The organism is Amycolatopsis sp. NPDC005961, from assembly GCF_040629235.1.
GTDB classification, from domain to species: Bacteria; Actinomycetota; Actinomycetes; order Mycobacteriales; family Pseudonocardiaceae; genus Amycolatopsis; species Amycolatopsis camponoti.
The window spans coordinates 1-49,877 of sequence record NZ_JBEXVF010000069.1; the positions used below are offsets into that span (position 1 = coordinate 1).

The window sequence follows — 49,877 nt, forward strand, 5'->3', positions numbered from 1 at the left end:
GTACCCCGGTGGGTTCGCGTACCCGCCCGCGCCCTACCCCGGCTACGGGATGCAGCCGCCGAAGCCGAACGGGGCCACCGCCATCATCGCCGGGGGCCCGCAGCCCGTCGCGTCGGCGGCGTCGACGAACCCGCTGCTGACCAAGCTGGTCGCGGCCGTGAAGGCGACCAACCTGGTCGACACGCTCAACAGTGCGCCGGCGATCACGGTGTTCGCGCCGGCCGACCCGGCGTTCGCGGCGCTGGGTGACGCGAAGTTCGCCGAGCTGGCGGGCAAGCCGGCGGAGCTGTCGCCGATCCTGCAGTACCACGTGGTCGGCAAGCGTTACGACGCCAAGGGTCTCGAGTCGGCCGGCACGCTGGACTCGCTCAACGCCGCGGGTGGGCCGCTGAAGATCGAGGGCTCGGGCGAGAACATGACCGTCAACGGCGCGAAGATCCTGTGCGGCAACATCCCGACGAAGAACGCCACGGTCTTCGTGATCGACAAGGTGCTGACCCCGGGCACCAACAAGTAACACCGGCTTGGCCGCCGACGGGCGGCCGGCACCGGACGGCTGCCCCGGCTCCGCGACCTCCTGGAGCCCGGGGCAGCCGTCCTTCGCTGTCCGCGCCGAACCCGGTCTCGGACAGCGACCCTGGTCCGGCGGCGGAGCGCACGAAATCCGCCGCCGGGGACGCCGAAGCGGCGGCGTCCCGCCGGCCGTCGCCAGTGCCGGATCACTCCAGGGCCGTGGCGGCGGCCGGCCCTTCGCGACGAAAGTGGCCGCGCTCAAGGACCGGCGGGGAACTCCCGGATCGGCACGAGCGCCCAGACCACTTTCCCGTCGCGGTCGGCGCGTACGCCCCACTCGAGGGACAGCTGGCCGACCAGCCGGAGCCCGAACCGGCCGGATCCCGCGCGGCAGGCTCGCACGGCCGTGACGTCCCGATCCCCGTCCCCGACTTCGACCAGCAGGTTCTCGGCGGTACGGGCGACGTGCAGGTCGCGCACCGCGGACGCGTGCCGGTAGGCGTTGCCGACCAGTTCGTCGATCACGAGCAGGACTCCGCCGAACCGGTCATCGGAGGAGGCGCCGAAGGTCAGCGACTCGGCGACGAGGGAGCGGACCACCCGCAGGTCCGGACGATCGCGCAGGCCGACCACGGCTTCGGCCGCCCCGGCGACCCGGCGGGTCAACCGGGCCAGCTCCTCGTCCGAGTCCATCGCCGGCCCCGTCCTTCCCTCGACACCCGTCCAGTTCGTGGTTCGGGTCAGCTCCGCGACCGGATTGGTGCCATTTCGCGGCGGAGCGGCGACCCGGCGGCGACGAATCCACAGTGGACTGAACGCGGGCCGGTCACCGCGTGACGCGCTCGCGGAGCCCGGCCGCGAGACCGGCCACGGTCAGCAGGTCGACGAGCCCGCCGCCGTATTCGACGAGACGGGGGTGGCGGGCGCCGCTCAGGCGGAACCGGAGGTGGACCCGGGTGCCGCCGTCCGCGGCGACGAGGTGGATGGCCCAGCTGATCTCGAGCCGGCCGCGGGTGGAGCGGTGCACGAGGGTGTGCGGCGGGTCGTGGGTGACGATCTCGAAGGTCGCGTCGCGGCCGCCCCAGTCGTCGATGACGTCACCGGGGCGGAGCCGCTGCAGCGCCGGGTCGAGCCGGCGCAACGCCCGGCGGCGCCGGGGCAGGACCGCTTCGATCCAGGCGGGCAGGTACCACCCGGCGCGGTTCTTGCCGAGCTGGGCGAACCACGGCCAGACCCGCTCGGGCGGCGCGGGCAGCGTGAAGCCGCGGTCCATGACGACGTCGGGGCGGGGCACGAGGTCGTCACCCGCCGCGGCGCCGGTGCGCTCCGCCGGCAAAGGCGCGACTCCGAAACCGAACATCACCGACCTCCACCACATTCGTAGCACGGCCGGGTGCCGGACCGCCCCGACAGCGGTCCGGCACCCGCGCCGGGTCAGTTGGCGGCGCTGGTGTTCACCTCGCCGTTGACGCCCTTGGGGAAGAACCCGCCGGACTTGGCCGCCTTGTTCGTCAGGTACACGATGTTGAGGACCTGGCCGGGGGAGCGGCTGTAGGCGATGCCGTTGGCGTCGGTCGGCACGATGTTGGCCTGGCCGTGGCCGTCGACGACGCCCTGGTCGTCGTCGGCCGGTCCGTCGAGGCTGTCGCGCGCGTTGGACAGCTTGATCGTCGCCGCGGCCTGGCCGCGCTGGTAGAGCGCGCTGCGGATGTTGGCCGCGTGGTAGGCCTCGACCGCGAGGATGCCCGCCGCCGCCTCCAGGTAGGTCTTGTTGCTGATCAGCGGCGCCGCGCCCTTGTAGGCGGTGACGCCGACGTCCTCGAACAGGAACGCGGCCAGCAGGAAGTTCTCCTCGCAGGAGAAGGCGTCGAAGCTGCGACCCGGCTTCACGAGCCCGGCCGCCTGGGCGGCGGCGGTGAAGCTGGCCTGCAGGTCGATCGCGGGCCGGCTGACCGCGGCCGAGCCGAGGGCCGTACGCAGGAACTGGACGTGGGCCTTCTCGTCCGAGGCGATTTCCTGCGCGTACTGGCGCGCCGCCTTGGTCTGGAACCGGACGGCGCGGCCGCCGGTGACCCCGCCGCGGGTGCCGGTGCCGGTGGTCATGGCGTCGGCGAGACCCCGGCCGGTGACGGCGTGCAGGTAGAACTCGGCTTCGAGGTATTCGAGGTTGAGGGCGAAGTTGAGGACGGCGCCGTCGCTGACCCCGCCGGCCGCGGCTTCGGCGGCGGCCGGCCGGGCCGTCGCGGCGGCCGCGGGGCCGGCGGCGAGCCCGCCGAGGGCGCCCGCTCCGACGACCCCGAGGCCGGTCATCCCGGCCGCCTTGAGGAAGCGGCGGCGGTCCTGGTCGTTCTCGGCACTGCGGTTGATCATCGACGCGGCATAGCGCTTGCCAAACACGGGTGATCTCCTAACCCGCCCGCACGGACGGCGGGCGTTGCCCACCGCCGGTTCGCGGCGGCGGGACGGATCCTTCGTGGACAGTGCGCGTTCGGGGCTGTGCGCCCCGCGGATGGGTTGATCCCCCGAGCGGATTTTCCCGTACCACCCCGGAATGGGCCACGGAGAGTGTTCAGCCTGGGCGTTTCGTGCCTTTCGTGGCACGAAAACCCCGAAATTTACCCGCTACCCAGCGGTAGCAAACCTTATTTGAGTGAAAGAAAAAACTTCGATTTACACCCAATCCGGTGATGGCAATCGCGCCGAAACACGACCGACGGTGAAGTCCACACTCGAAGGGGGGTGAGATGGATGGATACTTCCCTGACGAATGACACGTCGGCCGGGCACTCGCTCTTGCTGCGGGTGCTCGTCGTGGCCGGCGCGTTGTTCGGGTTCACCCTGCTGGCCTTGGCTGTGTCGGGTGCCGCGGACGCGTCGGAAGGCGCGCCACCGGACCGGCCCGGCCTGCTCGGCCGAGCCGGCCAGGCGGCCCACCACGTGCTCGAGCCCGCCGGCCCGGCGCTCACGCCGGTCACGGGCCCGGTGCACGCGGTGACGTCGCGGGTGGCTCCGGTGGTGACGCCGGTGACGCGCGTGCTCGAGCCGGTGATCGCACCGGTCACCCGGCCGGTGCTGCGGTCCGCGGAGCCGGTGCTGTCGGCTCTGCGGCCGGTCACCGAGCCGGTTCTGCGCGCGGTGTCCCCGGTGACCTCGCCGGTCCTGCACGCCACGGCCCCGGTGCTCGCACCGGTGGTCCGGGCGATCGGGGCCGATCACGGGGTCACGCCGGTGACCGGGCACCCCGCCCGGCCCACGCCGCGCGGGGACTCCGGCCCGTCGCCGGCGGTGGCCGGTCCGAGTGTTCCGGCCGTGCCGGCGCAAGGCCGGGTACAGCCTCGTCACGACCACCAGGTCGATTCCCGGCCCGACGCCGGAAAATCGGCTTCGGACGCGACGAGCGCCGATTCGATGTCCGGATCCGGCGGGGGCGGTGTGCCGGAAGGTCCGACCGGCTTGAGTGGTTCGATGTCGGCGGGCCCGGGCGGTCAGCACGGTGGCGAGTTCGCCGTGCCGGCCTCGGGGACCCGCGAAATCGGCACCGGCCGCTCCTGGCGTGCCCCACCCGGCGGTCCGCCGTCGCTGTACTGGCTGGTCTGCTTCGGAAACGACCACCCGAGCTGACGCACCCTTTCCACCCTCAAAATCCACAATGGACAGAGAGCAGGAAAGGGAAGTCATGCACAAGTACGTGCGACGCGGCCTGACCGCCGCGTTCATCTCCGGCGGGTTCGTCCTGCTGGGATCAGCGGTGGCCAGTGCGGACACCGGGAACTCGGGCCCGCTGGGCGGGCTCGGCGGCACGCTGCACTCCGTCGTCTCCGGCACCGCTTCCGGCGGTAACGGTGGCGACTCGGGTACCGGCGGGAACGCGAGCAGCAGCAACAACGCGGTCAGCGGGAACTCCGGCAACTCGGGCAACTCCGGCTCGACCGGCGGCAACAGCGCCTACGGCGTCTGCGTGCTGGCCAAGTGCAGCACCTCGGTGTCCTCGGGCAATTCCGGGAACACGGGGGCGACCGGCTCGACCGGGAACGCCTCGAACACCAGCACCACCACCGGTGGCCACTCCGGGAACGTCGGCAACGGCGGCTCCGGGGCGTCGGTGGCGTCGGGCAAGAACACCGCGGACTCGCGGGGCGCCCGCGGCGTGAGCGGGGTGCTCGGCTCGGTGACCGGCACCGCCAAGGGCGGCAACGGTGGCGATTCCGGCGATGCCGGGAACGCCACCAGCGGCAACTCGGCGGTGTCGGGGAACTCGGGCAACTCCGGGAATTCCGGCTCGACCGGCGGCAACAGCGCCTACGGCCTCTGCCTGCTGGCGCAGTGCTCCACCACGGTGTCCTCGGGCCACTCCGGGAACACCGGCGCCACCGGTTCGACCGGTGACGCGGGCAACTGGAGCACCACCACCGGCGGGAACTCGGGCTGGGCGGGCAACGGTGGCGACGCCGCTGTCGTCAGCACCGGTCAGAACTCCGCGTCGAACAACGGTGGGCATGGCTGGAAGCGGCACGAGCAGGGTGTTCTGGGTGTCGTGACCGGCACCGCGAAGGGCGGCAACGGTGGCGATTCCGGCGATGCCGGGAACGCGACCAGCCACAACAACGCGGTGACCGGGAACTCCGGCAACTCGGGCGACTCCGGTTCCACCGGCGGCAACAGCGCCGTCGTGTGGACCCTGGGTGGCCAGGGCAACCGCTGGAACCACCAGAACGGTTCGAAGTCGGCCACCACGGTGACGTCGGGCAACTCGGGTGACACGGGCGCCACCGGTTCGACCGGTGACGCGAGCAACTGGAGCACCGCCACCGGCGGGAATTCGGGCTGGGCGGGCAACGGTGGCGACGCCGCTGTCGTCAGCACCGGTCAGAACACCGCGTCGAACAACGGTGGGCACGGCTGGAAGCGGCACGAGCAGGGCGGCCGTACCGGCGTCCTGGGTGTCGTGACCGGCACCGCGAAGGGCGGCAACGGTGGCGATTCCGGCGATGCCGGGAACGCCACCAGCCACAACAACGCGGTGAGCGGCACGTCCGGCAACTCGGGCGACTCGGGCTCGACCGGCGGCAACACCGCCGTCACGTCGACCCGCGGGCACGAGCAGCAGGGCCGCCACTCCGGCCCGTGCCACCACGGTGGCTGGAAGCACGAGAACGGCACGAAGTCGGCCACCACGGTGACCTCGGGCCACTCGGGTGACACCGGCGCCACCGGCACGACTGGTGACGCCTGGAACACCAGCAGCACCACCGGCGGGAACTCGGGCTGGGCGGGCAACGGCGGCGACGCCGGGGTCCACGCCTCGGGCTGGAACACCGTCGCGCACACCCCGCACACCGTCTGACGGTTCACGGGAGAACGAGGAGCGGGGCACCGGATTCCGGTGCCCCGCTCCGTTTCGCGGTGGCGATCCGGCCGCCCGGGCCACTTCCCGAAGAAGAAGCCGAGAGACCCCACGCCGTACCGACCGGATGGTATGTTGACCCGGTGATCGAAGCGGCGCGGCTGACCTGGCGATTCCTCGAGCCCTACCACGGAATGATCTACTTCGCCCCGGAAGCCGCCGCGGCGTACGGGGAGCTGGGGCTCACCGGCCGCGCCGGTTACTTCGCGTCGCGGTCGGCGGCGCTCGGCGCGGTCCCGGCGCCGGTCGTGGTCGCGACCTTCTACAACTTCAACCCGGCCCTCGTCCGGGAGTCGATCACCGCCGCCTGGTCCGCCACCGACCCGGCCGCCGTCCTCGCCGCGCGCTACGCCGGCGCCGACCGGGCGCTGCGCGGCATCCTGGGCGACGCCGTCACCTCGCCCGAAATGCGCCGAGCCGCCGCTCTCCTGCGGGAAGCCGCCGAGACGGTCGCCGGCGACGTCACCGGCCGCCCGCTCTTCGCCGCCCACGCGGCGCTGCCGTGGCCCACCGAGCCCCACCTGGTCCTGTGGCACGCCCAGACCCTGCTGCGGGAGTACCGCGGCGACGCCCACGTGGCCGCCCTTCTGACGGCCGGCCTGAGCGGCATCGAAGCCCTCGTCACCCACGCCGCTTCCGGTGCCGTCCCCGCCGAGACCCTGCGCACCTCCCGGGCCTGGTCCGAGGACGACTGGACCCGGGCCGTCGCGGGCCTGCGCGAGCGAGACTGGCTCACCGACGACGCCGACCCGACCTTCACGCCCGCCGGCGCGGCCCGTCGAGCGGACCTCGAGCGGGCGACCGACGAGAACAGCGTGCGGCCGTACGCCCACGTCGGCGAGGCCGCCTGCGCGGAGCTGCAGACGCTGGTCCGCCCGTTCAGCCGGGCGCTGGCCAAGGAACTCATGCCCTGGGCGCTCGCGCGGCAATAGCGGGACGACGGCACCGGCTCCGTACTGTCCACAAAGGACGGTGTTGCCTCAGTTGTCCAAGCCGGACCTCGACGCCGACTTCGCACGCTAATCGGCCGCCGGTGTCCCGCGGAGGCGTTGGCGGACCTCGACGGCTTCCGGCATGCGCAGGTCGTCGTAGATCCGGAGCGCCGCCGACCACAGCCGGTGCGCCTCGGGCCCCGCGCCGGCCCGAGCGTGGGCCGTGGCCATCCCGTCCAGCGATCGGGCTTCCTGCTCGCGGTCTTCGATCGCCCGCGCGTGCTTCAGGGCCTGGTCGTGGTACCCGAGGGCCTCGGTGCTCCGGCCGGTCGCGGAGGCCACCCGGCCCTGCCCGTCGAGCGCGGTGCATTCGAGCCGGCGGTCGCCGAGCTTCGCGGCCAGGGCCTGGGCCTGCTGGTGCGCGTCGCCCGCTTCGGCGTACCGGCCCATGCGCTCGTAGGCGCTGCCGAGGTTGACCAGCACCTCCGTTTCGCCGACCGGGTCGCCGATCTCCCGGAACACCGCGAGCGCCCGGTGGTGGTGTTCGAGAGCTTCGGTGTGCCGGTCCCACCGGGAGAGGATCCGGCCGAGGTCGGTGTGCGCGACCGACTCGGCCGCGCGGTCGCCGATGTCGTGCAGGATCAGCAGGGCGCGCCGGTGGTGGTCGTAGGCTTCCGGCAGCCGCCCGTGGCTCTGCAGGACGTTGCCGAGGTCGTTGAGGATCCGGCCCTGACCGACGCGCTGGCCGGTCTCCTCGTAGATCACGGCGGCCTGCCGGAAGCACGACACGGCTTCCTCGTGCCGGCCCAGGCTGTGCTGCACCTGGCCGATGCTGGCCAGCGCCACGGCTTCCTGCCCGCGGTCGCCGATCTCCCGGCTGAGGGTGAGCGCCCGGCCGTAGCCGGCCAGCGCCTCCTGGTGGCGGCGGGCCCGGCCTTCGTTGTGGCCCAGCGCGATCAGGGTCCGCGCCTCCCCGGCGCGGTCGCCGAGCCGGCGGAACACCGCCAGCGCGCGCCGGTAGTGGTCGTCGGCCTCCCCGTAGGCACCCGAGCGGGCGTGCGAGCGCCCGAGCTCCAGCAGCCCGCGCGCCTGCCCGGCCGGATCACCGAGCCGCTCGGCCGCCGAGAGGGCCCGCCGGTGGACGGAAAACGCGTCCGCGTTGTGGTAGCCGACGCTCAGGTACTGGTCGATCGCCCGCGCCAGCTTGACGGCGTAGCCGGCGAGTTCGCCGTCCGCGGTGCGCGTGATCGCGACGAGGGTCAGGCGTTCGGTGTCCAGCCACGCCTTCGCGGCGGCGGCCGACGTGGGCGATGGCCGGGCCGGCCCGGTGTCGTCGCCGCGCCACCGCACCGTTTCCGGGAACACGGCGTCCATCGCGGTCAGCGCGTGCGAAAGGTAGAACTCGTAGAGGTTCCCCAGCGCGCTCTGCCGCTCGGGTCCGGCGAGCCGTTCGTGCGCGCGTTCCCGGGCGAAGGCCCGCAGCAGGTCGTGCATCTTCCAGCGGTCCGGGCCGGAAGCCCCGACGAGGTGGGCGCTTTCCAGCACGCCGAGCAGTTCCCGGCCGCCTTCGGCGTCGACACCCGCGAGCGCGGCGACCGCGTCGCCGTCGGTGTCCTGGCCGGGATGCAGGCCCAGCAGCCAGAACAGGCGGTTCGCCGCGGGCGGCAGGTGCCGTTCCGACCAGGAGAACACGGCTCGCACGGCGGTCGCGGCGTCGGCCCCGGCCTCCAGCAGGTCCAGGCGGCGCCGCTCGTCGGCGAGGTCCTCGAGACCCACCCGGCCGCGCCGGACGACGAGCTCGGCCGCGACCCGCAGCGCGAGGGGGAGGCGGGCGCAGTGCGCGGCCAGGTCCTCGAGCTCCGCCGGCCCGGCGATCCGGTCGCCGATGAGCTGCCGGAGCAGCTCGACCGCCTCGTCGCGGTCCAGCACGTCCAGCCCGATCCGGCGGGCACCGTCGCGGGCCACCAGGCCGGCCAGGTCGTCGCGGCTGGTGACGACCACCGCGCTGCCCGCGCCGGCCGGCAGCAGCGGACGGACGTGCGCGGCGTCGCGAGCGTTGTCGAGCACCACCAGCACGCGCTTCCCGGCGGTCAGGCTGCGGTACAGCGCGACCTGGCCCGCGAGCGTGCCCGGCCGGCGGTCGGTGACGCCGAACGCGGTCAGGAACCCGCGCAGGACCTCCTCGGCCGCCAGCACGCCGCCGGGGTCGAAGCCCTGCAGGTCGACGTAGAGCTGCCCGTCCGGGAACCGGGTGGCGACGCGGTGCGCCCAGCGGACCGCCAGCGCCGTCTTGCCCACGCCCGCCGTGCCGCAGACCGCGAGGACGGCGACCGTGTCCGGATCCGCCGTGGCGGTGTCGAGCGCGGCGAGCTCGCCCTGGCGGCCGGTGAACCCCGGCACCGCGGGCGGGAGCTGAGCCGGGCGTGCCGGCGCCGGCGCCGGCCGGGGTACGGCCAGCAGCCGGGGGTCGTGGGCGAGGACGCGGCGCTGGATGCCGGTCAGCTCGGGGGAGGGGTCCACCCCGGCGTGCTCGGCCAGCTCGTGCCGCGCCCGCCGGAAGGCGTCCAGCGCGTCCGCCTGCCGGCCCGCGCGGTACAGGGCCGTCATCAGCTGCCCCCACAGCCGCTCGTGCCCGGAGTGCGCCGCGGTCAGGTCGGTCAGCTCGGCGATGAGCTCCCCGCCGAGCCCGGCAGCCAGGTCGGCGTCGATCCGGTCCTGCACGGCGTCGAGGCGTTCCCGCGTCAGCCGGGTCCGCTCCATCGCCAGGGCGGCGACCCCGTCGAACTCGGCGTAGGGCGTCCCGCGCCACAGCCCCAGCGCCGCTGCCAGCCGTTCGCGGGCGACCTCGGCCGCGCCGTCCGCCAGCGCCGCGTGCCCTTCGCGGGCCAGCCGCCGGAACCGCACCGCGTCCACGGTTTCCGGTTCGAGCAGGACGTACCCCGGCGTGCGGGTGCTGATCAGCCCGGCCAGCGGCGGCAGCGCCCGGCGCAGCCGGGAGACGTAGGTGCGGACCGTCCGCCCGGCGTCCGGCGGCGGCTCGGGCCCCCAGAGCTGGGACACGAACATCGGCACGCTCACCGGCCGGCCGGCGTGGGCTGCGAGCAGCGCCAGCATCGCCCGCAGCCGCGGCCCGCCGGGGTCGAGCGGGGTGCCCCCGCCCTCGACTTCGAACGGTCCCAGCACCCGGACCTCGATCCCCGGCGCCCGCCGATCCGCCATCCGGCCCTCCGCGCAGCCACGTTCCGCCGTGATGAGGAAGCACCGGCCCGGTCCGGGGATACGTCGCTGGTCCGAACGGAGCAAGCCGGCCACGTGAACCCGCGCCGGGCGGCGTCCGGCGGCCCGGTGATCGTAGCGGCAAGCCCGGATCGCGTTGGAGCGCATCGCAAACCGGGCCGGGGTTCGTCAGTCCACAATGGACTCGATGGTGGGTCCGGCTTCCGCGACGCTGTCGCGAAGTCGTGCGGAACCGGTGCGCCACGGTCGCGGCGGGCGCATGATCCGTTCCTAGCTTGGCGCCATGACCACCTTGCTCGACCGCGGCCCCGCCCCGGTCACCGTCCCGGCGAAGTCCCCGCGGCGGCGCGTCACGGCGCTGTTCGCGCTCGCCGCCGGCGTCGCCGCGTACACCGGGTTCCGGCTCCCGGGGGAGTGGGCGGCGACGCTGCAGTCGGTCTCCCTGACCGGCGGGTTCCACCGGCGCTTCCTCGTCGGCACGCTGCTGTCCCCGTTCGGGCCCGGCTACCGGGTCCGCGCGGTCGCGAGCTTCCTCGTCCTCGCCGCGTTCCTGACGGCCGTCGCCATCGCGTTCTTCCGCGGCCGCACCGAAAGCCGGCGGCTGGTGGTCGTCGCCTGGCTGCTGCTGCCGACCGGCGGCTACCTGTTCCACGAGGTCGGCTACTTCGACCAGGTGCTGTACGTGCTGCTGTTCGCGGCGTTGTGGGCGTCGCACCGGAACCGGCCGGTGGTCGCGAGCGCGCTCATGACGCTTTCGGTGGCGGTGCACGAAATCGCGCTGCTCACCGTGCTGCCGGTGTTCGGGTTCGCCTTGCTGCGCATGGTCCCGTTCCGGCGCGCTTGCGTGCTGCTGGCGCCCTCCGCGGTGGCCGGCCTGGTGCTCCTCGCGCTGCCGCCGGCCGCCCCCGGCGCCGTCGACCAGCTCCGGAAGACCTTGTCCACCGCCGATTTCCCCTACCGCGCCGACGCGCTGAGCCTGTTCGACCGCACCCAGGCCCAGAGCTGGCAGCTGTACTCCGTCACGAACGTGCTGCTCTACCTGGTCCCGATCGCGATCCTGCTGGTCGGCGGCTTCCTGGTCCTGCACCGGCCGACGCTCGCGGCCGCGCTGCCCGCCGCCGCGATCGCCGCGCCGGTGCTGCTCGCGTTCGCCGGCTGGGACGACGCCCGCTGGGGTTTCCTGCTGGTGACCAACTTCGCGCTCGTGCTGTGGCTCTGCCTGGGCGGCCGCGAACTGAGCCTGTCCCGGGTGGGCGTGCTGTCCGCGCTCCTGCTGGTCCTCACGCACGTGCCGATGCCGTACTTCGACGGCTGCGCGCCGCGCGGGCTCACGCTGGTGACTCCCGTGGAAGACGCACGGTGAAGACCGCGCCGTGGTCGTTGTGCACGGTGATCTCCCCGCCGTTGATCAGCGTGTTCTCCCGCGCGATCGACAGTCCCAGCCCGCTGCCTTCCGTCGCCCGCCGCGCCTGGTCGCCCCGGACGAACCGGTCGAACAGGATCGGCAGCAGCTCATCGGGGATTCCCGGGCCGGAGTCGGCCACCCGGATCGTCACGGCGTCGGCGGTTCCCGTCAGCGACACGGTGATCGGGGTCCGGCCGTGCCGGGCGGCGTTGACCAGCAGGTTGCCGACGACGGTGTGGACGCGGCGCGGATCGGCGAAGACGGTTGTGTCCCCGGCGCTCGTGACCTCGACGGCGGCGTCCGGCACGCTCACCTCGATCGCGTCCTCGACCAGGGCGGACAGGTCGACGAGCTCGGGGCGGAAGTCCGCCGAGCCCGCGTCGAAGCGGGAGATCTCCAGCAGGTCCTCGACCAGCCGCGCCAGCCGCCGGGCCTGCGTGCCGAGCAGTTCGGCCGCGCGGGTACGGGTCTCGGGGACGGCGCTGTCGAGCGTGTCGACGGTGGCGACCATCGAAGCGAGCGGGGTGCGCAGGTCGTGGGCGACGTCGGCGACGAAGCGCCGCTGCTGCCGGTCCTTGGTGCGCAGGTCTTCGATCGACTCGCTGACCCGCCGGGCCATGACGTTGAACGACGCCGCGAGGTCGGCGAGCTCGTCCCGGCCCTTCACCGGGACCCGCACGTCGAAGGCGCCGTCCCCCAGCTCGCGGGCGGCGGACGCGACGCGGCGCACCGGCCGCTGGATGTTCCAGGCGGCGAACACCGCGGCAGCGATCCCCAGCACCGTCACCCCGAGCGCGATGTACACCAGCTTCGTCCGCTGCGCGGCCAGGTCGAGGTCGAGCGGGGTGAGGTCGAAGAACTGGACGAGCCAGTAGTCCGCGAAGTTCCCGCTGACCACCAGCAGCCGCCTGCCCGTCGCCGGGTCCTCGGTGATCGCCGTGAGCAGGTCCATCGTCTTGTCCGTGCGGACCAGGACCCGGTCGGCGACCGGGGCCACGATCCGTTCCCGGTCGCCGACGCGGACCGGCACGGGATGCGGCCGGTACCAAAGATCGGTCGAGGCGTACTCCGTCAGGTCGGCCGAGCCGTCGGGGCGCTTCGTGAACAGCGCCCACTCCGCGGTCCGGCCGCTCATCTCCCGGCTGAAGCCGGTCAAGGTGGTCCGCCCCGCCAGCATCGCTTCGAGCCCTCGCCACGACTGCTCGAACAGGGCACCGAACGACGTCTTCGCGGTGTAGGCGAAGCTGTCGACGGCGTCGTCTTCCTGGACCTTCGACGCCGTGAAGGCCATCACCGCGGTCGCCGTCACCGTGATCAGCACGACCGCCGCCGTCACCTTCGTCCGCAGCCCGAACGACGGCCGCCTCACGGGCCCACCAGCCGGTAGCCGAGCCCGCGCACCGTCTTCAGCACGACGGGATTCGCCGCGTCGTCCTCGATCTTGGCCCGCAGCCGCGCGACCGCCGCGTCCACGATCCGCGAGTCGCCGACGTAGCCGTAGTCCCAGACGCGTTTCAGGAGCGTCTGCCTGCTCAGCACCTGGTTGGGGTGGTCGGCGAACTCGACGAGGAGCCGGATTTCGGTCGCGGTGAGCGCCAGCTCGACGCCGTCGCGGGTCACGCTCATCGCGCCCGCGTCGATCTCCAGCCGTCCGACGCGCAGCAGGCCGGTCGACGGTCCGTGCGCGGTGACCGCCCGCCGTCCGATGGCCTTGATCCGCGCGTCGAGCACCCGCGGTTCGGCCGGTTTCACCACGTAGTCGTCGGCGCCGCATTCCAGCCCGGCGACGATGTCGATCGGATCGCCGCGCGCGGTCAGCAGCACCAGCGGCAGGCGGCTGCGGGCGCGGATCCGGCGGCAGACCTCGAAGCCGTCCATGCCGGGAAGCATCACGTCGAGCAGCACGACCTCGAGGTCGAGCCGGTCGGTGAACAACGCCTCCAGGGCCCGCTCCCCGGTCGGCGCCACGACGACGTCGTGCCCGAGCGCCTTCAAGGCGAGGGTGAGCGCTTCGGCCAGGACAGCGTCGTCTTCGACGAGCAGGATGCGCGACATGGTCCTCCCGTGATCGACATGCGTGCCGATCGTAGGGGTGGGCTGTGGCGCTCGTCGTGACTCGTGCCGAACCGTCGCGAACCCGTGCGGTCTCGTCACACGGCCCGGCGGGCACGACACCGGCGCGGGCCGTTCGTCACGGTCACCAGCGGGTGAGGCCGTTCACACGAACGGGACCGTGACGATCCCGGTGAGCGTGGGTCCTCTGTGGCGTAACCGTTCGTCACGACATCGGAGGAACACCATGGCCGAAACGACAACGAAGGCTCCCGTCGCCGCCGCGGCGAAGGAGGGTGGCGCTTTGGTCACCAGCCAGGGCTCGACGACGATCGCCGACACCGTGGTGCAGAAGATCGCCGGGCTGGCCACTCGTGAGGTGCCGGGGGTGCACGCGCTCGGCGGTGGGGCCGCTCGCGCGTTTTCGGCGATCCGCGAGCGCATCCCGGGGGCCACGGCCTCGGCCGGGCAGGGCGTGTCGGTGGAGGTCGGCGAGAAGCAGGCCGCCGTGGACCTGCAGATCGTCGTGGAGTACGGCGTCTCGATCGCCGATGTGTCCCGCGCGGTGCGGCGCAACGTGATCACCGGCGTGGAGCAGATGACCGGCCTGGAGGTCGTCGAGGTCAACATCGGCGTCGGGGACCTGCACCTGCCCGACGAGGACGACACCGCGGGCACCGACACCGGCCGGGTGCAGTGACGCCGGACGCGGCCACGATCGCCGAGGCGGTGGCGGGCCTGCCCGAGGTGGCGGGCCCGCACGCCGGCCGGATCGGGGAGATCGCCACGCTGCTGCCCGGCCGGCGCGTCGCCGGGGTCAGGATCGCCGACGACGCCGTCACGATCGGGGTCGTCCTCCGGTACCCGGCCAGTGTCGCCGCGGCGGCCGCCGCCGTTCGCGCGGCGGCCGGCCCGCTCGACCGGCCCGTGCGGGTCTTCGTCGGCGACGTCGCCGAACCACCCACTTCTCGAAGGAGGTTTCCATGACTGCCACTCAGACAGGACTGCTGACCGGTCTCGCGCTCGGGCTCGCCGTGGCGTTCGGCGGGTTCGGCGCGTTCCTGGCCGTCTTCGTGCTCGGCGCCCTCGGGCTGCTGGCCGGCCGGGTCCTCGACGGCAAGCTCGACGTGTCGCAGCTGCTCGGCCGGGACCGGGGGTGACCGGCGTGACCGCGTCGATCCCGGTCGAGGACCGGGGCGAGCTGGTCGTGGCCGCGCGGGTGGTCGAACGGATCGCCGCCCACGCCGCGGGCGAGCTCACCGACGTCGGCGGCGCGGCCGGCCGGGTGCTGGGGATCGCGGTGGGCGGCGAGGACGCCGACCGGTCGGTGAAGGTGGCGGCCGAGGTCGACGGCGACACCGTCCGGCTGGCCGCCCGCCTGTCGATCACCTACCCGGCTTCGGTCACCCGCACCACCGAACGGGCCCGCGCGCACCTGCGCGACCGCGTGACCGAACTGACCGGCCTCGCCGTGCGGCGGGTGGACATCACCGTCACCGCGCTGCACGCGCCGGCCCGCGAACCGAGGAGGGTGCTGTGAAACGACGTCCGCGCCGGAGCGTTCCGGCCACGCTGGCCGCGCTGGTGCTGACCGCGGCCGGCGCGCTGGCCGCGATCGTGGCCGTGCAGACGATCCTCGGCGAGCGCGCCTGGCTGGACTACGGTGCCGTCGCCCGCCGGCTGAACACCTTGCGCTGGGCGGACTTTCCCGTCGTCGCCGCGGGTGGGGCCGTGGCCGTCGTCGGCCTGCTGTTGCTGGCCGCCGCGCTGATCCCGGGCACGCCGGTGGTGCTGCCGCTGCGCGGCGAACCGGATTCCGGGGCGTCGCGCCGGAGCTTCCGCGCCACGCTGCGAGCGGCGGCGGCCCGGGTGGACGGCGTCGACAATGTCGGCCTCAAGCTCGGGCGCCGCGGCGTCCGCGTGCGCGTCACCACGCACCGGACCCGGCCCGACGGCATCGCCGACTCCGTCCGCGCCGCGGTCGCCGCCCGGATCGACCGCGTCGACCCGGCTCGCCGTCCGGCCGTCAAGGTCCGCCTCCGCACCTCCAGGAGCACCTCGTGAACCGTCCCGCGCGGCTCAACCGCACCCTGATCGCCGTCCTCGGCCTGCTGCTCATGACGGCCGGCGCGCTGCCGGCCGCGATCCGCTTCCACTGGCTGCCCGCGCTCGGCGCCGACCGGCCCCTGGTCCCCGGCACCGCACTGCCGCCGGCGTGGGTGCCGTACGCGGCCGCGGCCGCCGGGATCGTCCTCGCCCTCGCCGGCCTGCGCTGGCTGGCCGCCCAGCTGGTCCGCAAGCCGCGCGGCCGCGTCTGGCGCTTCGACGACAGCCCGGACGACGGCACGACCGAGCTGGCGGCCGGGGCCGCCGTCGTCCCGTTCGTCGACGAGCTGCGCGGCTACCCGGGCGTGCACCACGCCACCGCGACCCTCGCCGGCACCCGGCAGGCCCCGGTCCTCGAGGTCGTCGTGTCGGTCGAGCAGGACGGCGACCCCACGGGGATCCGCGGCCGCATCCACGCCGAGGGAGTCCCGCGGCTGTGCCAGGCGCTCGACCTCGACAGCCTGGCCACCCGCATCGAACTCCGGTTCACCACCACGACCGGGTCCCGCGTCGGCTGACGGGTGCGTGGCTCAGTCCCGTTCCCGCGGGACCCGGCGATCCGGACATCGCCCCGGGTTGCCGCGGTGTCGGCGAGTTCGTTGACCGCCCGCGCTTCCGGACCACGAGCGGATCCCGCGTCGGCTGAATGGTGCGCGGCTCAGTCCCGTTCCCCACGACCCGCGACGGCGCGCACCGGGGGTTCGAAGAGTCCCGCGATCCGGGTGTAGCCGACGTCGTTGGGGTGGAACCAGTCGTCGGCGAGGCTGCCGCGCAGTGGCCCCAGTGCTCCGCCGCGCAGGTCCGCGATGCGGACGTCGCCCCGGGCGGCCGCCGTGTCGACGAGTTCGTTGACCGCCCGGGCTTCCGGGTTGCCCTGCGGCAACGTGGCGACCACCGAACGCCCGGCGGGGAGCCGGTCGAGCAGCTCGGCGAACCGGTCCGGGGCACCGCGGCGGCGGGCGGGGGTCAGCATGTCGTTGGCGCCCACCAGGACCGTCACCAGTGCCGGTGGCGAAGGCAGCGCGAGCATCCGGGGCAGCTGGTCGTCGAGGACGTCGGCGATCCGGGCGCCGGAGGCCGACAGGTTGACCACCGCGAACCGCTCGCCGAGGCGGGCGTTCAGGCGCGGGACCCAGCCGCCGCCGACGTCGTCGGCGCCGATGCCCTGCGTCATCGAGTCGCCGAGCGCGACCCAGCGCGGCCGGCCCGAGCCGAGCGCGGCGCGGTTGGCCTCCGTCCAGGCCCGGGCGAACGGTTCCTTCTGCGCGCGCACCCGGCCGATCCCGGGGACCACTGCGGAGGCCACGTCGAGCAGGCGGCCCGACCAAGTGCGACTCGGCACGCACGCTCCTTCCGATCGGCGTCCACGGGTATTCGCCGCCGGCCGGGCCGTGGATGGGACGGAAGTCAGCCGAGGGCGCGGATCCGGGCGAGGAGGTTCGCGGTCGTCGTCCCGCACAGCTCCGCCAGTTGCCGCAGGGCCGGGGCGTCCAGGTGCACCTCGTGCGGGACCCCGGTCGTGTCGTCGCACTCGGCGAGCTTGCCCTCGGCCCAGCGGCGGAACGGCGCCAGGTCCTGGTGCGGGGCCCGGACGACGCGCCGCAGGTCGACCCGGACGCCCTGGGCCTCCGTCGTGCCGAACGTCCCGAAGTAGCGCCGGCCGACGCGGGCCAGCAGCGCCTCGGGCGTCTCGTCCAGTGCCAGGCACAGCTCCACGAGGCGGACGACCGAGCACTGCCGGGTACCGAGCTCGTAGGTGGCGAGCGTCTGCAGCGAAAGGTCGCTGTGCAGCCGGTGGTTGAGGTCGCGGCGCGTCAGGCCGCGCTCCTCGCGCAGCCGGCGCAGCTCCTCACCGAGCATGCGCTGGTAGGCACCGGCATCCAGCTGCACCTTCGCTCCTCTCCTCGCGCGGCCGCCGCGGCGGGGCGCACGGACACATTAGCCTTGCCCCTATCCTGGATCCACGCCGAGCGACGGCCGGTGGAGGAGTGGCACGCCCGCGGGCCGACCCCGTAGATTGGCCCCGGCCCGGAACCGGTGTGCGGACGCCGCCGGGGAGCGCACGGGACTAGCACGGGACCAGGAGGTGGCTGACGGGTGTCCGACAGCTCCGCCTCGCTCGACGCGGTGACCGGGCTGCCCGGACGCACGGCGCTCGAAAGCGAGCTGGCGCCGCTGTTGTCGGCCGACGCCGGAAGCCAGGTCGCGGTGCTGCTGGTGGGCCTCGACGGGTTCGCCGTCGTGCGCGACGGCCTCGGGTTCGACGCGGCCGACGAGCTGCTCGCGGGGGCGGCGCGAACACTGCGAGAGATCTTCCGCGACCGCCGTCCGGTCCTCGCGCGGCTGCCCGGCGACGTCTTCGCCGTCGCGGTCCCGGGAGAACACGGCGCGGCGTCGGCGGGGGAGCTGGCGGACTCGGTGATCGCCGCACTGGGTCGTCCGTCCTATGTGGACGGAGTGGGGGTCGGGATCAGTGCGAGCGTCGGGATCTTCCTCGCCGGCACCCACCCAGCGCGGCCCGCGGAGGCGATCCGGTCCGCGCAGGTCGCGCTGCGCCGGGCGAAGGAGCTGGGCCGGACCCGGTGGGTGCTGTTCGACCCGGTGGCGGGGCACGAGGACGCCGAGCGCTACCGCCTCGCGTGCGGCATCGCGGGCGCGCTGGAGTCCGGGGAGCTGGCGGTCGTCTACCGGCCGCACGTCGTGCTCCCGGACGGCGCGATCATCACGTCGCTCAACGCCGTGCTGCGCTGGCGCCACCCCGAACTCGGCGAGCTGCGGCCCGAGCTGTTCCACCCGCTGGCCGAAACCACCGGCATGACCGTGGCGCTCGGCCGGCACCTGCTGACCGAGACGCTGCGCACGGCCGGACAGTGGCGGGCCCGGTTCGGCGACGACGCGCCCACGGTCTGCCTGACCCTGCCCCGCCGGATGGCGATCGACGGGGACCTCGTGCGCTTCGTCGGCCGGGAGCTCGACCGCAACGGCCTCCGCCACCGGCACCTCATGCTCTGCACGGACGGCCCGTCGCTGCTCGACGACCGCGGCGACCTGCTCGGTTCCCTCGGCGAGCTGGCCCGGGCGGGTGTGGTGTTCGTCGTCAACGTGACGGGGCTGCCCGAGCTGGAGCTGCTGCCCGCCCTCGACGTACCGGCGCCGGCGGTGATGCTCACGGGGGCGATCATCGACGCGCTGGAGGTCGACGACCCGCCGGAGCGGGCCGTGCGCACCATCCGCCAGCTGGTCGAGCGAGCCGGGGAACTCGGCATCAAGGTGGGCGCCCGAGGAGTCCTTTCCGAGGCGCACGCGCGGTTGTTGTTCGACATCGGGGTGGTCGTCGCGTCCGGGCCGTACCTGCCGACGTACGCGACCGGCGAGGAAGCCGAGACCTGGGTGGGCCGGACCTTCCCGCTGGGTTGACCGGTGCCCGGTGTGCCGTGAAATTCGTCAGTGCCGGGCGGGCTGCCGGGCGACGATCTCTTCGAGCACCGAACGCACCGAAGTCGCGCGCCGGTCGAGGAGGGTCTCCAAGGCCGGGTCCGTCACCGCCATTTCGCCGGCCCGGGCGGCGCGGAACATGCCCAGGGTGAACTCGGCCGCGGCGGCGGGCATCCCGCCGGCGGTCGCGGCCGCCGCCCACTCCTCGTCGTCGACGACCACCCGCTTGATCGGGCGGCCGGTGAGCTCGCCGACGATGCGGGCCACGTCCGCGAAGTCGAGCAGCTCCGGCGCGGTCAGCGGCGGGGTCGGCCCGTCGAGCGCGCCGGGCCGGGTCAGGGCGATGGCGTCCGCCTCGGCCAGGTCGGCGTGGGCCGTCCAGGAGACCGGGCCGTCCGCGGGGAGCCGGAATTCGCCGGACTCCAGCGCCGCGGGGAGGTAGTACTCGAACGTGCTCGCGTAGAAACCGTGGCGGAGGGCCGTGTACGCGACGCCTTGCGCGGCCAGGTGGGCTTCGGCGTCCGCGTGCTGCCGTCCGGGGTCGAACGCGGAGTCGGCCGACGCCATCTGGTGGCTCGTGTACAGCACGCGCGACGCGCCCGCCCGCACGGCCGCGTCGATGGCGGCCTTGCTCGCTTCGGCGGCCTGCGGGCCGCGGATCGCGGCCGAGACGACGAGCACCTGCTCGGCGCCCTCGAACGCGTCGTCGAGGGTGGCCGGGTCGGTGAAGTCGCCCGCCCGGACGCGGACTCCGCGGCCGGCCAGTGCCGCGGCCGCGCCGACGTCGCGCACGCTCACGCCGACGGTCTCGGCGGGGACGCGCCGGAGCAGGTTCTCGACGACACGGGAGCCGAGACGGCCGGTCGCGCCGGTGACGATGATCATGAAAGCCTCCGTGAATCGTTGGTTCGCATCTGAGGCTACCACTGATTCGAATCGGTGGTAGCGCGGAAGTGATACCATCGGTTCATGCCGGTCGAACCCCTGGTGGAAGCCCGTCCCGACGTCCGGTCGGGGATCATCGCCGCCGCCGCGGAGCTGCTCCGCGAAGGGGGTGCGCGGGCGATGACGACGCGCGCCGTAGCCCAGGCCGCGGGGGTCCAGCCGCCGACGATCTTCCGGCTCTTCGGCGACAAGGACGGTCTCCTGCAGGCCGTCGCCGAGCACGTGATGGCCGAGTACGCCGCGGTCAAGGCGGTGCGGGCGGCCGGCGAGGACGGCGACCCGGTCGAGGACCTGCGAGCCGCCTGGCGGACGCACATCGGGTTCGGCCTCGCGAACCCCGAGGTGTTCCTGCTGCTGGCCGAGCCCGGCCGGCTGCGGAGCTCACCGGCCATCGCGGCGGGTGCCGAGGTGCTCCGCGCCCGGGTCGGCCGGGTGGCGGCCGCGGGCCTGCTCGAGGTGTCGGAAGCGCGCGCGGTCGACCTGATCCGCGCGGCCGGCACCGGCGCCGTGCTCACCCTGCTGGACGAACCGGAGGAGCGCCGCGACGCCGACCTCGCCGACGAGCTGCTGGACGCGGTCCTCGGCAGGATCCTGGCTTCCGTGCCGGCCCCGCCCGCGTCCGATCCGGTCGCCGTGGTCACCACGTTCCGGGCGGCGATGCCGGAGTTGCCCGCGCTCAGCCCGGGGGAGCGGACCCTCCTGGGCGAATGGCTGACCCGCGTCGCCGGCGAGCTTCAAAGCCGCCGCCGCGGCTGACGGCCCGGGCGGTCACTTCAGCAGGAAGTCGTACCGCCCTTCCTTCAGACGAGATTGTCCACAGTGGACGCAATGGCGTAAGCGATGTCCCGCCCCGTGCGCGCCCAGATCACGTCGGGGCAGTTCAGTCCCTCGGCGGCGAGCCGGCGCTTGACGACCTTGAACGTCGACGTCCGCGGCAGCTCCCGGACCGTGCGGACGTACTCCGGTACCTGCTTGGGCCCGAGATCGGGCTGGTCCGCCAGGAAGCGGCCGAACTCCGCGGGGTCCAGGGGAGTGCCGCCGGTGACGATGGCGGCCATCACCCGGTCGCCGGTCACCGGGTCGGGCACGGCGTAGACGGCGGCGTCGGTGATCGCCGGGTGCCGCAGCAGGATGCGCTCGATCGGCGCGGTGCCCAGGTTCTCCCCGTCGACGCGGAGCCAGTCGCCGAGCCGTCCGGCGAAGTAGCAGAACCCGTCGGCGTCGGCGTAGGCGAGGTCGCCGGTGTGGAACCGGCCGCCGCGCAGCCGGTCCGCGTCGGCTCCGGGGTCGCGGTAGTACCCGGCGAACCAGCCGGCGCCCGCGGTGTTGACCAGTTCGCCGACGGCTTCTTCGGCGTTGGCCAGCCGGCCGTCGGGGTCGAACTCGGCCGGCGGGCAGGGACGGCCGGTGTGCGGGTGCAGGATGGCCACGTCCTCGGCCGGCCGGCCGAGGGAGCCGGGCGGGGTGTCGTCGGTGCGCGCGAAACCCACGCCACCCTCGGTGGAGCCGAACGCGTCGACGACCTTGCAGCCGAAGCGCTTCTCGAACGCGGCCAGGTCGGCGCTCGCTCCTTCGTTCCCGTAGACGAGGCGCAGCGGGTTGTCCGCATCGTCCGGGCGCGGGGGAGTCGCGACCACGTAGGACAGGGGCTTACCCACGTAGCTGGCGTAGGTCGCGCCGAACTTCCGCACGTCGGGCAGGAAGCCGGACGCGGAGAACCGGCGGCGCAGGGCGATGGTCGCGCCGGCCGCGAGCCCGACCGCCCAGCCGGCCATGACGGCGTTGGAGTGGAACATCGGCATCGTGACGTAGACGGTGTCCGATGTGGACAGCCCGAACCGCTGCGCGAGCATCGCGCCGGGAAACGCGATCTTGCCGTGGGTGCAGCGCACGGCCTTCGGGTCGCCGCTGGTGCCGGAGGTGAAGATCAGCATGAGCAGGTCGTCCGGCGACGCGGGGACGGGATCGAGCGGCGTGGTCGCCGAGGGGTGCGGCTCCAGGTCACGCACGCCGATCCCGCCGAGGTCCAGGCCGTCCAGCAGGGGCCGGTACTTGCGCTCGGCGAGCACGAACTGGCAGTCGGCGAGCCGGATGTCGCGCGCGAGGGCTTCGCCGCGCCGGGTGGGGTTGAGCCCGACCAGCACCGCCCCGGCGAAGGCGCAGGCGCCCAGGAGGGCGGAGAACGCCGGTACGTTGTCGGCCAGGATGCCGACGTGCGGCGGCTTGTCCCAGTCGAGCGTCTCCCGGAGGTCGGCCGCGTGGCGGGCCGACGCGCGGACGTGCGCGGCCCACGACTGCGTCTCGTCCTCGAACCGCAGGCCGGGGCGCTCGTCCCCGGCGCGGGCCAGCAGCAGCTCGGTCACCGTGGGAACGCTCATCCGCGCACCTCCCGGCACCGGCGGTCAGAAGTGGAACACGTTCTATTTCTACCACGGTGACCGGTGCCGGGTCCACCGCGCGGCCGCTTCCGCGTGGACGGGTCCACAACGGACGCGCGCGCTCAGCCGGGAGGCCTGCGGGGCCCGAGCTCTTCGGCGAGCAGGGTGTCGACCTTCGCGGCGGCCCGGCGCAGCGCGAGCACGGCCGAGACGGTCACCGCCACCGCGAGGATCGCGACGGCGGTCGTCCAAGCCGGCCCTTCGTCCGCGGGCACCACGGCGAGCGTGGCCGCGGCCAGCAGCAGCCATCGGTTCGGCAGCATCGTCCGGACTTGCCATCGGCGGGAAACGGGGTCGTGGGCGGTCAGGAAGACCGGGCCGTGAGCGCTCACCAGGCGTCGACCTCTCCTTCGGGATCCGGCAATGCCCGAAGAATCGACCGAAAGAGTAGTCGAGTTACTGAATGCGATCGAATTGACCCTCAATTCGCCCCAGATGCACTCGAACGAGTGATCCTTGGTTACGGAGACACCCAGGGTGTCTTTATGGATTCAATCGGGAAAAGGGCGCCCGTCAGCTCGCGGTGGCCAGCTCGACGCACGCGCGGACGCCCGATTCGAGGGCGTAGTTCATCGAGCCGCCGTTGGGTTCGAAGCTGGTGTGCTCGCCCGCGAAGTGGATGCGGTTCTCCGGCGCGCGGATGGCCGGCATCAGCCTGCTGTGGCCGCGCTCGGGCAGGACGTACGACCCCTCGATCCACGGTTCGTGGTCCCACGCCACCGAAAGCCCCAGCTCGAAGTGGTCGCGTGCGCCCGGGAACATCGTTTCGACGTGGTCCAGCACGAAGCGCAGGCGTTCCTCTTCGGTCATCGCGGCGAGGGCGCGGGCGCGCCAGCCGGTCATCAGGACCTCCAGGATCCGGCGGGGGCCGGGCTGGTTCGCCGTCGCGTCGCGGACCCAGCGGATCGGCAGGTCCGTCGACACCGACACGTTGTGCCCCTTCCAGAACTGCTCGCGCACCTGGAGGTAGACCCGGACGATCGAGGCGTACCGCAGCTTGCGCATCGCCTCGATCTTGGCCTCGGTCAGCCGGGCGTGGCTGACGTCGATGTGGCGGATCGCGCTGAACGGCACGGTGACCACGACGCGGTCCGCGCTCGCCCGGGCCAGCCGGCCGTGGTCGAGGTAGGTCACCGTGGCCGAGTCGTCGTCCTGGTCGAGCCGCACGACCGGTGCGCGGTAGCGGATGCGGTCGCGCAGCTCGTGGGCGAACGCGCGGGGCAATTCGTCGGTGCCGCCGTCGATCTTGCCCCACCCGTCGGTCGAGGTCAGCAGCGAACGGTAACCGCTTTCATGACGCAGCCACGACAACGCCGACGCCGACAGAAGGTCGCCGCCGCGCATCTCCAGGAACATCGGTTCCATGAGGTCGATCGCCGTCTGCGAAGCGCCTCGGGCGCGCAGCACCTCGTCCACCGACGACCGGTCGAGCTCCTCGAGCGCCGCCGAGGGTGCCCAGTGCGGCGCGGTCAGGTCGGCCCCGAGCTCGTCGGCGGCCGCCGTCACGTACCGGGCGATCAGCTCGGGCACGCCGAGGCCGCGCTCGTGCTCGGCCAGCGGGAGCCCGGCCGTCCCGAGCGAATCCGCGTCCGGCCGGACGAACTTGCCGTCGACGAAGTAGGAGAAGTCCTGGTCGAGCAGGTCTGACCGGTCCAGCCCGACGCCCAGCCGCTCCCGGTAGTGGGTGACGTAGTGGCATTCGGGAGTCACGGTCATCGCCCCGGCCTCGACGTGCAGGCCGTCGGCGAACGGACGGCGCAGCGTGCGGGCCCGGCCGCCGGGCCGGTCGGCGGCCTCGAGCACGGTGACCTCGCAGCCCGCGCGGTGCAGCTCGTGGGCCGCGGCCAGGCCGGCCAGGCCCGCCCCGACGACGAGGGCGGTCCGGGGCGGCCGCAGCCCGCGCAGGTCGTCGCCGAGGTGCCGGCGCAGGTCGGCCGGGGTGAGGGCGGGCACGGTCACCAGCTCCAGCCGCGCTCCGCGGGCGGGGTCCAGACGTTCGCCTTCTCCAGGTAGGGGAAGACCTCGCCCATCAGCTCGATCTGCTCGGCGTCGTACATCACCGGCAGGAACATGAACCCGCGCACGCCGGTCTCGCGGTGCAGGTCCAGCAGCTGTCCGGCGACCGTCTCCGGCGACCCGACCAGCACCTTGCTGCCGCACGCCAGGCCGAGCGTCCGGGCGATGTCGTCGAACTCGCCCTCGTAGTTCTCCTGGTAGGTCTCGCTGCCGCCCATCAGCTCGGTCGCGATGTCCCGGGCGGCGCCCATGTCGAGCGAGTCGCGCACCCACGAGAACTTCTCCTGGGCCTCGGTGTCGGTCTTGCCGAGCAGCACGCCGACCGCGCCGGCCATGTTGACGTCGAGGGGGTTCCGGCCGGCCGCTTCGGTGCGCTCGGCCAGCGAATCGACGGTCTTGCGGACCTTCGAGTAGTCGTCGGGCAACGGCGTGAACGCGAAGTCGCAGGTCTCCGCGATGAGCTGCTGACCCGCGGCCGAGACGCCGGCGTTGAACAGGCACGGCCACGGCTGCTGCTCGATGTGCGGGCCGATCAGGCTGCCGCGCAGGTCGTGGTACTCACCGTGGAACTCGACGTGCTCCCCGCGCGAAGCCCACAGCGTCTTGACCGCTTCCACGGCCTCGGTGGTGATCTTGTAGCGCAGGTCGTGGTCGGTGTCGGTGGGCGCGCCGAGCAGTTCGGCTTCCGGTGTCTTCCAGCCCGGCACGATGTTCCAGCCCCAGCGGCCGCCGCTCAAGGCGTCCAGGTTGGCGCCGAGGCGGGCGATGACGCCGGGGGAGAGGTAGCGGGTGTGCATGGTGGTGACGACGCCGATGTGCTGCGTCGCGGCCATCACGACCGGCGCGTAGATCGGCGCCGAAATGTGCGGCTGGGCGTGCCCGATGCGGGCGCTGTTCTCGCCGTGGGTGATGTAGCCGTCGGCGAAGAAGACGTAGTCCATGCCGATGTCCTCGACCCGGCGCGCCAGGTCCATCTGCGTGGCGGGGTCGAGCGAGTCCGGGTTGCGGTCGGCGACCGCTTTCGACGTCGCGGTGGGGGTCGGCGAGCTGAGCCACATGAAGCCGAATCGCAGCTGCCCGTCGGGGAGGCGGTCCTTGGTCGTGCCGCGGGACATGCGCATCTCCTATCCGATGGTTGCTTTTCGGAAACCATGGTAATCACACGATAGGGTGAAGTGTCAACGATTTTCGTTGTGGATCAACGAAAATTCGCGAGTTATCGAGTCCATAGTGGACTGTTAGCGAATACGGCGGGAAATCACTTCGCGTGCTCGAGGTCGGCTCGCAGGTATTCGGCCGTGAACGACTTCCGGTCTTTCAGTAGCTTCTCCGGCGTCCCCTCGAACAGCACGCGCCCACCGTGCCGCCCGGCCTCCGGGCCCAGGTCGATCACCCAGTCCGCGTGCTTCACGACGTCGAGGTCGTGCTCGATCACCACGACGGTGTTGCCGCCGTCCACGAGGCGGTCCAGCAGGTCCAGCAGGTGCCCGATGTCGGCCATGTGCAGGCCGGTGGTCGGTTCGTCGAACAGGTAGACGTTGCCCGTCTCGCGCAGCCGGTGCGCGAGCTTGACCCGCTGCCGCTCGCCGCCGGACAGCGTCGACAACGGCTGCCCCAGCGTCAGGTACGACAGCCCGACCTCGGTCAGCAGCTCCAGCTTCTTCGTGATCGGCTCTTCCGTGAAATAGCCGAGGGCCTCTTCGACGGTCAGCGCGAGGACGTCGACGATGTTCTTGCCCCGCAGCGTCTTGTCCAGCACCTCGGGCCGGTAACGCTTCCCGTCGCATGCCTCGCAGATCGTCGTCACCGGATCCATGTAGGCCAGGTCCGTCTCGATGACGCCGCGGCCCTTGCACTCCGGGCAGCCGCCTTCGGAGTTGAAGCTGAACAGCCCCGGCTGCGCGTTGTTGGCCTCGGCGAACAGCTTCCGGATGACGTCCATGATGTCCAGGTAGGTCGCCGGCGTCGACCGCGTCGAAACCCCGATGGCCGACTGGTCGATCATCACCGCGTCCGGGTGCTGCTGCCGGAGCGCCCCCGAGACGAGCGTGCTCTTGCCCGAGCCCGCCACCCCGGTCACCGCGGTGAGCACGCCGGTGGGGATGTCGACCGTCACGTCGTGCAGGTTGTGCAGGGCCGCCTTCTCGATCGGCAGCTGCCCGGTCGGCTCGCGGAACTCCTCCTTGAGCCCGGGGATGTGCGTGAGGCACTTGCCGGTGAGCGTCGACGCGCGGTGCAGCTGCTTGACCGTGCCTTCGAAGACGACCTCGCCGCCGTGCGTGCCCGCGCCGGGGCCCATGTCGACGACGTGGTCGGCGATGGCGATGACGTCGCGGTCGTGCTCGACGACCAGGACCGTGTTGCCCTTGTCCCGCAGCGCGCACAGCAGCTCGTTGAGCCGGTGCACGTCCCGCGGGTGCAGCCCGACGCTCGGCTCGTCGAAGACGTAGGTCAGGTCGGTGAGACTGCTGCCGAGGTGCTTGACCGTCTTGAGGCGCTGGCCCTCACCGCCGGACAACGTCGAGGTCTCGCGGTCGAGGCTGAGGTAGCCCAGCCCGATCGACTCGACGCGCTCCAGCGCGGCGAGCGCGCCGGCCAGCACCGACTTCGCCGCCGGGAGGTCCAGGGCCTTCAGCTCGGCGATCAGCTCGCTGACCTCCATGGCGCAGTGGTCGGCGATGTTCTTGCCGTTGATCTTCGTCGCCAGTGCCGCCCTGTTCAGCCGGCCGCCCTTGCACACCGCGCACGGCCCTTCGACGACGATCTTCTCGACCTCGCGGCGGTCGCGCTCCTTGAGGGTGTCCAGGCCGTTCTTGAGGTAGCGACGGGTGAGCTTGACGACGACGCCTTCGTATTCGTTCGAGTAGTTCTGCCGCTTGCCCGAGCGGTCCACCCGGAACCCGCCGCCGTGCAGCAGCAGGTCCCATTCCTTCTTGGTGAACTTCTTGAGCGGCTTGTCCGGGTCGAACAGCCCGGACTGGGCGTAGAGCTGCCACATGTAGGTGCCGATGGCGAACAGCGGCGAGTCCAGCGCGCCCTCGTTGAGCGTCTTGTCGTAGTCGATCAGCAGGTCGAGGTCGAGCTTCGTGGTCTTGCCGAGGCCCTGGCACTCCTCGCACATGCCCTGGGGGTCGTTGAACGAGTACAGGTTCGACGACCCCGCGCTCGGCTTCCCGTAGCGGGAGAACAGCACGCGCAGCATGGCGTGGATCTCGCTCATCGTGCCGACGGTCGAGCGCGCGTTGCCGCCGATCGGCTTCTGGTCCACCACGATCGCCGTCGACAGGTTCGACATCCGCTCCGCGCGCGGCCGCTCGTGCTTGGGCAGCCGGTTGCGGATGAACCAGCTGAACGTCTCGCTGAGCTGGCGCTGCGACTCGACGGCGATCGTGTCGAACACGATCGACGACTTGCCCGAGCCCGACACGCCGGTGAACACGGTGATCTCGCCCTTGGGGATGGCGAGCGAGACGTTCTTCAGGTTGTTCTCGCACGCGCCCTCGAGCACGATGTGGCCGCCCGCGCGCTTCGTCTGCCGGTTCGCCATGACCTGCGCCTCCTCGTCCCGGGCGGCAGGGGTGCGGCACCGGGTTGATCGGACGATTGGTTTCCGTCAGGCAATCACTTTACCAGTTCCGGCTCCTCGCGGCCGCGCGAGCGGGGTGCCGCGGCGTGACCTGCGGGCGAACGGGAGGTGATATCCTCTGATCTTCCGACTGCGGTGCGCTTTCCCTCGAAAGCTGAGGTGGGCAATGACGAAGTTCCACGGTTCCCCGACCGCCCCGCCGGGCCGTCCCGGCGAACTCGAGAACGCGCTGTCCTACCTGCAGTGCGTGCTGGTCGCGCGGCGCACGCGCGCGACGCCCGAGAAGATCACCTGGTCGCAGTACGACGTGCTGGAGACGCTGCGGATCCACGGCCCGCTGACGCCGTCGGCGATCGGGGAGTCCCTGGGGATCTCGCGGCAGAGCACGTCCAAGCTGCTGCGCGTCCTCAAGGACCAGTTCCTCGTCGAGCAGGCCTCGCGCGACACCGACCGGCGCGAACAGACGACTTCGCTGACCGAAGAAGGCGAAGAGTTCCTCATGCGCGCAGCTCAGGGCCGCCGCGAGACCGCGAAGGTCGCCGGTGCCGCGTTGACCGCCGGGGAGGCGAGCCTGTTCGCGGAACTCTGCCGGAAGGTCGCCGACTCCCTGCACTCCACACCCCAGCCTTTCCCGCTCCGCGACGTCTGAGCCGCGCCGGTCACGCCTGGCCCCCAGACGCGTACTCCGTGTTGCGGATGCCCCCGTGCCCGGCCGGCCAAACGCGGCCGCCGCGACGTCACCCGGTGTGCACGCGGGCCCGTTCCCGCGGCCGCTGGGCCGATCGGAGCAGTCCGCACCGCCGATGGTCGTCAATCCGCTCCTGATCCCCTTGCCCGGGTTGCGCCGCCGAAAATGGCCGGTACCGTTCGCGCGCGAATTCACGGCTATTTGCCATTTTCTCAGGTAATCGTTTTCAGACGATGAAGTCGACGCTCCGTTATTTGAGTATTCGACGGTTTCCGGGCGGGTTGACAGTCTTCCGGGCCCTTTGCATACTGGTTGCTGAATAGAAATCATCTCGCCTGAATTGATCAGTGCTGCCGCCGTGCGCGGCGCCATCGGACACAAGGGGGATCCATGCCAGCAGAGGAAAACCCGGCCGGGCCCGAGCTCGTGCTGCCGCGGCTGTTCGAGCGGGCCGCCGCCGGTAATCCGCGTCGGACGGCTTTGAGCGGCGACGGCCCCGAAGTGTCCTATGCGGACTTGAACGCCCGCGCCAACCGGCTCGCGCGAACCCTGCGCCTGATGCAGGTGCGCGACGGCGCTCCGGCCGGCCTCTACCTGGACCGGTCGGCCGACCTCGTGGTCACGCTGCTCGCGGTCCTCAAGGCGGGCGGGTGCGTCGTCCCGCTCAACCCGGCGTACCCGGCCCGGATGATCCGCCACATCGTCGAAGAGACCGGCCTGCGGACCATCGTCCACCAGGGACAGGCCTCGCTGGCGGACGCGGATCTCCCGGTCCGGCAGGCACATTTCGCCGACCTGGCAAGGGAAAGCGCTTCCCGGGACGCGCACGACCTCGACCACGCCCCGGCCGCCGGGGACGACGCGTTCGTCCTGTTCACCTCCGGGTCCACCGGGCGGCCCAAGGGCGTCCGGCTGGCCCACCGCGGCCTCGCCCGGCTGGCGGTCGCCGACCCGAAGCTGACGATCACCCCGGACGACTGCCTGGTGCAGCTGGCCGCGTTCTCCTTCGCCGCGTCCGGCAACGAGTTCTGGCTGAGCCTGCTCAACGGCGCCGAGCTCGTCCTGATGCCGCCCGGCCTGCCGTCGCTGTCCGATCTCCGCGACGTGATCACCAAGCGCGGCGTCAGCGTGCTGAGCCTGCCTTGTGGACTGTTCAACCTCTTGGTCGACAACGAACTGGACGTCTTGCGCGACCTGCGCGTGATCATGGTCAGCGGCGACTTCCCGTCGCCGGCGCACCTGGCGACCGCCGCGGAGCACACCACCGCGGCGATCTTCAACGGCTACGGCTGCACCGAGAACTCCGCGATCTCGTCGCTGTACCCGGTCACGCCGGAAGTCCGCGGCCTCGACCGGGTGCCGGTCGGCAAGCCGCTGTCCGGCGTCACCATGGAGGTGCTCGACCAGGACCGGAAACCGTGCCCGCCCGGGGACGTCGGCGAGCTGGTCATCGGCGGCACCGGCGTCGCCAACGGCTACCTGAACCTGCCGGACGCGCAGGCGGAGAAGTTCGTGGACGGCGGCACGCGCTACCGCACCGGCGACCTGGCCCGGCTGACGCCCGAGGGCGATGTCGTCCTCGTCGGCCGGTCCGACAGCCTCGTCAAGATCCGCGGGTTCCGCGTCGAGACCAGTGCCGTCGAGCTCGCCCTGAAGTCGTTCGACGACGTCGAGCACGCCGTCGTCAAGGCGTTCGGCAACGAGGCCAACGAAAAGAGCCTGGTCGCGTTCTACACGACCTGGAGCGGGCAGGAGATCGGCGCCGGCGAACTGATCGCGCAGCTCGCCGATTCCCTGCCGGAGTACATGATCCCGTCGGACTTCCACCGGCTCGACGCGATGCCGGCGAACCTCAACGGAAAGATCGACCGGGCCGCACTGCACGACCCGCGCGCCCGGTCCCGGGAAGAAAAGGAGCAGCCCATGACGAATCCCCTCGAAACGGTCATCCTGCAGATGTGGCGCGACATCATCGGCACCGACGACTACTCCGCCACCGACCCGTTCGTCGGCCACGGCGGCAATTCCCTGCACTTCGTGAAGTTCGCTTCCGGGCTGCAGTCGGTCTTCGCGGTCGAAGTGCGCCCCGAAGACGTGTTCCGGCACGGCACCGTCCGCGACCTGGCCGGGCACATCGAGTCGCTGCGGGAGGGCGCCGCCGCGCGCTGACCCGGGAGACCGAACCGACGCACGGGGGGCCGCGATGATCGGAGAGGTACCGACACCATGGAAAACCCACTCGAGTCGGTGATCCGCCGGACCCGGTCCGGCGTCACCGCCGACGGTGTGGCCGGCCACGAGCAGTTCGCCGGGCTGCTCAGTGCGCTGCTGGGGGTCACCCTGGGGGCCGAGGACGTCCGGCGGCACCAAGATCCCGCCGACCTGGCCCGGCACATCGACGAACTGCGGGGCGGCCCGCCCGGGCTGACCGCGAGCACGGACCGCGGCCCGGCGCCCGCGTCCTACGGCCAGCGCGGCATCTGGTTCATCGACCAGTACTCGCCGCGCCCGGCGGCCTACAACGCGCCGTTCGTGTTCACCGTCAAGACGCCGCTCGACACCGGCGTGCTCCACGACAGCCTGCGCGCGCTCATGGCCCGCCACGAAATCCTGCGGACCACGTTCTCCGCCGAAGACGGCGACGTCCGCCAGCACGTCGGCGCGGAACCGGCGTGCGACTTCTCGACGGTCGAGCTGAACGCCACACGACCGCTGGACGACGTCGTCGCCGAGGTCGTCGACACCGAGTTCGACCTGGCCGCCGGGCCGCTGGTCAAGGTGGTCTGCGCGGTCGAGCCCGACGGGCCGGCGCACGTCGTGTGCAGCATCCACCACATCGTCTTCGACGCGGCCTCGGCCGGGGTGTTCCTCACCGAGTGGTTCACCCGCTACCACGCCGCGCTCGCCGGGGACGCCTACGACGAAGGCGGACCCCGGCCGCAGTACCGCGACTTCGCCCGCCGGCAACGGGAAACCGTCCGCGGCGAGCGGCTCGAGGAGCTGCTCGCGCACTGGGAGTCCCGGCTCGCCGGGCCGCTGCCGCTGCTCGACCTGCCGACGGACCGGCCGCGGCCGCAGGAGCAGTCGCACCGCGGCGACATCGTCCGGTTCGACCTCCCGCCGGAGCTGACCGACCGGCTGCGCCGGCTCGCCGCCGACGAGGGCGTCACGCTGTTCATGCTGCTGGAGGCCGCCTACGCCGCGTTCCTGCACCTGCACACGCGGCAGGACGACCTCCTCGTCGGCAGCCCGGTCTCGCTGCGGGACCTGCCGGAGACGGCCGATATGCTCGGCTACTTCGTCAACATGGTCGTCTTCCGCCACGACGTGCGCGCCGACCTGCCGCTGCGGGAGCTGTACGCGCAGGCGAGCACCGAGGTCACCGAGGCGCTGCGGCACAAGGACGCGCCGTTCGAGAAGGTCATCGAGCGGGTCAACCCGCCGCGCAGCCCGAGCCACGCGCCGGTCTTCCAGACCATGTTCGTGCTGCCCGACTCCGACTGGGCAGCCCTGGACCGGCTCGGCCTGGACGCCGACCTCGACCTCTACGTCAGCCGCAGCTCGAAGTACGACCTGTCGCTGATCGTCGAGCAGGACGGCACCGCGCTGCGCGGGGTGTTCGAGTACGACACGGCGTTGTTCGACCGCGAGACCGTCGAGGCGTTCGGCGACCGGTACGTCCGGCTGCTCGAAGCGCTCGCCGAAAACCCCGGCGGTACCGTCGGCGACCTGGGCCTGCTCTCGGAAGAGCAGCAGCGCGAGGTCCTGGACTGGTGCGCGCCGCCGCCGGAGGACACCACCCGCCGGCCGGTCGCGGAGCTGGTCGAGTCGCAGGCCGCGGTCACCCCGGACGCGCCCGCGCTGGAGCACGGCGATCGCGTGCTGACCTACCGCGAACTCAACGGGCGGGCCAACCGTCTGGCCCGCGACCTGCGGGCGAAGGGCGTCGGCCGCGGAGACCGGGTCGGCATCCACATCCCGCGGTCGCCGGAGATGGTCGTCGCGCTGCTGGCGGTCCTGAAGGCGGGGGCCGCGTACGTGCCGGTCGACCCGTCGTACCCGGCCGAGCGGATCGAGTACATGCTGGCCGACTCCGACGTCGCGCTGGTGCTGGAGTCGGCGGAGCCGGAAGCCACCGACGAGTCGGATCTGGGGCGGCTCAAGAGCGGCGACGACGAGATCTACGTGATCTACACGTCCGGGTCCACCGGGCGGCCCAAGGGCGTCGTGCTCACCGAAGCGACGGTCACCAACCTCGTCGAGTACATGCGGCGGACCTCGCCGATCGGCGCGACCGGCCGGACGCTGCAGTACATGACGCTGTCGTTCGACGTCTCGGTGATGGAAATCCTGGGGACGCTCTGCGCGGGCGGCACGCTCGTGCTGATCGACGAAGACCTGCAGAAGGACCTGCACCGACTGAGCGGCTTTCTGCGCGACCGCAGGATTTCCCGGACCTACCTGCCGTACGTCGCCGTGCAGCAGCTGGCGGCCGTGGCCGAGGACCAGCCGTTCCCGGACCTGGTGGAGGTCGCCTCCGTCGGCGAGCAGCTGGTGATCACCCCGCAGATCCGGGAATTCTTCGCCCGGCGCCCGGAAATCCGCTTCCTCAACATGTACGGCCCGTCCGAGACGCACCTCGCGTCCGCGCACGAGCTGACCGGCGACCCGGCCGGGTGGCCGGAGGCACCGTCGATCGGCGGCCCGATCGGGGGCCTGTCGATGCTGGCCCTCGACGAGGGCGGGCGGCTCGTGCCGCCCGGCGTGCCGGGGGAGCTGTACCTCGGCGGCGACCTGCTTTCGCCCGGCTATCACGGCCTGCCCGAGCAGACCCGGGAACGGTTCGTGGAGACGCCGTTCGGGCGGCTCTACCGGACCGGTGACCTGGTCCGCTACGACCGCGACGGCGAGTTCGGCTACCTCGGCCGCGCCGACACCCAGATCAAGATCCGCGGCTACCGCGTCGAACCCGCCGAGGTCGAGGCGGCGCTGAACGAGCTGCCGGACGTCAGCGCGTCGGCCGTCGCCGCGGTGGCGTTCGGTGCGGGCGACCGGCGGCTGGTCGGCTACCTCGTCACCGGGCACGAGATCGACCCGGCCGCGGTGCGGACGGCGCTGTCCGGGTCGCTGCCGGACTACCTGGTGCCGTCGCACTTCGTGCGGCTCGCCGCGCTGCCGGTCGCGCCCAGCGGCAAGATCGACCGCAAGGCGCTGCCGGACCTGTTCGACCCCGGCACGGCGACCACGGCACGGCCGCCGGAGACGCCGACCGAGCTGGCCGTCGCCGAAGCGTGGACGGACCTGCTGGGCACCGGCGGCGTCGGCCTCGACGAGGACTTCTTCGCCGCGGGCGGGCACTCGATCCTCGCCACCGAGCTGATGTACCGGCTGCGCAAGCGGTTCGCCGTCGACGTCCCGCTGCGTGTGCTCTTCGACAACCCGACCGTCGGGGGGATGGCCGCGCGCATCGACGCGCTCCGGTCCGGGGACGACACCGGCGACCGCGTCGACCTGCGCGCCGACGTCAAGCTGCCGGAGCACATCCGCGCGACCGAAGGGGTGGCGACCGCCGCGGACGTCCTGCTCACCGGGGCGACCGGGTTCCTCGGCATCCACCTGCTGCGCGAGCTGCTGGCGGAGACCGGCGACCGGGTGCACTGCCTGGTCCGCGCCCCGGACGCCGACGCCGCGTGGGAGCGGATCGCCGCCACGGCCGACCGGTACGGGATCGGGAAGGTCCTGGACCGCGACCGCGTCACCGCCGTGCCGGGCGACCTCGCCGCCGACCGGCTCGGTCTGTCCGAAAAGGACTACGACGACCTCGCCCACCGCGTCGGGACGATCCACCACACGGCGGCGCACATCAACTTCGTCGCGCCGTACGCCTCGGTGAAACAGGCCAATGTGGACGGTCTGGCCCGGGTCGTCGAGTTCGCGGCGGCCGGGCCGGTCAAGCCGGTGCACTACACCTCGACGGTGGCGGTGTTCTCGCCGAAACCCCGCGCCGAGGCGATCACCGAGGACGACGTCCCGGACGACGCCGAAGACCTGACGATCGGCTACACCCAGAGCAAGTGGGTCGCCGAAGAGGTCGCGCGGCTGGCGCGCGACCGCGGGGTGCCGGTGACGATCTACCGCATCGGCCGGATCGCCGGCGACAGCGAGACCGGCGCCCTGCAGTCCGAGGACTTCCTCTGGCGCCAGGTCAAGAGCTTCCTCGAACTGGGGGTCGTCCCGCCGCCCGAGGAGCACGACACCGACCTGCTGCCGGTCGACTTCGTCGGCCGCGCCCTGGTCCGGCTGGCGCGGGCGCGGCCCGCGGAGAACCGGACGTGGCACCTGTTCAACCCCGGCATCAAGACCTTCGACGTCGTCTACCGGGCCATCCGCGAACTGGGGTACCCGCTGCGGGAGATCCCGGTGGGGGAGTGGCGGGCGGCGCTCGCCGACCGCGCCAACCCGCTGTCCGCGATGGCCCCGCTCTACCAGGAAGGCGCGCTCGACATCGGCGACAACACCTACGCCAACGAGCGCACCGGACGCGAACTGGCCCGGCTGGGCCTGCGCTGGCCGGAGATCACCCCGGCCGTGTTCACGAAAATGATCGGCTATTTCCGTGAGACGGGCGAATTCACCGGCTGAGGCCGGATCGTCCCTGTTCTTTCCCGATTTTCCCTCTCCAGCAAGGAATGCGCGATGAGGAAGACGCTGCCCGCACGCGCCCGGCCGGTGCTGCACCGCACCCCCGAGCCGAGCGCCGAGACCCTGACCGGCTACCCGGCCGCCCAGCAACCCGAGTGGCCCGACCCGCACGCGCTCGCCGAGGTCCGCGACACCCTGGCCGAGCGCGAAGACGTCGTCGGCCCCGCCGAAGTGCTCCAGCTGCGCTCCCTGCTGGCCCGCGCGGCCGAAGGCGAGTTCTGCGTCCTGCAGGCCGGCGACTGCGCCGAGGACCCGGCCGATGCCGGTGTCCGGGCCGTGGCCCGCAAGGTCGGCATGCTCGACACGCTCGCGGAGGTGATGCGCGTCGGCTCCGGCCGCCCGGTCCTGGAAGTCGGCCGGATCGCCGGCCAGTACGCCAAGCCGCGCTCGCAGAGCGTCGAGGAGGTCGACGGCCGCGAGCTGCCGGTCTACCGCGGCCCGATCGTCAACAGCCCCGAGCCGACCCCCGAGGCCCGGCGCCCCGACCCAGGCCGGATCCTCGACGCGCACCAAGCCGCGCTCGGCGTCCGCGCATCCCTCGGCCGCCTCGGCCGGGGCTCCGCGGCCGAACCGGCCGAGCGGATCTGGACGAGCCACGAGGCGCTGCTGCTGGACTACGAAGTCCCGCTCCTGCGCCGGATGCCCGGCGGCCGGAACTACCTGGCCTCCACGCACTGGCCGTGGATCGGCGAGCGGACCCGGCACTCGGACGGCGCCCACGTGCACCTGCTGTCCACCGTGGTCAACCCGGTGGCGGCGAAGGTGAGCGCGAAGGCCCCGATCGAGGACGTCCTGCGGCTGTGCTCGCGGCTCGACCCCTTCCGCACCCCGGGGCGGCTCACGCTGATCCCGCGGTTCGGCGCGGCCCGGATCGGGCAGCTGGCGCCGCTGGTGCGGGCGGTGCGCGACGCCGGGCACCCGGTGCTGTGGCTGTGCGATCCCATGCACGGCAACACCGTGGTCGCCGACGACGGGCTCAAGGTGCGCTGGCTCGAAGACATCATGAACGAGCTGCGCCAGTTCGTCCGGATCGTCACGGGGGAGGGCGGCGCGTGCGCCGGGCTGCACGTGGAGGCCTCGCCCAGCGAGATCTCGGAGTGCCACGGCGCCGGCATCACGGCGTCGCGCGGGCCCGGCTACACGACGCTGTGCGACCCGCGGCTGAACCTGACCCAGGCCGTCGCGCTGACGGCGAGCTGGCAGCCCGAGGCGGCCCACGAACTCCGGACGGAGCTGGCGTCATGAGCGTGACCCTGGTGACCGGCGCGGCGAGCGGCATCGGTGCCGCCACCGCGACCCTCCTGGCCGAGCGCGGGCACACCCTGGCGTTGTTCGACCGCGACGAAGCCGCCTTGGCCCTGGTCGCGAAGCCGCTGCTGGACGACGGCCGCAGCGTCTACACCTACACCGTGGACGTCACCTCCAGCGCGGAGGTCGACGCGGCGGTCGAGCGCGTCGAGAACGGCTTCGGCCCGATCGAAGGCCTGGCGAACGTCGCCGGGGTGCTGCGGATGGGCCGCGTGGCCGACCTGTCCGACGAGGACTGGAACGCGACCTTCGCGGTCAACGCGACCGGCGTCTTCCACGTCTGCCGGGCGGTCTCGCGCCGGATGGCCGCGCGCAAGAGCGGCTCGATCGTCACCGTGGCGTCGAACGCCGCAGGCGTGCCCCGCAGCCACATGGCCGCCTACGCCGCGTCGAAGGCCGCCGCGACCAGCCTGACCCACAGCCTCGGCCTGGACCTCGCCCCGCTCGGCATCCGCTGCAACGTCGTGGCGCCGGGGTCGACCGACACCCCGATGCTCCGGTCCATGTGGACGGACGAAACCGGCTCGAAGTCCACCTTGGACGGTGATCCCGGCCAGTTTCGGCTGGGCATCCCGCTGGGGCGCATCGGCTCACCCGAGGACGTCGCCCGCAGCGTGGCGTTCCTGCTGTCCGACGACGCCCGGCACGTGACCCTCGCGACCCTGCTCGTCGACGGCGGCGCGGCCCTCGGCGCGGTCTGAAGGAGGCCTGATGAGCGGCATCACGATCGAACCGTACGACCTGCCCACCACCGTCCCGGTCAGCACCGCGGGCTGGCGGGCCCACCCGGGCCGCGCGGCGCTGCTGATCCACGACATGCAGCGCTACTTCCTCGGCTTCTACCCGGAGGACGGCGCACTGCGGCGGACGCTCGTCCGCAACGTCGTCACCGCGCGGGAAACCGCCGACCGGCTGGGGATCCCGGTGTTCTACACCGCCCAGCCCGGCTCGATGACGCCCGAGGACCGCGGGCTGCTGCACGACATCTGGGGCCCGGGCATGAAGGCCACCCCGGCCGACCGGCAGGTGATCGACGAGCTGGCGCCGACGCCGTCGGACGTCGTGCTGACGAAGTGGCGCTACAGCGCGTTCCACCGCACCGACCTGCTCGAGCGGCTGCGGGCGGCCGGGCGCGACCAGCTGATCGTCTGCGGGATCTACGCGCACGTCGGCTGCCTGGTCACCGCCGTCGAGGCGTTCACGCACGACATCGAGACGTTCTTCGTCGCCGACGCCGTCGCGGACTTCGGCCCGGACGAGCACCGGCTGGCGGTGGACTACGCCGCCGCCAACTGCGCGGTCGCCACGACCACCGCGGCGCTGGTCGGGCAGCTGGAAGGCGCGGTGGTCGCGTGAGTGGCCTGCCGATCCGCGCGGGGTCGCCGTACGCGATCCTGCACCGGCCCGGCAGCGGCCGCGGCGACCAGGTCGAGGTCGTCTCCGGGCCGGTCCGCACGGCCGAGCGGCTGGCCGACCTGACCCTGGACGAAGGCGCCTGGGAAGGTCGCGGCCGGCACACGAAACTCGTCCTGCTCCCGTACCGGCAGCTCGCCGAGCGGGGCTACGACTGCCCGGACGACCAGGTCCCGTTGCAGGTGATGGACATCGAGTCCCAGACGACGCTCACCGTCGCCGAGACCCTCGCGGCCCTGCCCGACGGCGCCCCGCCGCTGGAACAGCGCGCGTTCGACCTGGGCGACGACGAGTACGCCCGCACGGTCGAGCGGATCCTCGACGACGAGATCGGCGCGGGGGAGGGCGCGAACTTCGTGCTCTCCCGCAGCCTGCGCGGCCGCTTCCCCGGCTTCGACGACGATGTCGCGCGGGCGGTGTTCAAACGGCTGCTCGGCGCGGAAGCCGGCGCCTACTGGACGTTCCTGGTCTTCACCGGCGAGCGCTACCTGCTGGGCAGCACGCCCGAGCAGCACGTCCGGCTGTTCGACCGCACGGTGACCATGAACCCGATCAGCGGCACCTACCGCTACCCGGAAGGCGGCGCCGACGCCGAAGGCCTGCTCGAGTTCCTCCACGACGAGAAGGAGGCCGACGAGCTGTGCATGGTCGTCGACGAGGAACTGAAGATGATGGCCGAGCTCTGCGACCGCGGCATCCGGGTGTCCGGGCCGCGGCTGCGGCGCATGTCGCGGCTGGCGCACACCGAGTACTCCCTGGAAGGCGAGACCGGGAAACCGCTGACCGAGGTGCTGCGGCACACGCTGCTCGCGCCGACCGTCACCGGCAGCCCACTGGTCAACGCCTGCCGGGTGATCCGCCGGTACGAGCCGAAGGGACGCGGCTACTACAGCGGCGTCGTCGGGCTCGTCGGCAGCGACGACGACGGCCGGCGCTCGCTGGACTCGGCGATCCTCATCCGCACCGCGGACATCTCGCCGGGCGGCGACGTCCGGCTGGCGGCCGGGTCGACGATCGTGCGCGAATCCGCGCCGCTCTCGGAAGCCGCCGAGACGACGGCGAAGGTGTCGGCGGTCCTGAAGTCGTTGTCCGGCGAAGCCCGCCAGGCCGCGACGCCCCCGCCGCCGACGTCGTCGGACGAGGTGCGCTCCGCGCTGAAGGCCCGCAACCGGGGCAAGTCGCGGTTCTGGCTCGACGGCGCCCGCCCCGGCAGTGGCTCGCGGGTGCGCATCACCGTCGTCGACGCCGAAGACGCGTTCACCTCGATGCTGGCCTACCAGCTGAAGTCGGTGAACTGCGCGGTGACGACCGTGCCGTGGGACGCCGGCGAGCTGCCCGAGAACGACTTGGTGCTGCTCGGCCCGGGGCCCGGCGATCCCAACGACGTCGATGGTGCGAAGGTCGGCCGCCTGCGGGCGCTGGCCGCGGACCTGCTGCGCTCGGGCCGTCCGCTCGCCGGGGTCTGCCTGGGCCACCAGGTGCTCTGCGCCGAACTGGGCCTGCCCGTCCAGCGGCTCGCGCGGCCCAACCAGGGACGTCAGGCGCACGTGACGATCGACGGCGAGCGCCGGGCCGTCGGGTTCTACAACAGCTTCGCCGCGCGCACTCCCGACGACCGCGTCGAAGTGCCCGGCCGGGCGCCCGCCGACGTCGTGCGCGGGCTGGACGACCAGGTCATCGGCCTGCGCGGGCCGCGGCTGGCGACCATCCAGTTCCACGCCGAGTCGTTCCTCACCGAGGACGGCCCGGCCATCCTGCGCGACGTAGTCGACCACGCCACCGAAGGAGGAACCCCATGACCACATCCGCCCCGGCGTTCGACCGGGCGAGGCTGAGGGCCTTCCTCGGCCACTTCACCACCGGCGTCACCGTCGTGACCTACCGCCGCGGCGAGCTGGTGCGCGGCGCGACCGTCAACGCGTTCACGTCCGTGTCGCTGGACCCGCCGCTCGTGCTGGTCTCGCTGGACCGGCGCAGCCGCTCGGTCCAGCACCTCGGCGACGGCCCGTTCGTCGTCAACATCCTGGCCGAGGACCAGCGCGACCTCGCGATGCACTTCGCGGGCAAACCCTTCGCGGACGACGCGGTGCCGTGGGTCGACCTCGACTCGCCGGTACCGCGGCTGGGCGGCACGGTCGGGCACGTCGAGTGCACCCCGTGGCGCGCCTACGACGGCGGCGACCACGTGCTGCACGTCGGCGAGGTGACCGGCCTCGACCTGGCCGGCGGGCGGCCGCTGCTGTTCTTCGGTGGCGACTTCCCGCGGCTGGCCGAAGAACCCGAGGCACCGCACTGGTCGTGGTCGCTGGACGACCCGACACCCCAACTATGGGAGGCAGGCAAGTGAGCGAGACGACGACCCGGCCGTTGACCGGGGACGAGTACCTGGAAAGCATCCGCGACGGCCGGGAGATCTGGGCCTACGGTGAGCGCGTCGACGACGTCACCAAGCACCCGGCGTTCCGCAACACCGCCCGGATGACGGCCCGGCTGTACGACGCGCTGCACGACCCGGAGAAGCGGGACGTACTGACTACGCCGACCGACACCGGCAGCGGCGGGTTCACGCACAAGTTCTTCCGCGCACCCAAGTCCACGACGGATCTCCTGGGCGACCGCGACGCGATCGCCGAGTGGGCCCGGATGAGCTACGGCTGGCTGGGCCGCAGCCCGGACTACAAGGCGAGCTTCCTCACCACCCTGGGCGTCGACCCGGGCTACTACGGCGAGTTCGAAGGCAACGCCCGGCGCTGGTACGCCGAAGCGCAGGAGAAGGTCCTGTTCTGGAACCACGCGATCATCAACCCGCCCGTCGACCGGCACAAGGCGGCCGACGACGTCGGGGACGTGTTCGTGCACGTCGAGGAAGAACGCGACGACGGCCTGGTCGTCAGCGGCGCCAAGGTCGTCGCGACCGGGTCGGCGCTGACGCACGGCAACTTCATCGCCCACTACGGGCTGCCGGTGAAGAAGCGCGAGTTCGCGCTGGTGGCGACGCTGCCGATGGACTCGCCGGGGCTGAAGCTGATCTGCCGGCCGTCGTACGCGCTGCAGGCCGACACGATGGGCAGCCCGTTCGACTACCCGCTGTCGAGCCGCCTCGACGAGAACGACACGATCTTCGTGCTCGACAAGGTGACGATCCCGTGGGAGAACGTCTTCGTCTACGGCGACCAGGCCAAGGCGGCGACTTTCCTGTCGGCGTCGGGGTTCCTGAACCGTTCGACGTTCCACGGCGTGACGCGGCTGGCGGTGAAGCTGGACTTCCTGGCCGGGCTGCTGCTCAAGGGCGTCGACGTCACCGGCACCCGGGACTTCCGCGGCATCCAGACCCGCATCGGCGAGGTTCTGGCGTGGCGCAACATGTTCTGGGGCCTGAGCGACGCGATGGCGCTCAACCCGGACCCGTGGAAGGACGGCGCGCTGCTGCCGAAGCTCGACTACGGCATGGCCTACCGCTGGTTCATGACGATCGGCTACCCCCGGGTGCGGGAGATCATCCACCAGGACCTGGGCAGTGCGCTGATCTACCTGAACTCGCACGCGAGCGACTTCCAGAACCCGGAGCTGCGGCCCTACCTGGACAAGTACGTCCGGGGTTCGTCGGGCTACGACGCCGTCGAGCGGGTCAAGCTGATGAAGCTGATCTGGGACTCCGTCGGCACGGAGTTCGCCGGCCGCAACGAGCTGTACGAGCGGAACTTCTCGGGCAACCACGAGAACGTCCGGATCGAGATGCTCACCGCGCAGCAGGCGTCCGGGCAGGTCGACGGCTACAAGGGCTTCGCCGAGCAGTGCCTGGCCGAGTACGACCTCGACGGCTGGACCGCCCCGGACCTGATCAACCCCGATCGGCTCTGACGTGTGTCCCGATAGGACGGAGGGCCTCCCCGCGGTGCGGGAAGGCCCTCCGGTGGTGGGTCGCTCAGCTCTCGACGAGCATCAGGCAGAACCCGTCGTGGCCGCGGCTGCCGACGGTCTGCACGGTCGTCGCGGTGACGCGCGGTTCGTCGGCCACCAGCTGGTTGAACCGTCGCACGCCCTGCACCGCCGGGTTGGGGCTGTCGGCTTCGACGACGAGCCCGTCGAGCACCACGTTGTCGACGACGATCACGCTGCCCGGGCGGGTCAGCTTCAAGGCCCAGCCGAAGTATTCGGGGATGTTGGCCTTGTCCGCGTCGATGAACACGAAGTCGAACGGCTCACCGTCCGCCAGCTCCGGCAGCGTGTCGAGGGCCTTGCCGACGCGCAGGTCGACGACGTCGGACAGACCCGCGTTGTCGATGTTGCGCCGAGCGACCTCGGCGAAGGACGGTTCGGCCTCCAGCGTGGTCAGCGAGCCGCCCGCCGGCAGCGCCCGGGCCAGCCAGATCGCGCTGTAGCCGCCGAACGCGCCGATCTCGAGGATGCGGCGCGCGCCGTGGGTGCGGGCGAGCAGGTGGAGGAACTTGCCCTGGTTGGGTGCCACCGCGATCTCCGGCAGCCCGGCCTCGGCGCTGGCCTTGGCCGCGAGGTCCAGGGCGGCGTCGTGCTCCACCATCAGGGTCGAGGTGTAGGTGTCGATTTTCGTCCACTGGTCTTCGCTCATGTTTCCCGATCGTACTTGAGGATCGCGCGCGGCTATAGGGATAATCGAGATTCTTTTGCCGCCAACTTGATTTCCCGGCGGCAACCACTGTAGGCTCGGAAGAGATCGGGCGGTTGTTTCTCCCGCCGCCCCCGATGATCGATCGAGGCCACTCTCGAGGCGCCGTCTGGGAATGCTCTCCCGGTGCCGGAAGAAAGGATGGCGACCATGTCCGAGAACGCCGTGGCGACCCTCGAGTCGCCGCGCCTCGCGCCACTGCGTGCGGCGACTTTCCACCACCTGGGGATCCAGACCGCCGACCTCGGCAACTGCGTCTCGTGGTACCAGGACTTCTTCGGCTGCAAGGAAAACTGGTCCCTGGACGAGTTCTCCGAGCTGACCACGAGCCGGCTGCCCGGCATCGTCAGGCTCGTCGAGCTGAGGGCCGGTGGCACCCGGTTCCACCTCTTCGAGCGGGCCGGTGAGGGAGCTCAGGCGCCCGACCCCGGCGACGCGCAGTTCCAGCACGTCTGCCTGGAGGTCGGTTCACCGGCCGAAATGCGCGCTTGGCAGCGCCACTGGATGAAACTGTACGAATCCGGTCTCTACCATTTCACCCGCGACGAACCGGCGACGGAGATCGTCACCGACGACGACGGCGTGCAGAGTTTCTACGCATTCGACGTGAACGGACTCGAATACGAGTTCACGTGGATTCCGGAGGCGGCGTGATGACCGTTCCCGTGCTGACCGGAGTTCCCGTGCGCGAGAGGTGGGACTTCGGCGACTTCCCCTACGGACTCGAACCGCTGACCATCCCCGACGCGGGCACCGAACCCGGTGGCGACGGCCCCTGCTCCCGCTTCGCGGGCCTGTGCACGCACCTGGAGCACATCTCCCGCGGCGGCGCGCCGGGCCCGGTCGAACCCGTCGAGTCGTCCGACCGCCTCTACTGGTTCCGCTGGATCACCGGCCACCAGGTGACGTTCGTGCTGTGGCAGCTCGTCGCCCGCGAGCTGGCGCTGGCCGGGCGCGGCGAGCGTGACCGCGAAGCCGCGCTGGCGTCGGCGGCCCTGTTCACCCGCGGCTTCAGTGCGATGCTGCTCTACACCAGCTCGACGCCGATCGGCGTCTACCACGAGGTGATCCGGCCCAGCATGTTCCTGCAGCACCGCGGGTTCAGCGGCACCTGGGCACCGGACTTCGCCCCGGTCCGCGACCTCTACCGCGGCAAGGGCCTGCCGGACGACGACTCGCCCGGCGTCCGGGCGTTGCGCGACGAAGTCGGTTTCTACCAACGGGTCCACGGCGGGATCGCGGCGAAACTGGTGCCCAGCGGCCGGTCCCTCCTGCAGGACTCGGCCGGCGCCACCGACGTGCACCACCCGGACGTCCTCGGCGTCGTCTACGACAACTACTTCATGACGCTGCGGGCGCCGACGTCGCTGCCGGACGTCGTCGCGCAGCTCCTGCGCCGCCTCAACGCCGTGGCGCTGGACGTGTCCGTGAACGGCGTCGACTCCGTGTCCGACGCGGAGGACCCGCCGGCGGAGCTGACCAGTCCCGAGGTCCGCTCGTGCGAGGCCGGGTTCGTCGGCCTGCTCGCCGACATCGCCGCGTGCGCCGCCGGCTCCCCGGCGGACTGAGCCGTGCGCCACGGCATCGTCCTGCTGCCCGAGCAGCGCTGGTCCGCCGCGCGGGACCGCTGGCGCCGCGCCGAAGAGCTCGGGTTCGACCACGCCTGGACCTACGACCACCTGATGTGGCGCTGGCTGCGGGACGAAACCTGGTTCGGCTGCCTGCCGACGCTGACCGCCGCCGCGGGGGTGACGTCGAAGATGCGGCTCGGCTCGCTCGTCGCGACGCCGACGTTCCGCCACCCGGTGCCGTTCGCCAAGGAGCTGATGACGCTCGACGACATTTCCGGCGGCCGGCTGATCTGCGGCGTCGGCTCCGGGGCCGGGGGGTACGACGAGAGCGTCTTCGGCGTCGCACCTTCGGGAAGCCGGTCCGGGCGGTTCGCGGAGTTCCTCGAGCTGACGGAACTGCTGCTGCGGCAACCGCTCACGTCGTACGAGGGCGAGTACTACCGCTGCGAGGACGCGCGGATGGAACCGGGCTGCGTGCAGCGGCCGCGGCTGCCGTTCGCGGTGGCGGCCACCGGCCCGAAGGCGATGGGCCTGGCCGCGCGGTACGGCGAAACGTGGCTCACCGCCGGCGCGCCGGGCCGCTTCGACGCCCGCCGCTGGGACCTGGTCGTGCCGGAGCTGAAGGACCAGCTCCGGGCGTTCGAAGACGCCTGCGTCGCGGCCGGCCGGGACCCGGCGTCGGCGGGGAAGCTGCTGGTGACCGGCGCGACCGTCGGGGGCGTGCTGGATTCGGCGCAGTCCTTCCGGGACGCCTCGGGCACGTTCGCCGATCTCGGCTTCACCGATCTGGTCGTGCACTGGCCCCGCGAATCCGAGCCCTACCAAGGGGACGAGCGCGTCCTCGACGAGCTGGACCTGTCCTGAGAGGAGCAGCATGCCAGCGTACGAGATCGTCAACATGTTCGCCGACCACGTCTACGCCGGCAGCGCGCTCGGCGTCGTCCCGCGGGCCGGTGACCTCGACCCCGCGGGCATGCAGGCACTGGCGCGCGAGATCAACCACACCGAGACCGCGTTCGTGCTGCCGCCCACCGGCACCGGCGCGGACTACCGGGTCCGGGTCTTCACCCCCAAGGCCGAGTCGCCCTTCGGCGGGCATTCCAGCGTCGGCACCGCGGTCACGCTCGCGCGGCTCGGGCTGGTGCCCGCCGGGCGGGTCGTGCAGGAGTGCGGCCCGAAGCTGCTGCCCCTCGACGTGACCGCCGAGGCGGGCAAGATCACCGCGAACGACCCCCTGGAGAGCGTGCCGCTCGATCCGGGGCTGCTGCTCGGCGCCGTCGGCCTGCCCGCCCCCGCGGCCGACGGCGCCCGCCCCGCGGCGTGCGGGTTCGGCCCGGCGTTCCATTTCCTCCCGGTGCGCGCGGACGCCGTCGCGGCCGCGGTGCCCGACTTCGCCCGGATGGCCGCCGCGGACCTCGCCGACGTGCTCGTGTTCGGCTGGGACCCGGCGACCCGCACCGCGCACGGCCGGCTGTTCGCGCCCGGCTACGGGATGCCCGAGGACCCGGCGTGTTCCTCGGCCGCGCTCGGGCTCGGCGTCTGGCTCGTCGAGGCGGGGTGGCTCGGCGGCGACGGCTCACACGACTTCACGCTGCGCCAAGGACGTGAGCAGGGACGTCCGTCCACTTTGTACTGTTCGGTCCGGGTTGCCGACGGTCGGCCGGTGTCCGCGTCGGTCTCCGGTGCCGTGCTGCCGGCGGGCGCCGGCGAGCTGGCCGACCCGGACCGCGAGAAGGGAAGCTGACGTGCTCGACCGACCCGAACTGCTCGGCACCCGCGGGGCCGTGTCCTCCACCCACTGGCTGGCTTCGGCCGCCGGCACGGCGATGTTCGACCTCGGCGGCAACGCCTTCGACGCGGCCGTCGCGACGGCGCTGGTCATCCAGGTCGTCGAACCGCACCTCAACGGCCCGGGCGGCGACGTCCCGATCCTGGTGCACGACGGCGCGACCGGCGACGTCGAGGTGATCTGCGGCCAGGGCCCGATGCCGGAAGCCGCGACACCCCAGGCGTTCCGCGACCGCGGCGTCGACGCGATCCCCGGCTCCGGGCTGCTGCCGGCGGTCGTGCCCGGCGCGTTCGGCGCGTGGCTGCGGCTGCTGCGCGACCGCGGCCGCCTCGACCTCGGCACCGTGCTCGCCCCGGCCATCGCCTACGCCGAGGACGGCTTTCCGCTGCTGCCCAAGGCGGCGGACATGATCGCGGTGCTCGCGCCGCTGTTCCGCGAGGAGTGGACGGCGTCCGGCGAGGTCTACCTGCCGGACGGACGACCGCCGGAGCCGGGCTCCCGGCTGCGCAACCGGCCGCTGGCCGCGACCTACCGGCGGATCCTCGCCGAGTCCGAAGCCGCCCCCGGCGGGCGCGAGAACCGGATCGACGCCGCTGTCGCCGTGTTCTACCAGGGGTTCGTCGCCGAGGCGATCGACAAGTTCCTCGCCACGGCCGAGCCGCTCGACTCCACCGGCCGCCGCAACGGCGGCCTGCTCACCGGCCACGACCTGGCGTCCTGGCGGCCCACGATCGAGCCGGCGGTGACGACGGACTACCGCGGGCACACCGTGCACAAGGCGGGCCCGTGGTCGCAGGGTCCGGTGTTCCTGCAGCAGCTGGGCCTGCTCGAGGGTTTCGACCTGGCGGCGATGGACCACGGCGGCGCCGAGCACCTGCACACGGTCGTCGAGTGCGCGAAGCTCGCGTTCGCCGACCGGGAAGCGTTCTACGGCGACCCGGCGTTTTCCGACGTCCCGCTGCGCCGGCTGCTCGATCCGGAGTACGCGGCGGCCCGCCGCGAGCTGGTGGGGGAGCGGGCGTGCGGCGAGCTGCGTCCGGGCTTGGACGGCTGGTTCCCGGAGCCGCCGCTGCCCGCCCCGTCCGACCCGGACTGGCGCGCCCAGCTGGCCGACGGCATCCCGGCGGTGGTGAAGCTGACCGCGGCCAAGGGCGACACGTGCTGCATCAGCGCGTCGGACCGCGACGGCAACATGGTCGTCGCCACTCCCAGCGGCGGCTGGCTGAAGAGCTCCCCGGTCATCCCCGGTCTCGGCTTCCCGCTCGGCACCCGCGGCCAGATGGCGTTGCTGGAAGAGGGCCACCCGAACACGGTCGCGCCGGGCAAGCGCCCGCGGACGACCCTGAGCCCGACGCTGGTGACGAAGCAGGGCCGACCCCACCTGGCCTTCGGCACCCCGGGCGGCGACCAGCAGGACCAGTGGACGCTGAACTTCTTCCTCAGCCACGTCGACGCCGGGTTGCGCCCCCAGGCGGCGATCGAGCAGCGGGCGTTCCACACGGACCAGGTGCCGTCATCGTTCGCGCCGCGTTCGGCCCGTCCGAACCGCCTGGTGGTCGAGAGCGGGTGCCCGGCGGAGGTGGTCGAGCAGCTGCGCGACCGGGGTCATGACGTCGTCCTGGCGGCGGAGAAGTCGTTGGGCAAGGTCTGCGCGACGGGGTTCGAGGGTGATCTGGTTCTCGCCGCGGCCAGTCCGCGGGGTCAGCAGGCGTACGCCGTGGCCCGCTGAGCCCGCGGCTACCTGTAGTGATCATGGAGGGTTGGGTACGAGGCGACACGTGATCGGACCCGGGCTGGCGCGACACACTGCGCGACGCGGTGATCACCCACAAACACACCGGCCCTACCGGGCCCCAACCAACAGCAAGGTCGAGCGGTTCAACCGCACCTTGCTTGATGGATGGGCCTACGACCGGCCCTACCGCACCGAGACCGAGCGCCGAGCTGCGTTGCCGCGGTGGTGGTTGCACACCACCACCGCGGCCACACCTCGCTCGGCGGCAAATCACCCGCCAGCCGCATCCTCCAACCTCACCGGACAGAACAGCTACCCGAGTGACGTGTACAGGCCGGCGTGCCGGGCCCGGAGCCGGTACTTGAGGATCTTGCCGCCGACCGTCTCGGGAAGGGACTCGGCGAAGACGATCGCCTTGGGGCTCTCGTACCCCGCCAAGTGCTCGCGGCAGTGCGCGAGCAGCTCGGCTTCGGCCGGATCGTGGCCCGGCCGCGGGACGACGACCGCCGTGACCGCCTCGCCCCAGTGCTCGTGCGGCAGGCCGATCACCGCCGCGCGCAGGACGCCGGGGTGCTCGTGCAGCACCGCCTCGACGCGCATGCTGGAGACGTTCTCGCCGCCCGTCTTCACGATGTCCTTGTAGCGGTCCACCATCACCCGCAGGCCGTCTTCGTCCACCACCGCCGAGTCGCCGGAGTGGAACCACCCGTCGCGGAACGCCTCGCGGGTCGCGGCCGCGTCGCGGTAGTAGCCCGCCGTCATGACCGGCGACCGGTAGACGGCCTCGCCGGGGGTGCCGCGGACCGGCTCGCCCGATTCGTCGACGACGTCGGAGGCGAGCAGCCCGCTCGGGACGCCGACGTAGTTCATCGCGGGTGCCGTGCGCGCGTGCACTTCGGGCCACGCACTGGGCCAGAAGCGGTGGCAGGCGATGGCTTCCGTCTGCCCGAAGATCCCGACCGTGACGAACCCCGGCGCGGTCCGGGCTTCCAGGCGCCGCAGCAACGCGGGGGAGAGGGCGCCCCAGCCGTAGACGAGCGTGGTCAGGGAGGTGAGGTCGAGGTCCCCGCGAGCGTCGATCTCGTCGGCGAGCGCGGCGACGAACTGGGGTGAGCCCGCCCAGACCGCGGTGGCCCGTGACCGCGCCAGTGACTCCGCGACCGGGCCGGGCACCGGGCGGCGGCCGAGGATCAGCGTGCCGCCGGCGAAGAACGTCGAGTACGTGAACAGCGCGTCACCGACGTGGTAGATCATCGGCAGGAACGTGACGACCCGCAGGTCCGTCTCGTGCCGCAGGCCGCGGGTGAGCGACAGCGCGAAGTTCAGCCCGGCCAGGTGCGCGTAGCTGTGCGAGAGCATCACGCCCTTCGGCATCGCGGTGGTGCCGGAGGTGAACAGCAGCTGGTAGATGTCGTCGCCGTGGATCTCGACGGTGGGTTCGGTGTCCGGCCGCCCGTCGAGGAACCCGCCGAACGACGGCGTGCCGGCGACCGGGCCGCCGCCGACCGTGATGGTGGCGCCGACCCGCACGCCCGGTACGCCGGCCAGCCGTGGCCACAGTTCGGCGTCGACGATCGCCAGCCGCGGTTCGGTCTGCCGCACGAGGTGGTCGAGGACGTCGGGAGCGAGGCCCGGGTTCAGCGGGACGGCGACCATGCCCGCCTTGGCGATCCCGATCTTGGCCAGGAACGCCTCGACGGTGTTCTCGCAGAACAGCAGCACGCGGTCGCCGGGCACCAGGCCCGCCGCGGCCAGCGCGTGGGCCAGCCGGTTGGCGGCCCGGTCGGCCTGCCGGTACGTCACGGAGGCGAACTGTTCTTCCCCGTAGGCGCCCTCGGCCGCGCTGATCGCGACCTGGTCCGGGCGGCTCCAGGTGAGCCGCTCGAAGACGTCGCCCACCGACGTCCGCTCCCAGCGGTGCACCGCGCGGCGGCCACGGAGGGTCTCGACGTCGATC

At 72.4% G+C, this 49,877-nt stretch carries 43 protein-coding genes and 1 pseudogene; 28 read left to right on the plus strand and 16 right to left on the minus strand.

Annotation, left to right across the window (positions count from 1 at the left end; all coding sequences use genetic code 11):
* Window positions 1-517 (plus strand): fasciclin domain-containing protein (locus tag ABZ342_RS39620; protein WP_360484474.1); only part of this gene is annotated, 517 nt, incomplete at its 5' end.
* A gap of 254 nt (window positions 518-771) precedes the next feature.
* Here ABZ342_RS39620 and ABZ342_RS39625 read toward each other — a convergent pair.
* From ABZ342_RS39625 to ABZ342_RS39635, 3 genes are all read right to left on the minus strand, one after another.
* Window positions 772-1,206 carry an ATP-binding protein gene (locus ABZ342_RS39625; RefSeq protein ID WP_360484477.1) on the minus strand — a complete coding sequence of 145 codons (435 nt, stop codon included), beginning with the start codon at window positions 1,204-1,206 and terminating at the stop codon, window positions 772-774.
* 133 nt (window positions 1,207-1,339) lie between these two features.
* A complete protein-coding gene (locus ABZ342_RS39630) occupies window positions 1,340-1,873 on the minus strand; it encodes an SRPBCC family protein (RefSeq protein ID WP_360484480.1) in 534 nt (177 codons plus the stop codon).
* Between the two features lie 74 nt (window positions 1,874-1,947).
* The gene (locus tag ABZ342_RS39635; protein WP_360484483.1) at window positions 1,948-2,910 is read right to left on the minus strand and encodes a ferritin-like domain-containing protein; all 963 of its coding nucleotides are present in this window, start codon (window positions 2,908-2,910) and stop codon (window positions 1,948-1,950) included.
* 351 nt (window positions 2,911-3,261) lie between these two features.
* Here ABZ342_RS39635 and ABZ342_RS39640 point away from each other — a divergent pair, with 351 nt between their 5' ends.
* The 3 genes from ABZ342_RS39640 to ABZ342_RS39650 all read left to right on the plus strand — a co-directional run bounded on the left by ABZ342_RS39640 (window position 3,262) and on the right by ABZ342_RS39650 (window position 6,849).
* A complete protein-coding gene (locus ABZ342_RS39640; RefSeq protein ID WP_360484486.1) occupies window positions 3,262-4,134 on the plus strand; it encodes a hypothetical protein in 873 nt (290 codons plus the stop codon).
* A 28-nt stretch (window positions 4,135-4,162) separates the two neighbouring features.
* Window positions 4,163-5,857, plus strand: a complete 1,695-nt coding sequence (locus ABZ342_RS39645; protein WP_360484489.1) for a hypothetical protein — start codon at window positions 4,163-4,165, stop codon at window positions 5,855-5,857.
* Between the two features lie 143 nt (window positions 5,858-6,000).
* Window positions 6,001-6,849, plus strand: coding sequence for a hypothetical protein (locus ABZ342_RS39650; protein WP_360484492.1), 849 nt, complete (start codon window positions 6,001-6,003; stop codon window positions 6,847-6,849).
* 87 nt (window positions 6,850-6,936) lie between these two features.
* On the opposite strand, the gene ABZ342_RS39655 is transcribed toward ABZ342_RS39650, so the two are convergent.
* The gene (locus tag ABZ342_RS39655) at window positions 6,937-10,068 is read right to left on the minus strand and encodes a tetratricopeptide repeat protein (protein WP_360484495.1); all 3,132 of its coding nucleotides are present in this window, start codon (window positions 10,066-10,068) and stop codon (window positions 6,937-6,939) included.
* Between the two features lie 301 nt (window positions 10,069-10,369).
* On the opposite strand from ABZ342_RS39655, the gene ABZ342_RS39660 reads away from it, so the two are divergent.
* Window positions 10,370-11,449 carry a hypothetical protein gene (locus tag ABZ342_RS39660; RefSeq protein WP_360484498.1) on the plus strand — a complete coding sequence of 360 codons (1,080 nt, stop codon included), beginning with the start codon at window positions 10,370-10,372 and terminating at the stop codon, window positions 11,447-11,449.
* On the opposite strand, the gene ABZ342_RS39665 is transcribed toward ABZ342_RS39660, so the two are convergent.
* The gene (locus ABZ342_RS39665) at window positions 11,415-12,860 is read right to left on the minus strand and encodes a HAMP domain-containing sensor histidine kinase (RefSeq protein WP_360484501.1); all 1,446 of its coding nucleotides are present in this window, start codon (window positions 12,858-12,860) and stop codon (window positions 11,415-11,417) included. The two genes, ABZ342_RS39660 and ABZ342_RS39665, sit on opposite strands and share 35 nt — an antisense overlap.
* A complete protein-coding gene (locus ABZ342_RS39670) occupies window positions 12,857-13,546 on the minus strand; it encodes a response regulator transcription factor (RefSeq protein WP_360484504.1) in 690 nt (229 codons plus the stop codon). Before ABZ342_RS39670 ends, ABZ342_RS39665 begins: the two co-directional genes overlap by 4 nt.
* Window positions 13,547-13,790: 244 nt before the next feature.
* Between ABZ342_RS39670 and ABZ342_RS39675 the strand changes: the two genes are divergently transcribed.
* Genes ABZ342_RS39675 through ABZ342_RS39700 form a run of 6 tightly spaced genes read left to right on the plus strand, consistent with a single transcriptional unit; the run spans window position 13,791 to window position 16,167 of the window.
* Window positions 13,791-14,243 (plus strand): Asp23/Gls24 family envelope stress response protein, encoded by a 453-nt coding sequence (locus tag ABZ342_RS39675; RefSeq protein WP_155542834.1) that lies wholly within the window; start codon window positions 13,791-13,793, stop codon window positions 14,241-14,243.
* On the plus strand, window positions 14,240-14,530 hold the full coding sequence (locus tag ABZ342_RS39680; RefSeq protein ID WP_360484509.1) for a hypothetical protein: 291 nt from the start codon (window positions 14,240-14,242) through the stop codon (window positions 14,528-14,530). Before ABZ342_RS39675 ends, ABZ342_RS39680 begins: the two co-directional genes overlap by 4 nt.
* Window positions 14,527-14,703, plus strand: a complete 177-nt coding sequence (locus ABZ342_RS39685; protein ID WP_196425306.1) for a hypothetical protein — start codon at window positions 14,527-14,529, stop codon at window positions 14,701-14,703. Before ABZ342_RS39680 ends, ABZ342_RS39685 begins: the two co-directional genes overlap by 4 nt.
* Window positions 14,700-15,083, plus strand: a complete 384-nt coding sequence (locus ABZ342_RS39690) for an Asp23/Gls24 family envelope stress response protein (protein WP_360484513.1) — start codon at window positions 14,700-14,702, stop codon at window positions 15,081-15,083. Before ABZ342_RS39685 ends, ABZ342_RS39690 begins: the two co-directional genes overlap by 4 nt.
* Entirely contained in the window at window positions 15,080-15,607 is a 528-nt protein-coding gene (locus tag ABZ342_RS39695) for a DUF6286 domain-containing protein (RefSeq protein ID WP_360484516.1), read from the plus strand. The genes ABZ342_RS39690 and ABZ342_RS39695 overlap by 4 nt, the downstream gene beginning before the upstream one ends.
* Window positions 15,604-16,167: an alkaline shock response membrane anchor protein AmaP gene (locus tag ABZ342_RS39700; protein ID WP_360484519.1), complete on the plus strand. Its 564-nt coding sequence runs from the start codon at window positions 15,604-15,606 to the stop codon at window positions 16,165-16,167. Before ABZ342_RS39695 ends, ABZ342_RS39700 begins: the two co-directional genes overlap by 4 nt.
* Window positions 16,168-16,307: 140 nt before the next feature.
* Here the strand turns inward: ABZ342_RS39700 and ABZ342_RS39705 are convergent, their stop codons facing one another.
* Together ABZ342_RS39705 and ABZ342_RS39710 are read right to left on the minus strand one after the other, a co-directional pair.
* Window positions 16,308-16,991, minus strand: coding sequence for an SGNH/GDSL hydrolase family protein (locus tag ABZ342_RS39705; protein ID WP_360484522.1), 684 nt, complete (start codon window positions 16,989-16,991; stop codon window positions 16,308-16,310).
* Window positions 16,992-17,056: 65 nt separating this feature from the next.
* Window positions 17,057-17,539, minus strand: coding sequence for a helix-turn-helix domain-containing protein (locus ABZ342_RS39710; RefSeq protein ID WP_155542840.1), 483 nt, complete (start codon window positions 17,537-17,539; stop codon window positions 17,057-17,059).
* Window positions 17,540-17,746: 207 nt separating this feature from the next.
* Between ABZ342_RS39710 and ABZ342_RS39715 the strand changes: the two genes are divergently transcribed.
* Window positions 17,747-19,066 (plus strand): diguanylate cyclase, encoded by a 1,320-nt coding sequence (locus tag ABZ342_RS39715; RefSeq protein WP_360484526.1) that lies wholly within the window; start codon window positions 17,747-17,749, stop codon window positions 19,064-19,066.
* A 27-nt stretch (window positions 19,067-19,093) separates the two neighbouring features.
* On the opposite strand, the gene ABZ342_RS39720 is transcribed toward ABZ342_RS39715, so the two are convergent.
* Entirely contained in the window at window positions 19,094-19,969 is an 876-nt protein-coding gene (locus ABZ342_RS39720; protein ID WP_360484529.1) for an NAD(P)H-binding protein, read from the minus strand.
* Window positions 19,970-20,053: 84 nt separating this feature from the next.
* Here ABZ342_RS39720 and ABZ342_RS39725 point away from each other — a divergent pair, with 84 nt between their 5' ends.
* A complete protein-coding gene (locus ABZ342_RS39725) occupies window positions 20,054-20,785 on the plus strand; it encodes a TetR/AcrR family transcriptional regulator (RefSeq protein WP_155542843.1) in 732 nt (243 codons plus the stop codon).
* A gap of 44 nt (window positions 20,786-20,829) precedes the next feature.
* On the opposite strand, the gene ABZ342_RS39730 is transcribed toward ABZ342_RS39725, so the two are convergent.
* The 5 genes from ABZ342_RS39730 to ABZ342_RS39750 form a co-directional block, all read right to left on the minus strand.
* Window positions 20,830-22,407 (minus strand): long-chain-fatty-acid--CoA ligase, encoded by a 1,578-nt coding sequence (locus tag ABZ342_RS39730; protein WP_360484532.1) that lies wholly within the window; start codon window positions 22,405-22,407, stop codon window positions 20,830-20,832.
* Window positions 22,408-22,529: 122 nt separating this feature from the next.
* The gene (locus ABZ342_RS39735; RefSeq protein ID WP_360484535.1) at window positions 22,530-22,799 is read right to left on the minus strand and encodes a hypothetical protein; all 270 of its coding nucleotides are present in this window, start codon (window positions 22,797-22,799) and stop codon (window positions 22,530-22,532) included.
* A gap of 181 nt (window positions 22,800-22,980) precedes the next feature.
* Window positions 22,981-24,426 carry an NAD(P)/FAD-dependent oxidoreductase gene (locus ABZ342_RS39740; protein ID WP_360484538.1) on the minus strand — a complete coding sequence of 482 codons (1,446 nt, stop codon included), beginning with the start codon at window positions 24,424-24,426 and terminating at the stop codon, window positions 22,981-22,983.
* Window positions 24,423-25,598 (minus strand): LLM class flavin-dependent oxidoreductase, encoded by a 1,176-nt coding sequence (locus tag ABZ342_RS39745; protein WP_196425307.1) that lies wholly within the window; start codon window positions 25,596-25,598, stop codon window positions 24,423-24,425. Before ABZ342_RS39745 ends, ABZ342_RS39740 begins: the two co-directional genes overlap by 4 nt.
* A 143-nt stretch (window positions 25,599-25,741) precedes the next feature.
* The gene (locus ABZ342_RS39750) at window positions 25,742-28,030 is read right to left on the minus strand and encodes an excinuclease ABC subunit UvrA (protein ID WP_360484542.1); all 2,289 of its coding nucleotides are present in this window, start codon (window positions 28,028-28,030) and stop codon (window positions 25,742-25,744) included.
* 205 nt (window positions 28,031-28,235) lie between these two features.
* Between ABZ342_RS39750 and ABZ342_RS39755 the strand changes: the two genes are divergently transcribed.
* The 9 genes from ABZ342_RS39755 to ABZ342_RS39795 all read left to right on the plus strand — a co-directional run bounded on the left by ABZ342_RS39755 (window position 28,236) and on the right by ABZ342_RS39795 (window position 42,041).
* Entirely contained in the window at window positions 28,236-28,718 is a 483-nt protein-coding gene (locus tag ABZ342_RS39755) for a MarR family transcriptional regulator (protein WP_155542848.1), read from the plus strand.
* 429 nt (window positions 28,719-29,147) lie between these two features.
* Entirely contained in the window at window positions 29,148-30,926 is a 1,779-nt protein-coding gene (locus ABZ342_RS39760; RefSeq protein ID WP_360484546.1) for a non-ribosomal peptide synthetase, read from the plus strand.
* 57 nt (window positions 30,927-30,983) lie between these two features.
* A complete protein-coding gene (locus tag ABZ342_RS39765) occupies window positions 30,984-35,399 on the plus strand; it encodes an amino acid adenylation domain-containing protein (RefSeq protein WP_360484549.1) in 4,416 nt (1,471 codons plus the stop codon).
* 54 nt (window positions 35,400-35,453) lie between these two features.
* Window positions 35,454-36,704 (plus strand): 3-deoxy-7-phosphoheptulonate synthase, encoded by a 1,251-nt coding sequence (locus tag ABZ342_RS39770; RefSeq protein WP_360484552.1) that lies wholly within the window; start codon window positions 35,454-35,456, stop codon window positions 36,702-36,704.
* Window positions 36,701-37,468, plus strand: coding sequence for a 2,3-dihydro-2,3-dihydroxybenzoate dehydrogenase (locus ABZ342_RS39775; protein ID WP_360484555.1), 768 nt, complete (start codon window positions 36,701-36,703; stop codon window positions 37,466-37,468). Before ABZ342_RS39770 ends, ABZ342_RS39775 begins: the two co-directional genes overlap by 4 nt.
* 10 nt (window positions 37,469-37,478) lie before the next feature.
* The gene (locus tag ABZ342_RS39780; protein ID WP_155542853.1) at window positions 37,479-38,123 is read left to right on the plus strand and encodes an isochorismatase family protein; all 645 of its coding nucleotides are present in this window, start codon (window positions 37,479-37,481) and stop codon (window positions 38,121-38,123) included.
* Window positions 38,120-39,979, plus strand: coding sequence for a chorismate-binding protein (locus tag ABZ342_RS39785; RefSeq protein ID WP_155542854.1), 1,860 nt, complete (start codon window positions 38,120-38,122; stop codon window positions 39,977-39,979). Before ABZ342_RS39780 ends, ABZ342_RS39785 begins: the two co-directional genes overlap by 4 nt.
* Window positions 39,976-40,527, plus strand: a complete 552-nt coding sequence (locus ABZ342_RS39790) for a flavin reductase family protein (protein ID WP_360484559.1) — start codon at window positions 39,976-39,978, stop codon at window positions 40,525-40,527. The genes ABZ342_RS39785 and ABZ342_RS39790 overlap by 4 nt, the downstream gene beginning before the upstream one ends.
* Window positions 40,524-42,041 (plus strand): 4-hydroxyphenylacetate 3-hydroxylase N-terminal domain-containing protein, encoded by a 1,518-nt coding sequence (locus tag ABZ342_RS39795; protein ID WP_360484562.1) that lies wholly within the window; start codon window positions 40,524-40,526, stop codon window positions 42,039-42,041. Before ABZ342_RS39790 ends, ABZ342_RS39795 begins: the two co-directional genes overlap by 4 nt.
* A 64-nt stretch (window positions 42,042-42,105) precedes the next feature.
* Here ABZ342_RS39795 and ABZ342_RS39800 read toward each other — a convergent pair whose 3' ends face one another.
* On the minus strand, window positions 42,106-42,768 hold the full coding sequence (locus tag ABZ342_RS39800) for an O-methyltransferase (RefSeq protein ID WP_360484565.1): 663 nt from the start codon (window positions 42,766-42,768) through the stop codon (window positions 42,106-42,108).
* A 207-nt stretch (window positions 42,769-42,975) separates the two neighbouring features.
* Between ABZ342_RS39800 and ABZ342_RS39805 the strand changes: the two genes are divergently transcribed.
* The 6 genes and pseudogenes from ABZ342_RS39805 to ABZ342_RS39830 form a co-directional block, all read left to right on the plus strand.
* A complete protein-coding gene (locus tag ABZ342_RS39805) occupies window positions 42,976-43,479 on the plus strand; it encodes a VOC family protein (RefSeq protein WP_360484568.1) in 504 nt (167 codons plus the stop codon).
* A complete protein-coding gene (locus tag ABZ342_RS39810) occupies window positions 43,479-44,393 on the plus strand; it encodes a hypothetical protein (protein ID WP_360484571.1) in 915 nt (304 codons plus the stop codon). Before ABZ342_RS39805 ends, ABZ342_RS39810 begins: the two co-directional genes overlap by 1 nt.
* Before the next feature lie 3 nt (window positions 44,394-44,396).
* Window positions 44,397-45,260, plus strand: a complete 864-nt coding sequence (locus ABZ342_RS39815) for an LLM class flavin-dependent oxidoreductase (RefSeq protein ID WP_360484574.1) — start codon at window positions 44,397-44,399, stop codon at window positions 45,258-45,260.
* A gap of 10 nt (window positions 45,261-45,270) precedes the next feature.
* Complete coding sequence (locus ABZ342_RS39820) at window positions 45,271-46,140, plus strand: PhzF family phenazine biosynthesis protein (protein ID WP_360484577.1); 870 nt, start codon at window positions 45,271-45,273, stop codon at window positions 46,138-46,140.
* Between the two features lies 1 nt (window position 46,141).
* Window positions 46,142-47,914 carry a gamma-glutamyltransferase family protein gene (locus ABZ342_RS39825; RefSeq protein WP_360484580.1) on the plus strand — a complete coding sequence of 591 codons (1,773 nt, stop codon included), beginning with the start codon at window positions 46,142-46,144 and terminating at the stop codon, window positions 47,912-47,914.
* Window positions 47,915-48,023: 109 nt separating this feature from the next.
* Window positions 48,024-48,244 (plus strand): annotated as a pseudogene (locus tag ABZ342_RS39830) (integrase core domain-containing protein); the annotation flags it as partial.
* Here ABZ342_RS39830 and ABZ342_RS39835 read toward each other — a convergent pair.
* Window positions 48,233-49,876 (minus strand): AMP-binding protein, encoded by a 1,644-nt coding sequence (locus ABZ342_RS39835; protein ID WP_360484583.1) that lies wholly within the window; start codon window positions 49,874-49,876, stop codon window positions 48,233-48,235. The pseudogene ABZ342_RS39830 and the gene ABZ342_RS39835 overlap by 12 nt on opposite strands.
* Window position 49,877 lies beyond the last annotated feature (1 nt).

Coding starts and splice junctions, on each gene's coding strand:
- ABZ342_RS39625 (WP_360484477.1), bottom strand. CDS start 1,206: ATGGACTCGGACGAGGAGCTGGCCCGGTTGACCCGCCGGGTCGCCGGG.
- ABZ342_RS39630 (WP_360484480.1), bottom strand. CDS start 1,873: ATGTTCGGTTTCGGAGTCGCGCCTTTGCCGGCGGAGCGCACCGGCGCC.
- ABZ342_RS39640 (WP_360484486.1), top strand. CDS start 3,262: ATGGATACTTCCCTGACGAATGACACGTCGGCCGGGCACTCGCTCTTG.
- ABZ342_RS39645 (WP_360484489.1), top strand. CDS start 4,163: ATGGACAGAGAGCAGGAAAGGGAAGTCATGCACAAGTACGTGCGACGC.
- ABZ342_RS39655 (WP_360484495.1), bottom strand. CDS start 10,068: ATGGCGGATCGGCGGGCGCCGGGGATCGAGGTCCGGGTGCTGGGACCG.
- ABZ342_RS39660 (WP_360484498.1), top strand. CDS start 10,370: ATGACCACCTTGCTCGACCGCGGCCCCGCCCCGGTCACCGTCCCGGCG.
- ABZ342_RS39670 (WP_360484504.1), bottom strand. CDS start 13,546: ATGTCGCGCATCCTGCTCGTCGAAGACGACGCTGTCCTGGCCGAAGCG.
- ABZ342_RS39675 (WP_155542834.1), top strand. CDS start 13,791: ATGGCCGAAACGACAACGAAGGCTCCCGTCGCCGCCGCGGCGAAGGAG.
- ABZ342_RS39685 (WP_196425306.1), top strand. CDS start 14,527: ATGACTGCCACTCAGACAGGACTGCTGACCGGTCTCGCGCTCGGGCTC.
- ABZ342_RS39720 (WP_360484529.1), bottom strand. CDS start 19,969: ATGATCATCGTCACCGGCGCGACCGGCCGTCTCGGCTCCCGTGTCGTC.
- ABZ342_RS39725 (WP_155542843.1), top strand. CDS start 20,054: ATGCCGGTCGAACCCCTGGTGGAAGCCCGTCCCGACGTCCGGTCGGGG.
- ABZ342_RS39730 (WP_360484532.1), bottom strand. CDS start 22,407: ATGAGCGTTCCCACGGTGACCGAGCTGCTGCTGGCCCGCGCCGGGGAC.
- ABZ342_RS39745 (WP_196425307.1), bottom strand. CDS start 25,598: ATGTCCCGCGGCACGACCAAGGACCGCCTCCCCGACGGGCAGCTGCGA.
- ABZ342_RS39750 (WP_360484542.1), bottom strand. CDS start 28,030: ATGGCGAACCGGCAGACGAAGCGCGCGGGCGGCCACATCGTGCTCGAG.
- ABZ342_RS39755 (WP_155542848.1), top strand. CDS start 28,236: ATGACGAAGTTCCACGGTTCCCCGACCGCCCCGCCGGGCCGTCCCGGC.
- ABZ342_RS39760 (WP_360484546.1), top strand. CDS start 29,148: ATGCCAGCAGAGGAAAACCCGGCCGGGCCCGAGCTCGTGCTGCCGCGG.
- ABZ342_RS39765 (WP_360484549.1), top strand. CDS start 30,984: ATGGAAAACCCACTCGAGTCGGTGATCCGCCGGACCCGGTCCGGCGTC.
- ABZ342_RS39770 (WP_360484552.1), top strand. CDS start 35,454: ATGAGGAAGACGCTGCCCGCACGCGCCCGGCCGGTGCTGCACCGCACC.
- ABZ342_RS39775 (WP_360484555.1), top strand. CDS start 36,701: ATGAGCGTGACCCTGGTGACCGGCGCGGCGAGCGGCATCGGTGCCGCC.
- ABZ342_RS39780 (WP_155542853.1), top strand. CDS start 37,479: ATGAGCGGCATCACGATCGAACCGTACGACCTGCCCACCACCGTCCCG.
- ABZ342_RS39790 (WP_360484559.1), top strand. CDS start 39,976: ATGACCACATCCGCCCCGGCGTTCGACCGGGCGAGGCTGAGGGCCTTC.
- ABZ342_RS39800 (WP_360484565.1), bottom strand. CDS start 42,768: ATGAGCGAAGACCAGTGGACGAAAATCGACACCTACACCTCGACCCTG.
- ABZ342_RS39805 (WP_360484568.1), top strand. CDS start 42,976: ATGTCCGAGAACGCCGTGGCGACCCTCGAGTCGCCGCGCCTCGCGCCA.
- ABZ342_RS39810 (WP_360484571.1), top strand. CDS start 43,479: ATGACCGTTCCCGTGCTGACCGGAGTTCCCGTGCGCGAGAGGTGGGAC.
- ABZ342_RS39820 (WP_360484577.1), top strand. CDS start 45,271: ATGCCAGCGTACGAGATCGTCAACATGTTCGCCGACCACGTCTACGCC.